Origin of the sequence: Stenotrophomonas sp., assembly GCF_032099025.1 — a bacterium.
Classification (GTDB): Bacteria; Pseudomonadota; Gammaproteobacteria; order Xanthomonadales; family Xanthomonadaceae; genus Stenotrophomonas.
Map to the genome: position 1 here is coordinate 64864 of NZ_DAMCID010000004.1, position 55458 is coordinate 120321.

General features: G+C 68.1%; 57 protein-coding genes (1 of these 57 only partly in view). 35 read left to right on the forward strand and 22 right to left on the reverse strand.

Annotation, left to right across the window (positions count from 1 at the left end; genetic code table 11):
* The first annotated feature begins 292 nt into the window (after positions 1-292).
* From rpoE to recO, 9 genes are all read left to right on the forward strand, one after another.
* Positions 293-913 (forward strand): RNA polymerase sigma factor RpoE, encoded by a 621-nt coding sequence (rpoE, locus tag RT456_RS04435; RefSeq protein ID WP_313343032.1) that lies wholly within the window; start codon positions 293-295, stop codon positions 911-913.
* An 8-nt stretch (positions 914-921) separates the two neighbouring features.
* Positions 922-1773 carry a sigma-E factor negative regulatory protein gene (locus RT456_RS04440; protein ID WP_313343035.1) on the forward strand — a complete coding sequence of 284 codons (852 nt, stop codon included), beginning with the start codon at positions 922-924 and terminating at the stop codon, positions 1771-1773.
* An 89-nt stretch (positions 1774-1862) separates the two neighbouring features.
* Positions 1863-3380: a DegQ family serine endoprotease gene (locus RT456_RS04445; RefSeq protein WP_313343037.1), complete on the forward strand. Its 1518-nt coding sequence runs from the start codon at positions 1863-1865 to the stop codon at positions 3378-3380.
* Between the two features lie 146 nt (positions 3381-3526).
* The gene (lepA, locus tag RT456_RS04450; protein WP_313343336.1) at positions 3527-5317 is read left to right on the forward strand and encodes a translation elongation factor 4; all 1791 of its coding nucleotides are present in this window, start codon (positions 3527-3529) and stop codon (positions 5315-5317) included.
* Between the two features lie 102 nt (positions 5318-5419).
* The gene (gene lepB / locus RT456_RS04455; protein ID WP_313343039.1) at positions 5420-6214 is read left to right on the forward strand and encodes a signal peptidase I; all 795 of its coding nucleotides are present in this window, start codon (positions 5420-5422) and stop codon (positions 6212-6214) included.
* Positions 6215-6247: 33 nt separating this feature from the next.
* Complete coding sequence (locus tag RT456_RS04460; protein WP_313343042.1) at positions 6248-6631, forward strand: DUF4845 domain-containing protein; 384 nt, start codon at positions 6248-6250, stop codon at positions 6629-6631.
* The gene (rnc, locus tag RT456_RS04465) at positions 6621-7301 is read left to right on the forward strand and encodes a ribonuclease III (RefSeq protein ID WP_313343044.1); all 681 of its coding nucleotides are present in this window, start codon (positions 6621-6623) and stop codon (positions 7299-7301) included. Before RT456_RS04460 ends, rnc begins: the two co-directional genes overlap by 11 nt.
* On the forward strand, positions 7298-8194 hold the full coding sequence (gene era, locus RT456_RS04470; RefSeq protein ID WP_313343046.1) for a GTPase Era: 897 nt from the start codon (positions 7298-7300) through the stop codon (positions 8192-8194). The genes rnc and era overlap by 4 nt, the downstream gene beginning before the upstream one ends.
* 30 nt (positions 8195-8224) lie before the next feature.
* Positions 8225-8947: a DNA repair protein RecO gene (gene recO, locus RT456_RS04475; protein WP_313343049.1), complete on the forward strand. Its 723-nt coding sequence runs from the start codon at positions 8225-8227 to the stop codon at positions 8945-8947.
* 165 nt (positions 8948-9112) lie between these two features.
* Here the strand turns inward: recO and RT456_RS04480 are convergent, their stop codons facing one another.
* On the reverse strand, positions 9113-9835 hold the full coding sequence (locus RT456_RS04480; protein WP_313343051.1) for a response regulator: 723 nt from the start codon (positions 9833-9835) through the stop codon (positions 9113-9115).
* Positions 9836-9972: 137 nt separating this feature from the next.
* On the opposite strand from RT456_RS04480, the gene rlmD reads away from it, so the two are divergent.
* From rlmD to RT456_RS04525, 9 genes are all read left to right on the forward strand, one after another.
* Positions 9973-11307, forward strand: coding sequence for a 23S rRNA (uracil(1939)-C(5))-methyltransferase RlmD (rlmD, locus tag RT456_RS04485; protein ID WP_313343053.1), 1335 nt, complete (start codon positions 9973-9975; stop codon positions 11305-11307).
* A 1-nt stretch (position 11308) separates the two neighbouring features.
* The gene (locus RT456_RS04490) at positions 11309-11800 is read left to right on the forward strand and encodes a CYTH domain-containing protein (RefSeq protein ID WP_313343056.1); all 492 of its coding nucleotides are present in this window, start codon (positions 11309-11311) and stop codon (positions 11798-11800) included.
* A gap of 60 nt (positions 11801-11860) precedes the next feature.
* Positions 11861-12547, forward strand: a complete 687-nt coding sequence (locus RT456_RS04495; protein ID WP_313343059.1) for a DsbA family oxidoreductase — start codon at positions 11861-11863, stop codon at positions 12545-12547.
* 96 nt (positions 12548-12643) lie between these two features.
* The gene (gene nagZ / locus RT456_RS04500; RefSeq protein ID WP_313343062.1) at positions 12644-13651 is read left to right on the forward strand and encodes a beta-N-acetylhexosaminidase; all 1008 of its coding nucleotides are present in this window, start codon (positions 12644-12646) and stop codon (positions 13649-13651) included.
* Positions 13651-14205, forward strand: a complete 555-nt coding sequence (locus RT456_RS04505) for a hypoxanthine-guanine phosphoribosyltransferase (protein ID WP_313343064.1) — start codon at positions 13651-13653, stop codon at positions 14203-14205. The genes nagZ and RT456_RS04505 overlap by 1 nt, the downstream gene beginning before the upstream one ends.
* A 9-nt stretch (positions 14206-14214) precedes the next feature.
* Positions 14215-14961, forward strand: coding sequence for an S-methyl-5'-thioinosine phosphorylase (locus RT456_RS04510; RefSeq protein WP_313343067.1), 747 nt, complete (start codon positions 14215-14217; stop codon positions 14959-14961).
* A gap of 88 nt (positions 14962-15049) precedes the next feature.
* Complete coding sequence (locus tag RT456_RS04515; protein WP_313343069.1) at positions 15050-15256, forward strand: cold-shock protein; 207 nt, start codon at positions 15050-15052, stop codon at positions 15254-15256.
* Between the two features lie 806 nt (positions 15257-16062).
* Complete coding sequence (locus tag RT456_RS04520) at positions 16063-17301, forward strand: NAD(P)/FAD-dependent oxidoreductase (RefSeq protein ID WP_313343071.1); 1239 nt, start codon at positions 16063-16065, stop codon at positions 17299-17301.
* 128 nt (positions 17302-17429) lie between these two features.
* On the forward strand, positions 17430-17702 hold the full coding sequence (locus RT456_RS04525) for a hypothetical protein (protein WP_313343073.1): 273 nt from the start codon (positions 17430-17432) through the stop codon (positions 17700-17702).
* A 148-nt stretch (positions 17703-17850) separates the two neighbouring features.
* On the opposite strand, the gene pdeM is transcribed toward RT456_RS04525, so the two are convergent.
* From pdeM to RT456_RS04545, 4 genes are read right to left on the reverse strand one after another with little or no spacing between them, the layout of a single operon-like run.
* Positions 17851-18495 (reverse strand): ligase-associated DNA damage response endonuclease PdeM, encoded by a 645-nt coding sequence (pdeM, locus tag RT456_RS04530; RefSeq protein ID WP_313343075.1) that lies wholly within the window; start codon positions 18493-18495, stop codon positions 17851-17853.
* Positions 18485-20932 carry a ligase-associated DNA damage response DEXH box helicase gene (locus RT456_RS04535; RefSeq protein WP_313343078.1) on the reverse strand — a complete coding sequence of 816 codons (2448 nt, stop codon included), beginning with the start codon at positions 20930-20932 and terminating at the stop codon, positions 18485-18487. Before RT456_RS04535 ends, pdeM begins: the two co-directional genes overlap by 11 nt.
* Positions 20933-20946: 14 nt before the next feature.
* Positions 20947-22551 (reverse strand): ATP-dependent DNA ligase, encoded by a 1605-nt coding sequence (locus tag RT456_RS04540; RefSeq protein WP_313343081.1) that lies wholly within the window; start codon positions 22549-22551, stop codon positions 20947-20949.
* Positions 22548-23555, reverse strand: coding sequence for a ligase-associated DNA damage response exonuclease (locus RT456_RS04545; RefSeq protein WP_313343084.1), 1008 nt, complete (start codon positions 23553-23555; stop codon positions 22548-22550). Before RT456_RS04545 ends, RT456_RS04540 begins: the two co-directional genes overlap by 4 nt.
* A gap of 106 nt (positions 23556-23661) precedes the next feature.
* Here RT456_RS04545 and RT456_RS04550 point away from each other — a divergent pair, with 106 nt between their 5' ends.
* Positions 23662-25293: an acyl-CoA dehydrogenase family protein gene (locus RT456_RS04550; RefSeq protein WP_313343087.1), complete on the forward strand. Its 1632-nt coding sequence runs from the start codon at positions 23662-23664 to the stop codon at positions 25291-25293.
* Positions 25294-25421: 128 nt separating this feature from the next.
* Here the strand turns inward: RT456_RS04550 and RT456_RS04555 are convergent, their stop codons facing one another.
* The 3 genes from RT456_RS04555 to RT456_RS04565 form a co-directional block, all read right to left on the reverse strand.
* Positions 25422-25826: a hypothetical protein gene (locus RT456_RS04555; protein WP_313343090.1), complete on the reverse strand. Its 405-nt coding sequence runs from the start codon at positions 25824-25826 to the stop codon at positions 25422-25424.
* 151 nt (positions 25827-25977) lie between these two features.
* A complete protein-coding gene (locus tag RT456_RS04560; protein ID WP_313343093.1) occupies positions 25978-26319 on the reverse strand; it encodes a hypothetical protein in 342 nt (113 codons plus the stop codon).
* A gap of 124 nt (positions 26320-26443) precedes the next feature.
* Entirely contained in the window at positions 26444-27619 is a 1176-nt protein-coding gene (locus RT456_RS04565) for an acetyl-CoA C-acyltransferase (protein ID WP_313343096.1), read from the reverse strand.
* A 285-nt stretch (positions 27620-27904) separates the two neighbouring features.
* On the opposite strand from RT456_RS04565, the gene RT456_RS04570 reads away from it, so the two are divergent.
* Positions 27905-30802: a S8 family serine peptidase gene (locus RT456_RS04570; RefSeq protein WP_313343098.1), complete on the forward strand. Its 2898-nt coding sequence runs from the start codon at positions 27905-27907 to the stop codon at positions 30800-30802.
* Positions 30803-30883: 81 nt separating this feature from the next.
* Here the strand turns inward: RT456_RS04570 and RT456_RS04575 are convergent, their stop codons facing one another.
* Entirely contained in the window at positions 30884-31981 is a 1098-nt protein-coding gene (locus tag RT456_RS04575; RefSeq protein WP_313343100.1) for a Glu/Leu/Phe/Val dehydrogenase dimerization domain-containing protein, read from the reverse strand.
* Positions 31982-32318: 337 nt separating this feature from the next.
* Between RT456_RS04575 and RT456_RS04580 the strand changes: the two genes are divergently transcribed.
* On the forward strand, positions 32319-33428 hold the full coding sequence (locus RT456_RS04580; protein ID WP_313343102.1) for an HDOD domain-containing protein: 1110 nt from the start codon (positions 32319-32321) through the stop codon (positions 33426-33428).
* Between the two features lie 56 nt (positions 33429-33484).
* On the opposite strand, the gene RT456_RS04585 is transcribed toward RT456_RS04580, so the two are convergent.
* Together RT456_RS04585 and RT456_RS04590 are read right to left on the reverse strand one after the other, a co-directional pair.
* Entirely contained in the window at positions 33485-35068 is a 1584-nt protein-coding gene (locus RT456_RS04585; RefSeq protein WP_313343105.1) for a phospholipase D family protein, read from the reverse strand.
* A gap of 52 nt (positions 35069-35120) precedes the next feature.
* The gene (locus RT456_RS04590; protein WP_313343108.1) at positions 35121-35831 is read right to left on the reverse strand and encodes an rRNA pseudouridine synthase; all 711 of its coding nucleotides are present in this window, start codon (positions 35829-35831) and stop codon (positions 35121-35123) included.
* 107 nt (positions 35832-35938) lie between these two features.
* Between RT456_RS04590 and RT456_RS04595 the strand changes: the two genes are divergently transcribed.
* Both RT456_RS04595 and RT456_RS04600 read left to right on the forward strand, forming a co-directional pair.
* Positions 35939-36658, forward strand: a complete 720-nt coding sequence (locus tag RT456_RS04595; protein ID WP_313343110.1) for an AzlC family ABC transporter permease — start codon at positions 35939-35941, stop codon at positions 36656-36658.
* Positions 36655-36966, forward strand: coding sequence for an AzlD domain-containing protein (locus tag RT456_RS04600; protein ID WP_313343113.1), 312 nt, complete (start codon positions 36655-36657; stop codon positions 36964-36966). Before RT456_RS04595 ends, RT456_RS04600 begins: the two co-directional genes overlap by 4 nt.
* Positions 36967-36969: 3 nt before the next feature.
* Here RT456_RS04600 and RT456_RS04605 read toward each other — a convergent pair whose 3' ends face one another.
* On the reverse strand, positions 36970-37467 hold the full coding sequence (locus RT456_RS04605) for a M48 family metallopeptidase (RefSeq protein WP_313343115.1): 498 nt from the start codon (positions 37465-37467) through the stop codon (positions 36970-36972).
* Positions 37468-37539: 72 nt separating this feature from the next.
* On the opposite strand from RT456_RS04605, the gene RT456_RS04610 reads away from it, so the two are divergent.
* Positions 37540-38097 carry a DUF2058 domain-containing protein gene (locus RT456_RS04610; RefSeq protein WP_313343118.1) on the forward strand — a complete coding sequence of 186 codons (558 nt, stop codon included), beginning with the start codon at positions 37540-37542 and terminating at the stop codon, positions 38095-38097.
* A 142-nt stretch (positions 38098-38239) separates the two neighbouring features.
* On the forward strand, positions 38240-38506 hold the full coding sequence (locus tag RT456_RS04615; protein WP_313343121.1) for a DksA/TraR family C4-type zinc finger protein: 267 nt from the start codon (positions 38240-38242) through the stop codon (positions 38504-38506).
* A gap of 119 nt (positions 38507-38625) precedes the next feature.
* On the opposite strand, the gene RT456_RS04620 is transcribed toward RT456_RS04615, so the two are convergent.
* Together RT456_RS04620 and RT456_RS04625 are read right to left on the reverse strand one after the other, a co-directional pair.
* Positions 38626-39207 (reverse strand): mechanosensitive ion channel family protein, encoded by a 582-nt coding sequence (locus RT456_RS04620; protein WP_313343123.1) that lies wholly within the window; start codon positions 39205-39207, stop codon positions 38626-38628.
* Positions 39208-39265: 58 nt separating this feature from the next.
* A complete protein-coding gene (locus RT456_RS04625; RefSeq protein ID WP_313343126.1) occupies positions 39266-39451 on the reverse strand; it encodes a hypothetical protein in 186 nt (61 codons plus the stop codon).
* Positions 39452-39585: 134 nt separating this feature from the next.
* Between RT456_RS04625 and RT456_RS04630 the strand changes: the two genes are divergently transcribed.
* From RT456_RS04630 to RT456_RS04640, 3 genes are read left to right on the forward strand one after another with little or no spacing between them, the layout of a single operon-like run.
* The gene (locus tag RT456_RS04630; RefSeq protein WP_313343128.1) at positions 39586-40170 is read left to right on the forward strand and encodes a sigma-70 family RNA polymerase sigma factor; all 585 of its coding nucleotides are present in this window, start codon (positions 39586-39588) and stop codon (positions 40168-40170) included.
* Positions 40167-40667 (forward strand): hypothetical protein, encoded by a 501-nt coding sequence (locus tag RT456_RS04635; RefSeq protein WP_313343131.1) that lies wholly within the window; start codon positions 40167-40169, stop codon positions 40665-40667. The genes RT456_RS04630 and RT456_RS04635 overlap by 4 nt, the downstream gene beginning before the upstream one ends.
* Positions 40668-40678: 11 nt before the next feature.
* Positions 40679-41563, forward strand: a complete 885-nt coding sequence (locus tag RT456_RS04640) for a DUF4097 family beta strand repeat-containing protein (RefSeq protein WP_313343134.1) — start codon at positions 40679-40681, stop codon at positions 41561-41563.
* 46 nt (positions 41564-41609) lie between these two features.
* Here the strand turns inward: RT456_RS04640 and RT456_RS04645 are convergent, their stop codons facing one another.
* The 3 genes from RT456_RS04645 to RT456_RS04655 form a co-directional block, all read right to left on the reverse strand.
* Positions 41610-41789 (reverse strand): hypothetical protein, encoded by a 180-nt coding sequence (locus RT456_RS04645; RefSeq protein WP_313343136.1) that lies wholly within the window; start codon positions 41787-41789, stop codon positions 41610-41612.
* Positions 41790-41800: 11 nt separating this feature from the next.
* A complete protein-coding gene (locus RT456_RS04650; RefSeq protein WP_313343339.1) occupies positions 41801-42100 on the reverse strand; it encodes a YkgJ family cysteine cluster protein in 300 nt (99 codons plus the stop codon).
* Between the two features lie 252 nt (positions 42101-42352).
* Positions 42353-43708: an Hsp70 family protein gene (locus RT456_RS04655; RefSeq protein WP_313343138.1), complete on the reverse strand. Its 1356-nt coding sequence runs from the start codon at positions 43706-43708 to the stop codon at positions 42353-42355.
* A 118-nt stretch (positions 43709-43826) separates the two neighbouring features.
* Here RT456_RS04655 and RT456_RS04660 point away from each other — a divergent pair, with 118 nt between their 5' ends.
* On the forward strand, positions 43827-44162 hold the full coding sequence (locus tag RT456_RS04660) for a zinc ribbon domain-containing protein YjdM (RefSeq protein WP_313343140.1): 336 nt from the start codon (positions 43827-43829) through the stop codon (positions 44160-44162).
* Between the two features lie 48 nt (positions 44163-44210).
* Here the strand turns inward: RT456_RS04660 and RT456_RS04665 are convergent, their stop codons facing one another.
* A complete protein-coding gene (locus RT456_RS04665) occupies positions 44211-45350 on the reverse strand; it encodes a tetratricopeptide repeat protein (protein WP_313343142.1) in 1140 nt (379 codons plus the stop codon).
* Between the two features lie 236 nt (positions 45351-45586).
* Here RT456_RS04665 and RT456_RS04670 point away from each other — a divergent pair, with 236 nt between their 5' ends.
* From RT456_RS04670 to RT456_RS04690, 5 genes are read left to right on the forward strand one after another with little or no spacing between them, the layout of a single operon-like run.
* Positions 45587-46189 carry a hypothetical protein gene (locus RT456_RS04670; protein WP_313343145.1) on the forward strand — a complete coding sequence of 201 codons (603 nt, stop codon included), beginning with the start codon at positions 45587-45589 and terminating at the stop codon, positions 46187-46189.
* Positions 46190-46247: 58 nt separating this feature from the next.
* Positions 46248-46427, forward strand: a complete 180-nt coding sequence (locus tag RT456_RS04675; RefSeq protein WP_313343148.1) for an oxidoreductase-like domain-containing protein — start codon at positions 46248-46250, stop codon at positions 46425-46427.
* A gap of 12 nt (positions 46428-46439) precedes the next feature.
* Positions 46440-47099 carry a DUF998 domain-containing protein gene (locus RT456_RS04680; protein ID WP_313343150.1) on the forward strand — a complete coding sequence of 220 codons (660 nt, stop codon included), beginning with the start codon at positions 46440-46442 and terminating at the stop codon, positions 47097-47099.
* A gap of 59 nt (positions 47100-47158) precedes the next feature.
* Positions 47159-48523, forward strand: a complete 1365-nt coding sequence (locus RT456_RS04685; RefSeq protein ID WP_313343153.1) for an AcvB/VirJ family lysyl-phosphatidylglycerol hydrolase — start codon at positions 47159-47161, stop codon at positions 48521-48523.
* The gene (locus tag RT456_RS04690; RefSeq protein ID WP_313343156.1) at positions 48523-49848 is read left to right on the forward strand and encodes a hypothetical protein; all 1326 of its coding nucleotides are present in this window, start codon (positions 48523-48525) and stop codon (positions 49846-49848) included. Before RT456_RS04685 ends, RT456_RS04690 begins: the two co-directional genes overlap by 1 nt.
* Positions 49849-49896: 48 nt before the next feature.
* Here RT456_RS04690 and mprF read toward each other — a convergent pair whose 3' ends face one another.
* Positions 49897-52476, reverse strand: a complete 2580-nt coding sequence (gene mprF / locus RT456_RS04695; protein ID WP_313343159.1) for a bifunctional lysylphosphatidylglycerol flippase/synthetase MprF — start codon at positions 52474-52476, stop codon at positions 49897-49899.
* 193 nt (positions 52477-52669) lie between these two features.
* On the opposite strand from mprF, the gene RT456_RS04700 reads away from it, so the two are divergent.
* Positions 52670-53017, forward strand: coding sequence for a RidA family protein (locus RT456_RS04700; protein ID WP_313343162.1), 348 nt, complete (start codon positions 52670-52672; stop codon positions 53015-53017).
* Positions 53018-53108: 91 nt separating this feature from the next.
* Here the strand turns inward: RT456_RS04700 and rnfB are convergent, their stop codons facing one another.
* The 3 genes in view from rnfB to metG are tightly spaced (at most 52 nt apart) and all read right to left on the reverse strand, a layout consistent with a single transcriptional unit that may run on beyond the window.
* Entirely contained in the window at positions 53109-53525 is a 417-nt protein-coding gene (gene rnfB / locus RT456_RS04705) for an Rnf electron transport complex subunit RnfB (RefSeq protein WP_313343165.1), read from the reverse strand.
* 25 nt (positions 53526-53550) lie between these two features.
* Positions 53551-54141, reverse strand: coding sequence for an HAD family hydrolase (locus RT456_RS04710; RefSeq protein ID WP_313343168.1), 591 nt, complete (start codon positions 54139-54141; stop codon positions 53551-53553).
* A gap of 52 nt (positions 54142-54193) precedes the next feature.
* A protein-coding gene (gene metG, locus RT456_RS04715) for a methionine--tRNA ligase (RefSeq protein ID WP_313343170.1) crosses the window boundary here: on the reverse strand, positions 54194-55458 show its 3' portion. 814 nt of this gene lie beyond the right edge of the window; only the last 1265 of its 2079 coding nucleotides appear in the window; its start codon lies off the right edge, out of view — the gene reads right to left on this strand; the stop codon is at positions 54194-54196.

The window sequence follows — 55458 nt, forward strand, 5'->3', positions numbered from 1 at the left end:
ACGGATCTCGGGGTGCCAATGTGAGAAGCGGAGCCCATCGAAGCCTGAAAGCATGGGGACGTTCCATCCGGTTGTGTATGGAGAAGGGGGCTATGATCCAGAGGTTGTTTCCTCCCCGTCAAATCCCTATAGCTGGGGGAGCGGAGGACCCGGTTCATGGCCGTGATCTGGAACCTTAACGGAACGGTGGTTAAAAGCTGGTACGGCGTCTCGTGATCGGGCGCTGAACTTTTCCCGGGATTGGCAGTCTCATTGCCCGACGTCGGTTGGGCTGACAGGAGTGCGGCCCCCCATGGCCGAGGTTGAAACACCACAGGAGCTGGACCTGGAGCTGGTCCGGCGCGTGCAGCGCGGCGAAAGTGCGGCGTTTGATGTCCTGGTGCGCAAGTACCAGCATCGGATCGTCGCATTGATCGGGCGCTACATCGCCGACTGGAGTGAATGTCAGGACGTCGCCCAGGACACGTTCGTCCGCGCGTACCGCGCGATCGGGAGTTTCCGTGGCGATGCGCAGTTCTATACCTGGTTGCATCGGATCGCCGTGAATACTGCCAAGAACCATCTCGCCGCGCACAACCGCCGCCCGCCCACCGATGACATCGACATCGGGGATGCGGAGCAGTTCGACAGCGGAACGCGCCTGCGCGACACCGACACGCCCGAACGCGAGCTGATGCGCCAGGAGCTGGAGCAGACAGTCATGAAGGCGGTCTCTGCGCTGCCGGAAGAACTCAGATCGGCCATCACCCTGCGCGAGGTGGACGGCCTGAGCTACGAGGACATCGCGCAGAAGATGGGGTGCCCGATCGGCACCGTGCGGTCGCGGATTTTCCGCGCCCGCGAGGCGATCGACACTGAACTCCGGCCGCTGCTGGACATCGGCAGTGCCACCCGCGAGAAGGGCCGCGTATGAGTCACCACATGCCTACCACTGGATCCACCGGCGCCGAGCCGGACAAATTCGATGCGCACCACCGCCAGCAGCTGTCGTCGCTGATCGATGGTGAGCTGTCGCTCGACGAGGCGCGCTTCCTGCTGCGCCGGCTCGAGCACGACGAGGCCCTGTCGGGCTGCCACGAGCGTTGGCAGCTGCTGGGCGATGTGCTGCGCGGCCAGGCGTGCGCGCCTGCGCCCGCCGGCTTCGCCGATCGTATCCAGGCCGCCGTCGCGGCCGAACCGGCGCCGGTACTGGCGGCTGCCGCGCCCACCCCGCGCGAGCGTCGCGGCGGATGGCGCCGGTGGGGCGGCGGCGCCGCGCTGGCCGCCTCGGTCGCGGCCATTGCCTTGTTCATGACCCGCGAGCAGCTGCCGGGCGAAGCCCCGCCGCAGACCCCCACCACGGTGATCGCCAGCCAGGCCCAGCTGCCGGCGCCGGTGCCTGGCGCGCCCGCCGCGCCGCCTGCTGCCGCCGTGGTGGCCGATGCCGCGCTGGCGGTGGCCGCCGTTCCGGCCGCGGCCGTGGGCGCACGCCGTACCAGTGCCACCCGCACCCAGCAGGCCGCGCGCAGCGTTGCCAGCCGCGCCGTTGAGCCGCAGCGTGCGCTGGCCGGCCAGGCCGCGCCGGCCCTGCCGACCGCCGAGTCCCGGCCGTTGCCCTTTGGCGATGTCAGCAGCCTGCAGGCCCGGCCATGGCCGCGGTCTACCGTGGGCAGCAATGGCGCGCTCAACGCCAGTTTCTCCGCGCAGGAGCCACAGGCGGCGTTCTACCCGTTTGAGCCGCGCCTGCAGGATGAGGGGGCGAGCCCCCCGCCAGCGCGCAGGCACCGCGACTGAGTCTGTTGCCCGCCCCGTTCCTATTCCGCGCTGCGGTTGCCCCGCAGCGCCTCCCTTCTCCCTGATCCCTGACCGGAGGCTCGAGTCTGATGACCGCCCGTATCCGCATGCATGCCATGGCCCTGGTGGCCATGACCCTTCCCCTGGTGGCCTGTGCCCAGGCGCCGGCCCCGGCCGCTCCCGCGGCGGCCGCTGCCCCGCGTGCCCCCGCCGCACCGCTGGTCAGTGGCCTGCCGGACTTTACCAACCTGGTGGAGCAGGTCGGCCCGGGCGTGGTCAACATCGAGACCACCATCGTGCGCAGCAACCGCCAGGCGCGCGGCGCCGGTCCGGGGCCGGGCGATGATGAAATGCCGGAATTCTTCCGGCGCTTCTTCGGCCCGGACTTCCAGATGCCGGGCCAGCCGGGTGGCGGCGATGAAGGTCCCAGCATCCGCGGCCGCGGCATGGGCTCGGGCTTCATCATCTCGCCCGACGGCTACGTGCTGACCAACCACCATGTGGTGGCCGATGCCGGCGAAGTGAAGGTCAAGCTGGGCGATCGCCGCGAGTTCACCGCCAAGGTGGTCGGCAGCGACCAGCAGTACGACGTGGCCCTGCTCAAGATCGACGGCAGGAATCTGCCGACCGTGCGCGTGGGCGATTCCAACACGCTCAAGCCCGGCCAGTGGGTAGTCGCGATCGGCTCGCCGTTCGGCCTGGACCACTCGGTCACCGCCGGCGTGGTGAGCGCGGTCGGTCGCAGCACCGGCGGCCAGGACCAGCGCTACGTGCCGTTCATCCAGACCGACGTGGCCATCAACCAGGGCAATTCGGGCGGTCCCCTGCTCAATACCCGCGGTGAAGTGGTCGGCATCAACTCGCAGATCTTCTCCGCCTCGGGCGGCTACATGGGCATCAGCTTCGCGATCCCGATCGACCTGGCCATGGGCGCGGTCGAGCAGATCAAGAAGAACGGGCGCGTGAGCCGTGGCCAGCTGGGCGCGATCGTCGGCGCCATCACCGGTGACGTGGCACAGGGCTTCAACCTGCCCGACAGCCGCGGTGCACTGGTCAACGAGCTGGTCCCGGGCAGTGCCGCAGCCAAGTCCGGCCTGGAAGTCGGCGACGTGATCCGCTCGGTGAACGGCACCCCGATCAACACCTTCAGCGACCTGCCGCCGCTGATCGGCGCGCAGCCGCCGGGCAGCAAGGTCCGCCTGGGCGTGCTGCGCGATGGCCGCGAGCGCGAGATCACCGCTACCCTCACCGAGCTGGCCGAAGATGCCGCACGCGGCAACGCCGGCCCGGCCGTCGCCGAGGCCGCGCCGCAGGCCGGGGCCAACGCGCTGCTCGGCCTGGACGTGGCGGACCTGACCGCCCCGCAGCGCCAGCAGCTGGGCCTGGACGCCGGCGAAGGCGTGCGCGTCACCCGCGTCAACGGCCAGTCCGCCCGCGACGCCGGGCTGTCCCCGGGCATGGTGGTCCTGCAGGTGGGTCGCACCCCGGTGGGCAGCGTGTCCGCGCTGAACAAGGCGCTGGGGGGCTACAAGAAGGGCGATGTGGTCATGTTGCTGGTCCGTGCCAACGGCAACAGCGCCTTCGTGCCGGTGAAGGCCGGGCAGTAAGCCCCGCCATTGCTGCGTTTCCGGGCCCGCTTCGGCGGGCCCGGTCGTATCTGGCCCCCCGGCACGCGGGAGGGCGCTCACCATGCGATAATGTGCCGTTACCCTGACGACGCGACGCGCCGCCGCCACCTATGTCCTCTGATTCGATGCGGAACATCCGCAACTTCTCCATCATTGCCCACGTCGACCACGGCAAGTCCACGCTGGCCGATCGCATCATCCAGCTTTGCGGTGGCCTCCAGGCCCGCGAGATGGAGGCGCAGGTGCTCGACTCGAATCCGATCGAGCGCGAGCGTGGCATCACCATCAAGGCCCAGTCCGTCTCGCTGCCGTATGTGGCGAAAGACGGCCAGACCTACCACCTGAACTTCATCGACACCCCCGGGCACGTCGACTTCTCCTATGAAGTCAGCCGCTCGCTGGCCGCCTGCGAAGGTGCGCTGCTGGTGGTCGATGCGGCCCAGGGCGTGGAAGCGCAGTCGGTCGCCAACTGCTACACCGCCGTCGAGCAGGGCCTGGAAGTGGTGCCGGTGATCAACAAGATCGACCTGCCCACCGCGGATATCGAGCGCGCCAAGGCCGAGATCGAGGCCGTGATCGGCATCGACGCCACCGATGCGGTGCCGGTCAGCGCCAAGACCGGCCTGAACGTGGTGGACGTGCTGGAGGCGATCGTGCATCGCATTCCGCCGCCGGTGCCGCGTGATACCGACAAGCTGCAGGCGTTGATCATCGACTCGTGGTTCGACAACTACCTGGGCGTGGTCTCGCTGGTGCGCGTGATGCAGGGCCAGATCAAGGCCGGCGACAAGCTGCAGGTCATGTCCACCGGCCGCAACCACCAGGTCGACAACGTCGGCGTGTTCACGCCCAAGCGCAAGGTGCTGCCGGCATTGCGTGCCGGTGAAGTGGGCTGGGTCACGGCCAGCATCAAGGACGTTCACGGTGCCCCGGTGGGCGACACCCTGACCCTGGCGGCAGATCCGGCGGCCAAGCCGCTGCCCGGCTTCCAGGAAATGCAGCCGCGCGTGTTCGCCGGCCTGTTCCCGGTGGACGCCGAGGACTACCCGGACCTGCGGGAAGCGCTGGACAAGCTGCGCCTCAACGATGCCGCACTGCGTTTCGAGCCGGAAAGCTCCGAGGCCATGGGCTTCGGCTTCCGCTGCGGCTTCCTGGGCATGCTGCACATGGAAATCGTGCAGGAGCGCCTGGAACGCGAATACAACCTGGACCTGATCAGCACCGCGCCGACCGTCGTTTACGAGGTCCTCAAGACCGACGGAACGATCATCAACATGGACAACCCGGCCAAGTTGCCGCCGGTGAACATGGTCGATGAAATCCGCGAGCCGATCATCCGCGCCAACGTGCTCACCCCCGAGGAGTACATCGGCAACATCATCAAGCTCTGCGAAGAGAAGCGTGGCAGCCAGATCGGCATCAACTACCTGGGCAGCCAGGTGCAGATCAGTTACGAGCTGCCGATGGCCGAGGTGGTGCTGGACTTCTTCGACAAGCTCAAGTCGGTCAGCCGCGGCTACGCCTCGCTCGATTACCACTTCGTGCGTTTCGAAGCGGGTCCGTTCGTGCGCGTGGACGTGCTGATCAACGGCGACAAGGTCGATGCGCTCTCGCTGATCGTGCACCGCAGCCATGCCGACCGCCGCGGTCGCGAGCTGTGCGAAAAGATGAAGGAACTGATCCCGCGGCAGATGTTCGACGTGGCCATCCAGGCCGCGGTGGGCTCGCAGATCATCTCCCGCACCACGGTCAAGGCGATGCGCAAGAACGTGCTGGCCAAGTGCTATGGTGGCGACGTTTCGCGCAAGAAGAAGTTGCTGGAGAAGCAGAAGGAAGGCAAGAAGCGCATGAAGCAGGTGGGCCGCGTGGAAATTCCGCAGGAAGCCTTCCTTGCCGTGCTGCAGATGGACAAGTAAGGCCGGACGGCCATCCCCGGCCACCGCGCGGCATCTTCGGGTGCCGCCGGGCGGGCAGGGGATCACCCACCGCACCGCTGCACCCGTTCCCAAGGACACTGCATGAAACTGTTTGAGATCCTCCTGGTCGTACTGACACTGGCCTCGGGCCTGATCCTGTTGGCCGACAAGCTGTACTTCGCCAGGCGCCGCGCCGCGCGCGCCGGGCTGCTGGACTCCGAACCGGTGCTGGTGGACTACTCCCGGGCGTTCTTCCCGGTGCTGGCGATCGTACTGGTGGTGCGCAGCTTCATTGCCGAGCCCTACAAGATCCCCTCCAGTTCGATGATGCCGAACCTGCTGATCGGTGATTTCATCCTGGTCAACAAGTTCGCCTACGGCCTGCGCCTGCCGCTCAACAACGCGCGCATCGTGCCGATCGGCGAGCCCGAGCGCGGCGACGTGGTGGTGTTCCACTTCCCCGGCCATTCCGAGAACGACCCCAACAAGGGCGAGAACTTCATCAAGCGCGTCATCGGCGTGCCCGGTGACGAGGTGGTGTTCCAGGGTGACGGGCTGATCCTCAACGGCACCCCGGTCAAGTACGAGAACAAGGGGTTGTATGCTGGGCACCGTGGCCAGGGCGAGGGCAGCTCGCTGCTGGTCGAGCACCTGCCGGGCCGCACCCACACCGTGCTGGAGACCGACTATCCGCGTGGCGAAGGCCAGTGGACCGTGCCGGCAGGCAAGTATCTGGTGATGGGCGACAACCGCGACAACAGCGATGATGGCCGTTTCTGGGGCCTGCTGCCGGAGGAAAATCTCCGTGGCAAGGCGTTCCTGATCTGGCTGAACTGCTCGGGCTGGTTCTGCAAGGACGGTTTCGAGCCGTCGCGGATCGGTACCGGGATCAACTGATTCTTTGGCACACGCGTATCTGGGGAGAACGCAATGAAGACGATGAAAACGCAGCGTGGCATGACCCTGACCTCCTTCCTGGTGGTCCTTTGCATCGTGGGCTTCGGCCTGTACATCGGCATGAAGCTGTTCCCGATGTACTCGGAGTACTACGCGGTGAAAACCGCGCTGAAGGGGATCGCCAAGGAACCCGGGGTAGGCAACATGGAGCCGGGCAAGGTGCAGGAGATGTTCTTCCGCCGCCTGGACATCAGCTACTCCGAAAGCGTGAAGCCGGACAACGTCAAGTTCGAACGCGTCAGCGGCGGCTGGAACATGAAGGTCAACTACGAAGTGCGTCGCCCGCTGATCGGCAACCTCGACGTGGTTGGAAAATTTGATGCCCATCAGGAATTGACCCTCAGCGGTGCCGACTAACACTTTCCAACGCGGTGACCGTATCGGCCACCCATTCGAGGATCCGGGCCTGCTGAAGCAGGCCCTGACGCATCGCAGTGCCGGCGCGCCGAACAACGAGCGGCTGGAGTTTCTCGGCGACAGCATCGTCAACATGATGGTTGCCCAAGCGCTGTACGCGCGCTGGCCCAAGGCCGACGAAGGCGCGCTGACCCGCGCCCGGGCCGAACTGGTCCGTGAAGGTGCCCTGGCTGTCATCGCGCGCACGCTTGAACTGGGTGAGCGCCTGATCCTGGGCCCGGGCGAAATGAAGTCCGGCGGGCACCGGCGGGACTCGATCCTGGCCGATGCCCTGGAAGCCGTCGTGGCCGCCATCTACCTGGACGCAGGCTTTGCCGCCTGCCAGACCGTGGTGCTGCCCTGGTTCGGCCCCTCCATGGAGGCCCTGCCGGCCACCGGCAAGCCCGAAAAAGACCCCAAGACCCGTTTACAGGAATGGCTGCAGGGCCGACAGAAGGCGCTGCCGCTGTACGAATTGATGTCAGAATCGGGTGACGATCATGCCAAGACCTTCCGGGTACGCTGCGGCGTAGCCGATCCCGCTGTCAGCACCGAAGGCGAAGGTGCCTCGCGACGGCTGGCCGAACAACAGGCGGCTGCGGCCGCCCTCGAGCAACTGGATTCCAAGTGAGCGAAGCAACCCCCCATCATTGCGGCAGCGTGGCCGTCATCGGCCGCCCCAACGTCGGCAAGTCCACCCTGACCAACGCCCTTGTGGGTGCCAAGGTCAGCATCGTCTCCAACCGGCCGCAGACCACCCGTCACCGGCTGCTGGGCATTGCCAGTTACCCGGAAGGGCAGCTGGTGCTGGTGGACACCCCCGGCCTGCACCGCGTGCAGAAGCGCGCCATGAACCGCGTGATGAACCGCGCCGCGCGCGGCTCGCTCGAGGGCGTGGATGCCGGCATGCTGGTCATCGAGGCCGGCCGCTGGGATGACGAAGACACCCTGGCCTTCAACGTGCTCAGCGACGCCGGCATTCCGGTGGTGCTGGTGGTCAACAAGGTCGACCGCCTGAAGGACAAGGCCGCGCTGCTGCCGTTCCTGCAGCAGGTGACCGAGGGCCGCACCTTCTCGTCGGTCCATCCCATTTCCGCGCAGAAGCGGAACGGCCTGGAAGCGCTGGTGCGCGACCTGCTCAAGCTGCTGCCCGAGGCCCCGCCGATGTTCGGCGAGGATGAAATCACCGACCGCAGCCAGCGTTTCCTCGCCGGCGAGCTGGTCCGCGAGCAGCTGATGCGCCAGCTTGGCGAAGAGCTGCCGTACGCCACCACGGTGGAGATCGAACGCTTCGTCGAAGACGGCAACCTGCTGCGCATCGGCGCGGTGATCTGGGTGGAGCGCGAAGGCCAGAAGGCGATCGTGATCGGCAAGGGCGGTACCCGCCTCAAGGACATCGGGGCCAAATCGCGCATGCAGATGGAGCGCCTGTTCGACGCCAAGGTCTTCCTGGAGACCTGGGTGCGGGTGCGCGAAGGCTGGTCCGATGACGAAGCCGCGCTGAAGGCTTTCGGCTACGAGTAAGCCCAGCGGGCTACTCCGGCACCGCAGGCCATGCGCATCGAAGACGAACCGGCTTTCGTGCTGCACGCCCGCTCCTGGCGGGAAACCAGCCTGCTGGTCGAGGTGCTTACCGAACAATACGGCCGCATCGGGGTACTGGCGCGCGGCGTCAGCAGTCCGCGCAGCCAGGCGCTGCGGGCGGCGCTGCAGCCGCTGCAATGGATCCGCCTCACGGCGGTGCAGCGCGGCGAGCTGGCCCAGCTGCGCGGTGCCGAGGCGATGGATGCCGCGCCCCGCTTGACCGGCGATGCCATGCTCGCCGGCTTCTACGTCAATGAACTGGTGATGCGGCTGGCGCCCCGCCAGGATCCGTTGCCGGAGCTGTTCGACCATTACGGCCAGGTCCGCCAGCGGCTGGGGGGCGCGGAATCGCTGGCCTGGACCCTGCGGCGTTTCGAGCGCGACCTGCTGGAAGCGCTGGGGTTCGGCTTCGATCTGGCCCATGGCAGCGATGGCGAACCGATCGATCCGGCGGCCCGTTATGAACTGGACCCCCTGGAGGGCCCGCGGCGGTTGCTCAGCGAGCGTGGCATGGACCCGCGCCGGGGCACGGCCACCGGCAGTGCGCTGCTGGCGCTTGCACGCGATGTGCAGCCGGGAGGCGACGACCTGGCCAGCCTGCGCCGCGGCATGCGCGCGGTGCTGTTGCATCACCTGGGCGGTCGCGGGTTGAAGTCGTGGGAAATGCTGGAGGATCTGGCGCGCCGGCGGTGATTTGCGCACCGCATGGACACGCATGGCATGTCCCAACGCGACGGGTGCAGCCCAGCATCAACGCTCGACCCCCAAACCGATCGACCAAGGGTCGTAGTGACACGCCATGCGTGTCAACGCCATGACCCTGTGCACGTAACCGAGCCATGCGTGTCTGCGGGGTGCCTAATGCAACAGGGAATCCACGGCTGCGCGGAATTGGGTGTGGGCGCCGTTGGACTCCGGGGCCTGGTGCAGCTGGCGGACGGCGCGGGCCAGGCGCGCGGCGCCGACGAAACCACAACTCGCCTGCAGGCGGTGCAACTGGCCCTTCAAGGTGCCTAGATCGTGCTGCAGCACGGCCTGCGCTACCGCATCGCGCACGCCGGGCAGTTCTGCCAGGAACAGCTCGCGCAGCGCGATCAGATGGTTTCGCTGCCCATTCAGGGCGGCCAGCGCGGTGATCTCGTCCCAGTCTTCACGGTCGACGTCACTGCTGTCGGCGGACGCCTGGGCGCCGCCCGGGCTGTTCACCAGCGCCCGGCGCACGGCCTTGAGCAGCTGCTCTCGGCTCAGCGGTTTGACCAGGGTGTCGCTGAACCCGGCATCGCGCAGGCGCGCATGGATGCTGGTGTCGCCATCGGCCGTATGGGCCAGGGCAGGGGTGTCAGGCCGTGAACGGCGCAGCGCATGCAACAGCTCCGCGCCATTGCCGTCGGGCAGGTTCACGTCGATCAGCCACAGGTCGTGCAGGCCCGCCAGGCCGCGGTCCATGGCGCTGGCCAGGGAATCGGCAGTGTCCACCTGGGCGGGCAGGGTTTCCAGCGCGGCCTTGAAGAAGCCGCGGCTGATGGTGTCGTCCTCGACGAGCAGGAATCGGGGCACGGGAACCCTCGGGGTCATCTGCATTGGGGCTGCCTCCTTGTCAGCTATGCGCATATTAAACACGAAGTGGCGTGCTGCAAGCATCACAACGGCTTCCCGCGGCCCCCGGGCACCCGTATCTGCGACAATACGCACCCTTTTTGCCCGCAGCCTGTTGCCACGTGGCCCGATCCCGTTCCCGACTCGACCGTACCCCGTTCCAGACCGACATCCTCGATCTCAGCCATGACGGGCGGGGCGTTGCCCGCCGTGATGGCGAGGGCGGCAAGGTCACTTTCATCTCCGGCGCGCTGCCGGGCGAGGTGGTGCGTGCCGAACCCACCGCCCGCAATCGCCACTTCGACGAGGCCCGCACGCTGGAGGTGCTGCAGCCATCGCCGCAGCGGGTCACCCCGCGATGCCCGCATTTCGGCGTCTGCGCCGGCTGCGTGCTGCAGCACCTGGAGGAGTCGCAGCAGATCGTGGCCAAGCAGCGGGTGCTGATCGACAACCTGACCCGCATCGGCCACGTCACCCCGGGTACCGTGCTGCCGCCGCTGGTCGGCGAGAGTTGGGGCTACCGTCGCAAGGGCCGCTTCTCGGTGCGTCGCGTCGAGAAGAAGGACAAGACGCTGGTGGGCTTCCGCGAGCAGGATCCGCGCTTCGTTGCCGATCTGACCCAGTGCCTGACCGTCATTCCGGCCATCGGGCTGAAGGTGTCGGCGCTGTCGACGTTCATCGAAACGCTGGACGGCAAGCGCGATATCCCGCAGGTCGAATTCATCGCCGGTGACGATGCGATCGTGCTGACCATCCGCCACATGCTGCCGCTGAGCGACGCCGACAAGGCCGCATGGGCGGCCTTCGGTACCGAACACGGGTTCTCGATCTTCCTCCAGCCTGGTGGCGTCGAGTCGGTGCATCCGCTGGTACCCGGCGAGGTGCCGTTGTCGTTCCGGCTGGCACCGTGGAATGTGGAACTGGCCTTCCGCCCGCTCGACTTCATCCAGGTCAATGCCACGCTCAACGAGAAGATGATCGCGTTGGCGCTGGAACTGCTCGACGCCGGTCCGGACGAGCGCGTGCTCGATCTGTTCTGTGGCCTGGGCAACTTCACCCTGCCGCTGGCACGCACCGTGCGCGAAGTGGTCGGCGTGGAAGGCGAGGCCGGTCTGGTCGCGCGGGCGAAGGAAAACGCGGCGCGCAACGGCCTGGACAATGCACAGTTCTTTGCTGCCGACCTGACCCAGGACCAGCGCCAGGCCTCGTGGATGCGCCAGGGCTTCGACAAGCTGCTGCTCGACCCGCCGCGCTCCGGTGCGATCGAAGTGCTGCAGCAGCTGCCGCTGAAGCAGTTCAAGCGCATCGTCTACGTCAGCTGCCACCCCGGTTCACTGGCGCGTGATGCCGGCTACCTGGTCAACGAGCAGGGCTTCACGCTCGTATCGGCGGGCGCGATGGACATGTTCCCGCATACCGCCCACGTGGAAAGCATCGCGGTGTTCGAGAAGCGCTGACATGGGCATCGAAATCGAACGCAAGTACCTCGTCACCGGCGACGGTTGGCGCACCGCCGCGCATGCGGTCATCCCGATGGCGCAGGGCTACATCAACGACACCGCCTCGCTGGACAGCGGCGCGCAGAAGGCCTCGGTGCGCGTGCGCATCCAGGGCGAGCAGGCCTTTCTCAACATGAAGTCGCGCGAGATCGGCCACACCCGGCAGGAGTTCGACTATCCGATCCCGGTCGCCGACGCGCGCGCGCTGCTGGCGCTGTGCGTGGGCGGGCTGATCGACAAGCGTCGACACCTGGTCCATCACGCCGGGCTGGTCTGGGAGGTCGATGAGTTCCTGGGTGAGAATGCCGGGCTGGTGGTGGCCGAAGTGGAGCTGGCGTCGGCCGACCAGGCCATCGAGCTGCCCGGCTGGGTGGGCGCGGAAGTCACCGACCAGGTCCGCTATTACAACCTGGCGCTGGCGGCGCACCCGTTCAGTCGCTGGGCGCGGTGACGGGGCCGGCCAGCGGCCGGCACACCTTTGTTTTTTGAGGGGTGACCCCATGTCGGTCGGATGAAAATCGATATCTGGTCCGACGTGGTATGCCCCTGGTGCTGGATCGGCAAGCATCGTTTCGAGCAGGGCCTGGCCCTGCTTGGTGACGACGCCCCGCAGGTCGAAGTGACCTGGCACCCCTTCCTGCTCGACCCGGACGCCGGCACCGCCTCGGTGCCGTTGCGCGACGCGTATGCCGCCAAATTCGGCAGCGCCGAGCGCACCGAACAGATACTCACCCAGACCCAGTCCACGGCACGCGCTGAAGGCCTGCCGATGGACTTCGACCAGGGCCAGGTGCGCGTGACCACGCTGCCCGCGCACCGGCTGATGTGGCTGGCCGGGCGTGAAGGCGTGCAGGCCGCGGTGGGCGAGGCGCTGTTCCGCGCCCATTTCGTCGACGGTCGCAACCTGGCCGACCCGCAGACCCTGGCCGAGGCCGGGGCGGCTGGCGGCCTGGACGCCGAGCGGATCACCGCGCTTATGGCGGGCGACGAGGGCCTGGAAGAGATCCAGGCACAGTTGGCACAGGCCCAGGCGCTGGGCATTCAGTCGGTGCCCACGTTCGTGATCAATGACCGCTACGCGCTGCAGGGCGCCCAGCCGCCGGAGGCGTTCGCCCAGGCCCTGCGGCAGATCGCGGCCGAGATGCCGGACCCGCCGCCTGCCGGTGGCCAGTCCTGCGACGCACAGGGCTGCGCCTGACCGCCTGCCACGGCCCCCCGGCCGTGGCCTAGCGCGTGCGGGTTCTGCGACAATGCGGCGGTGCGCCATGATGGTGCCCCGTTTTGGAGATTGCCCATGCTCGTGATCGGCGTTGCCGGGACCGAACTCACTGCCCAGGAACGCGATTGGCTGCAGCACGATGCCGTGTCCGGCGTCATCCTGTTCAAGCGCAACTTCGCCTCCCGGCAGCAGGTTGCCGACCTGTCGGCGGCCATCCGCGCCGCCGCGCCCCGGCCGGTGCTGGTCTGCGTGGACCAGGAAGGCGGGCGCGTGCAGCGCTTCCGCGAGGGATACAGCGCGCTGCCGCCGCTGCAGGGCTTCGATGCGCTGTACGCGCAGGACCCGGACGCCGCGCTGGCCCTGGCCGAGCAGCACGCCTGGCTGATGGCCAGTGAAGTGCGCGCCAGCGGCGTGGATCTCAGCTTTGCCCCGGTGGTCGACCTGGGCCGTGGCAACCGCGCCATTGGCGACCGCGCCTTCAGCGCCGATCCGCAGGTCGTGGCCGCGTTCACCCGCGCCTACGTGCGCGGCATGCACAGCGTGGGCATGGCCGCCACGCTCAAGCATTTCCCCGGGCACGGCAGCGTGCTGGAAGACACCCACGTGGACAACGCCAGCGACCCGCGTCCGTTGGAGGCGCTGCAGGCGCTCGACCTGGTGCCGTTCGCGGCCGGCATCGACGCCGGTGCCGACGCGGTGATGATGGCCCACGTGGTCTACCCGCAGGTGGCACCCGAACCGGCTGGCTACTCGCCGCGCTGGATCCAGCAGATCCTGCGCGGCCAGATGGGCTTCCGCGGCGTGGTGTTCTCCGATGACATCGGCATGGCCGCGTCGTTCTCGGCCGGGGGCGTGCAGGCGCGCGTGCATGCGCATCTGGACGCCGGCTGCGACGTGGTCCTGGTCTGCCACCCGGAACTGGTGGACGACGCCCTGCGCGCGGTGGAAGGCCGCCCGCTCAATACTGCTGCGCTGCTCGGCCTGATCGGCCGTGGCGCGCTTGGCTGGGACGGCCTGCTGGCCGACACCCGCTACGGCAGCTCCCAATCCCGTTTGCTTGACACCCTTGGAAGAACCGTCTGATGCCCAACCTCACCATTTCCCAGGCCCTGGCCCAGGCCGACCTGCTGGTCGACCGTCCCACCATCGACACGGCCATTGCCGGCATCGCTGACGCCATCGCCGCCGACTACAAGGGCGAAGTGCCGCTGTTCCTGTCGATCATGCACGGTGCATTGCCGTTTGCCGGCCAGCTGGCGCTGGAGCTGGGCGCGCGTGGCCAGGACCTGCAGTTCGATTACCTGCACGCCACCCGCTACCGCGGCGAGACCACCGGCGGCGAGCTGGTGTGGAAGCACAAGCCGGCCACCGCGTTGTTCGGTCGCCGCGTGCTGCTGGTCGACGACATCCTGGACGAAGGCTTCACCCTGCAGGGCGTGCGCACCTGGTGCCTGGAGCAGGGCGCCACCGACGTGCGCATCGCCGCGCTGACGGTGAAGCAGCACGACCGCGCGCTGCCGGAGGTCAAGGCCGACTACGCCGGCGTCATGTTGCCGGACCGCTACGTGTTCGGCTTCGGCATGGATGTCAACGAATCGCTGCGCGGCGTGCCGGCCATCTACGCGATGAAGGAATAAGCAGCGCCCATGGAACATATCGCTCTGGCCGTCATTGGCGGCACCGGTGTGTACAAGCTGGCCCAGCTCGATGACGTGAGCAGCCATGCCGTGGAGACCCGCTACGGCACGCCGTCCGGTCCGATCCGGGTGGGTACGCTGCTCGGCCAGCGTGTGGCGTTCCTGGCCCGCCATGGTGAAGGCCACTCGCTGCCGCCGCACAAGATCAATTACCGCGCAAATCTTGCTGCGTTGCAGCAAATCGGTGCGACCCGGGTGCTCGCACTCAACACCGTGGGCGGCATCACCGAGCAGTTCGGCCCGCGCGTGCTGGCCTGTCCCGACCAGCTGATCGACTACACCTGGGGCCGTATCTCGACCCTGAGTGAAGAGCCGGGCAGCGAGGTGCTGCATGTCGATTTCGGCCATCCGTACACGCCGATGCTGCGCAGCAAGGTGCTGGCGGCGGCCAAAGTGACCGGCGTACGCCTGCACGACGGCGGCTGCTACGGCGCCACGCAGGGGCCGCGGCTGGAAACCAATGCGGAAATCGCGCGCATGCGCCGCGATGGCTGCGATCTGGTCGGCATGACCGGCATGCCCGAAGCCAGCCTGGCCCGCGAACTGGGCCTGGACTACGCCTGCCTGGCGATCGTGGCCAACTGGGCCGCCGGCTGTGGCGATGGCGACGAGATCACCATGGCCGAAGTACTGGCCAATGTGGACGCGGCTTCGGCCGGATTGCCGGAACTGATTGGCGAATTGGCACGTGGGTGATTGTCATTGCGTAACAAGCTTTGCATACTCCGCCAGTGCGCTGGTTGAGCGTACACCACCCATTCATTGAAGAAGGTCTCGCATCACCATGCCGAACGGTACCGTCAAGTGGTTCAACGACGCCAAGGGATTTGGCTTTATCTCGCCGGAGGACGGCAGCGCCGACGTCTTCGCGCACTTCTCCGCGATCAACTCCAAGGGCTTCCGCAGTCTGCAGGAAGGCCAGAAGGTCACCTATGACGTGACCTCGGGCCCCAAGGGTGCCCAAGCGTCGAACATTGTGCCGGCCGAGTGATCCACTCTGCTGCGTGCTGAGAAACCCCGCTTCGGCGGGGTTTTTTTTGTCCGAAGGCCGGGCGCGCGATCTTCATGCGCCCTGAACATCCGGTGCCTTAGGTTCGCCGTACCTGCGCTGCTCGGTGGCCAGGTGATCTGCAATGCAACGGGGGAAATGTCGATGTCTCAGCGTGTCGCTGTGGACATCGTTTTCCCGTTGGTTCGCACCATCACCTACAAGGCCATGATCATGAGCAATATCATCCGCAATGGGGATTTCAGCGCAGGGCTGTCGCATTGGAAGGCCAACCATGGCGTCGACACCGGCACGGACGGCGGGCAGTCTTACGCGCGCATTGACAAGCGCGTGGCCATCAGCCAGATGCTCGTTGGCATGCAGAGCGGCGCGGGTTGGGTGCTCCGGTTCGAGGTTGCCGAGCACCCCTTCAACCCACCGGTCCAACAGATATCGACGAAGCCGTTGGATCCGACCAATCTGTCCAACCCACATCGCCAAGCGCCGATGCTTCAAGCGGCGATGGCCCTGGAGCTGTCCCATGACGGTGGATACTGGACGGCCATGTTCGAATTCAGTGTGTATCGCCACTGGGGGCTGTCAGGGCACCGGTTCGACGTTCCCGAGGGATATGATGCAGGTCGTGTGGTGATCTGGGTCACCGGCGAACCGGAGCGGCTTGACCGTTCCATGGCCGTTCGCAACGTCGAGCTCTTCAAGGTTGAGCGTGTCGATGCGCGGGGACCGGCAACCCCGGTCTCCGTTCAGATCGCCGATAATGGCGGTCCCGCACCTCGACAGGACGTCACATGCAACGCCGCACCATCGCCATCGTCGGTTACGGCACTGCTGGCCAGGCGCTCTCCGTCCTGTTGTCGCGCGATCATCACCAGGTACACGTCTTCGAGCGTGCGGCCGCCCCGGGCCCGGTGGGCGCCGGCTTCCTGCTGCAGCCAAGCGGCCTGGATGTTCTCTGGCAGATGGGCCTGCTCCCGCAGGTGCTTCAGCATGGCGCCGCCGTGCGCCGTCTGTATGGCGAAACCCCGTGCGGGCGCGCCGTGATGGATATGCACTATGCGGGCCTGCATGCGCATCTGCATGGTATCGGCATGCAGCGTGGCGCATTGTTCTCGCTGCTGGCCGACGCGTGGGAACAGCCGGGCAACCTGCAGGGCGATACCACGATCGTGGACGTGGATACCGCCAACGGCCGTGTCCGTGATGCGCGGGGACACTGGCACGGGCCGTACGATCTGGTGATCGCCGCCGATGGCTCCGCCTCGTCGTTGCGCAGCCTGGTGCAGGGCACGCGGCTGGACCGCGAGTACCCTTGGGGGGCGTTGTGGTGCCTGTTGCCGTGCGGCGACTGGGCGCACCACGACGAGCTGCGGCAGCGTTACGTGGCCGCGCGCAAGATGATCGGCCTGTTGCCGGTGGGCACCCGCCCGGGTAATCCGCAGGCGCAGCTCAGCTTCTTCTGGAGCCTGCCACGCAACCAGTTCGCACAATGGGAACAGGACGGCATGGCGCGGTGGCTGGAGGAGATCGCGACGCTGTGGCCGCAGGCGCACCTGCGCCTGCAGGATGTACCCGATGGCGCGCAGCTCGCGCGCGCCGGCTACCGCGATGCGGTGATGACGCGCTGGCATCGCGAGCGCATGGTGCTGGCCGGCGATTCCGCGCACGCGATGAGCCCACAGCTGGGGCAGGGCGTGAACATGGCCCTGATGGATGCACTGGCACTGCGCGATGCACTGCGCGCGCACGCCGACCGTGATGCGGCGCTGCAGGCCTACCAGGCGCAACGCAGCGCGCACGTGGCCATCTACCACTTCTGGAGCCGCTGGCTGACGCCGCTGTTCCAGTCCGAGCGCGATACGCTGGCGCAGGCCCGCGATGTCCTGTTCAAACCGATGGGCCGTGTGCCGGGCGGTCGCGGCCACATGCTGCGCGTGCTCAGCGGCACCCAGCGCGGCTGGTGGGGGACGCTGGGGCTGTCGCCCGGGTTCGTCGAGGCGATGACGCCGCGCGCTGCCGAACGGGCATGACGACATGACCACGCATGGCGATGAGTAGAGTGCTGTGTGAAGGCCGGAATGACGCCTGTTGACGGTGAAATCACCGTGGCCATGGGAAAAAGGAAACGTTACTGGACCTGATCCCCAAGGAGATTGACATGTTGTTTCCGGCCGACGTTCTCGATACTGAAATCTGCAAACTGCGTGGACTGCTGCAGATGTTGCACGAGGATCAGCCGGACGTGATGGAAGATATCTTCGAATTCCACGTTACCAGTCTGATCACCCACGCTTCCCCGGATCACCACGCGCGGATCCGCGCCGCCGCTCGCGATATGCTGGCCGATGTGCTCAGCCGCCCGGTGCGACCCAATCCGAATGCACCGGACATCCGCCTGATGCCGGAGGTGCTGCTACCCTCGGCGGCGTAACAGCGCGGACACTGCCGACGTAAACTGCCGACGTGTGACACTGCCGACGTGAACTGCCGACGTGTAGTGCCGACTGTTAGTCGGCAAACACTGCAACACGGCAAACACTGCAACGCGCCAATGTCGACCCTTCTGTCAAGGCCCCCCGCTACCGGGCCGGAAGGGCGATGGCATCGCCCTCCACGCACGCCACCAGCTGTTCACCCGCATCCAGTACCGGCGCGATGCCGGCGGTGAAGCGTGAGTACGCCGGCAGCACCGTCAGTCGATCGCGAAGCCAGAACGCAGGCCAACGCCGCTGCATGCCGGGCAGCTTGGCCAGCGGATGCAGATGACCGCACAGCACGTGCAGGGCCGGATGCGGTTGCGGATCGTGGCGCAGCAGGAACGGCCCTTCCTGCACCCGCTCACCCAGCAGGGTGATGCCAAGATCCGCCTTGGGCAGCACGCGGTCGTGGTTGCCGGCCAGTGCGCCGATCTCCAGCCCGGCATGCTGCTCGCGCCAGCCCTGCCACTGCCGGTACCAGGCCGCGCGATGTGCGGCCCCGTGCAGCACATCGCCCAGGATCCACAGCGTGCGCACCGGGCGCTCGGCAACCAGCCGCGTCAACCGCTCCAGATCGTCCCCGGTGCCGCCGGTGGGCAGGCCGATGCCGGCGCGCCGGAACAGGTCCGCCTTGCCCAGGTGCAGGTCGGCGATCAGCAGCGCTTCGCGTGCCGGCCAGTACAGGGCGCGTTCGCCCAGCAGCCGGACGTTCTCACCTGCCAGGGTCATGGCCGCATCAATGGGCATGGCGCGTCTCCAGTTGGCTTGCCGCACGCAGCACGCGCGTCTTCCAGTCTTCGTTGCTGAGCTGCCCACGCAGGCGCTCGGCCCACAGCGGGAATGACAGTGGCCCCAGCGTGGACGGCTGCTGCAGGCACAGCGTACGTGCCTGGCAGCGGCGCAGCGTGCTGGCCAGGCAGGCCAGGTCGAGTTGTCCATGCAGCACTTCCTGTTCCGCCAGGCCCAGCAGGAGGTGTTCTGGATCGTGCTGGCGCAGTACGTCGTACAGCAGGCCGGCCGAGGCCTGCAGCTGGCGCAGGCTGCGCGGCGTGCGCCCCGGCAGGGCCGGGATCAGCAGGCCGGAGACGCGCGCGATGTCGCGGAACTGCCGGCGTGCGAGCTCGCCCAGGTTGAGGCTGTCGCGCAGATCGTCGAACAACCCGTCCGGATGCAGCAGTGCGCGGATGCGCGCCGCATCCACCTCAACCGCACGTGCCGGCGCCAGCACGAAGCCATAGTCGTTGGCGGCATACCCGAAGGTGTTGGCCTGCAGCCGCGTCCAGCGCAGCGCCATCAGCGCGGCCAGGCCTTCATTGACCTGGCGGCCTGCAAAGGGGTACACGAACACGAACTGGCCCTCGCGCCGGCGCAGCGTTTCCACCAGCAGCAGCGACGGGCCGGGCAGGGACGACAGGCGCGACTGCAGGCGCAGCAGGGGCGCAAGCCACTGCATCTCCGGGCTGGTGGGCGGCGCGGCGAGTACCGCTTCCATCTCCTGCCCCAGGGCCTCCGACAGCGGCAGCCGCCCGCCCTGCCAGCGCGGCACCACGCCGTCGCCGCCACGCGCCAGGCGCACATAGGCGGTGAGATTCTCCAGCCGCACCAGCTCCAGCAGGCGGCCGGCGAACTGGAAGTGATCACCGGGGCGCAGGCGGCCAACGAACTGCTCTTCGACCGTACCCAGGCGGCCGCCGCGCATGAACTGCACCATGACGCTGCCATCGCTGGTGATCGTACCGATCGACAGGCGGTGGCGCAGCGCCACGCGGCGATCGTGTACGCGGTACATGCCGTCGTCGTCGCGCACCACCTTGTGGAAGTCGGGATACTGCGCGAGCGCGCGCCCCCCCTGCACGATGAAGTCCAGCACGCCCTGCCACTGCGCGGTGTCCAGTGCTGCGAACGCGTGCGTGCGGCGTACCTGTGCCAGCAGTGCGTCGGCGTCGAAGCCACCCCCGAGCGCGCAGCTCACGCAGTGCTGCGCCAGCACGTCCAGCGACATCCGCAACGGGCGCCGCGCCTCGATCACGCCGTCGGCGAGCGCGCGCCGTGCCGCCGCGTACTCGACCAGCTCCAGCGCATGCGAAGGCACGCACACGATGTGTCCGGATTCACCCGGACGATGGCGTGCCCGTCCGGCGCGCTGGACCAGCCGTGCGATGCCTTTCGGGCTGCCGATCTGAAGCACCTGGTCGACCGCCGGGAAGTCCACGCCCAGGTCCAGGCTGGACGTGGCGACCACGCAGCGCAGTGCGCCGTCGCGCAGCCCCTGCTCAACCACGCGCCGCTGCGCCGGGTCCAGCGAGCCATGGTGCAGGCCGAGCGTGGCGGGGTCTTCGGGCCACACGGCCGTCAGCGCCTGGTGCCACAGTTCGGCCTGGGCGCGGGTGTTGGTGAACAGCAGGCTGGTGCCGACCATGAACAGTTTTTCCTGCACCCGCTGCAGCTGCGACAGGCCCAGGTGGCCGGCCCACGGGAAGCGTTCGCCCTGCGCCGGCAACAGGGTTTCCACCGCCACCGGGCGCGGCCGCGCACCCGCCACCAGAGGGGCATCGGGAAGTTCGGGCAGCAGCACATCACGCGCTTCCTCCAGGTTGCCCAGCGTGGCCGACAGGCCCCACACCTGCAGCGCGGGCAGTGCATCGCGCAGCAGGCGCAGGTTCAACTGCAGCAGCACGCCACGCTTGTTGCCCAGCAGTTCGTGCCACTCGTCCACCACCACGCAGCGCAGCTGGCGCAGGTGCGCACGGGTATCGGGATAGCTCAGCAGCAATGCCAGCGATTCGGGCGTGGTCACCAGTACGTCCACGCGGCCCTCGCGCGCCAGCCGCTTGTCGCGCGCGCTGGCGTCCCCGGTGCGCAGGCCCACCTGCCAGTCCAGACCCAGTGCGGCCAGCGGCTCGCGCAACGCGCGCGCGGTGTCGCTGGCCAGGGCGCGCAGCGGGGTGATCCAGAGCACCTGCAGGGCCGGAATGCGTTTGGTCCTGCGGTCACTGGTTGCGCGTGCTGGCTGATCGGCGAGTGCCTGCAGCAGCGGCCCGCCGAACATCGCCAGTGTCTTGCCGCTCCCGGTGGGCGTGTGCAGCAGTCCGGAGGCGCCACCGAGGTAGTGCCGCCACAGGGTCTTCTGGAAGGGCAGCGGCGCCCAGCCGCGGCTGGCGAACCAGTCGGTCAGCCGTGCCATCGCCTCGCGCCGCGTCACCGGGCCAGCGCCTTCAGCTGCGCCAGGGTGTCGGCTTCGCTGGCCGGTTTGTCGTGGCGCCAGCGCAGGATGCGCGGAAAGCGTACCGCGATGCCCGACTTGTGCCGGGTACTGCGATTGACGGCCTCGAAGCCGAGTTCGAACACCTGCTCGCCGCGCACGCTGCGCACCGGCCCGAAGCGTTCCAGCGTGTTGGCGCGGATCCATCGGTCCAGCGCCAGGATCTCCTTGTCATCCAGACCCGAATACGCCTTGGCCACCGGCACCAGCCGCTCGCCGTCCCACACCCCGAAGGTGTAATCGGTGTACAACGTGCTGCGCCGGCCGTGGCCGGCCTGCGCGTAGATCATCACCGCGTCGATGGTGAGCGGATCGATCTTCCACTTCCACCAGTCGCCACGACGGCGGCCACTCTGGTAGACCGAGCTGCTGCGCTTGAGCATCAGTCCTTCCACGCCGCGCTCGCGGGCCATCGCGCGCTGGGTCGCCGCGTCCACCCAGTCGGCGGCGATGAGCGTGGGTGACAGTACCAGCCGGGCGTCGCCCAGTGTCTCCAGCAGCAGGGCCAGCTGCGCCCGGCGTTCCGCCAGTGGTTGCTGGCGCAGATCCTCCCCGCCCAGTTCCAACAGGTCGTAGGCAAGCACGCGCACCGGTGTATCGCGCAGCGTCTTTGCACCGGGCTTGCGCCGCTGGATACGGGTCTGCAGTGCGGTGAAGGGCATGGGCTGGGCGTCATCTTCGCGCCAGGCCAGCAGTTCACCGTCGATCACCGTACCGTCCGGCAGGGCCATCGCGGCGCTCTCGATCTCTGGGAACCGGCCATCCAACCGCTCTTCGCCGCGTGACCACAAGGCAACTTCGCCCTGGCGACGCAGCAGCTGCAGGCGGATACCGTCCCACTTCCATTCCAGTGTCCAGTCGTCGATCGCTCCCAGGCTGGACACCTCCGCTTCCAGCGGCGAAGCGAGGAAGAACGGATACGGTTGCTGCCGGTCTCCGGGCAGTTCCTCCGGGGTGAGCAGGCTGGCCAGCAGGCCGGGCGAGGGCACCCACGCGCCGAGCATGCGCTGCGCGATGCGGGCGATGTCGACGCCCGACAGCTCCGCCAGTGCCTGCTGCACCAGGCGCTGCGACACGCCCACGCGCAGCGCGCCAGTCAGCAGTTTGTTGAACACCAGCCGTTCGGCCGCGGGCAGCTGTTTCCAGCCCGTTTCGACCGCCGCACGCCGCACCGCCTCGGGTTGGTTGGCCACGGCCAGCAGATGCGTTTCGATCCACGTCGCCAACGCCCGGTCAGGCGCGCGCTCGTGCGGGTCGTCCAGCAGCAGGGTCAGGGTTTCGGCAAGGTCGCCAACCTGGTCGTAGCTGTCGGCCACCAGCCAGTCGGGCAAACCGGACGCGTCGGCGATCCAGGCACGCAGTTCGCCGCTGGAGGCAATCTTCTGGCGTGCGCCGCCGACCTTGCCGCCACTCAGCAGATACAGTGCCCACGCCGCATCATGCGGCTGCGCGTCGCGGAAATACGCGACCAGTGCGGCGCGCTTGTCCAGCGTGGCGGTGCTGCGGTCCAGGCGTTGGTACAAGGCTGCAAAGGCTTTCATTCCTCGCTCCCGAAATCGGTGCGGAATGCCTCGGCGGCGATCCCGCGCTCGCGCAGGAACGGAATGAGCGCATCGGTATTGCCATGCGTGGCGATCACGCGCCGCGCACCGCTCTGTTCGATGGTCTGCAGCAGTGCCGGCCAGTCGGCGTGGTCGGACACCACGAAACCACGATCGTAATTGCGTCGGCGGCGATTGCCGCGCAGCCGCATCCAGCCCGATGCAAAGCCGAGCTGGTGTTTGCCGAAGCGGCGCAGCCAGGTGGTACCGGCGGCCGACGGCGGTGCCAGGATCAGCTTGCCGGCGGCATCGGGTTCGCGGCCCTGCTCGGCCACCGTGTGCGTGGCCAGCATCGGGATGCCCGCTTCGCGGTACACGGCCACCCCGTTGGCGATGGCGCCGTGCAGCCACGCCGGCGGTTCGTCCAGCGGCAACAGCTCGGCCAGTACCCGCTGCGCTTTGCCCAGCGCGTAGCACAGCAGGATCGCGGCCTCGCCGCGCTGTTCGCACTCGCGCCGCCAGGCCGCGATCTCGGCGGCCACCTCGCGCGTATCCTGCCAACGGTAGATGGGCAGGGCAAAGGTCGCTTCGGTGATGAATACATCGCAGGGCACCACCTCGAAGGGCGCGCAGGTGGGATCGGGCTGGCGCTTGTAATCGCCGGAGGCCACCCAGACCTGCGCCCCATCATCGATGCGCACCTGCGCCGAGCCCAGTACATGCCCGGCCGAATGCAACGACACCTGCACGCCGCCCAACGTGAAGCGTTCACCGTAGTCGTACGACTGAAGCGCCACGTCGCCCAACCGCCAGCGCAGGATCGGCACGCTGCTGGTACTGCAGTAGTACTCGCCCATGCCGCTGCGCGCATGGTCGCCGTGGCCGTGGGTGATCACCGCGCGCGGCACCGGCCGCCACGGGTCGATATGGAAGTCGCCTGCAGGGCAGTACAGTCCTTCCGGACGCAGTACCACCAGGTCGCTGTGTGCCACGTTCGCCGTCATGCCTGCACTGTGCCGCCGTGCTCGTGCACGAGGTGAGAATCCGGCTGAACGGCGCCTGCCGCGCGGATGCGGCAGAATCGAATTCCACCCCTGGGAGGCCTGCGTGATGACGTCTGCATTGCCCGCGTTCGAGACCCATGAGGTCGTCAACCAGCCGCCGCCATTTGCGGGGCGCAATCTGTGGGCCGACGACGTGGCCCTCGCCGACGCCGTGCAGCGCGAGGGCGGCGCTGCATTCATCGCCACGCTGCAGGCCTATGGCGGTAGTGCAGGCGACGCGCTGTACCGCTTGGGCTTCGATGCCAACCGCGACCGCCCGCGCCTGCGTACCCATGATGCGCAGGGGCATCGCATCGACACGGTCGAGTTCCATCCGGCCTACCACCAGCTCATGGACGCGGCCAAGCGCCACGGCGTGGCTGGCCTGTCCTGGCAGGACGGACGCCCCGGCGCGCATGTCGCGCGCGCGGCGTTGAGTTTCCTGCATCACCAGGCCGAGGCCGGCACCAGTTGTCCACTGACCATGACGCATGCCGCGGTGGCCGTGCTGCGCCAGGATCCGGCGCTGGCCGAATGGGCCGACAAGGCAGCGGCACCGGTCTACGATCCACGCGATGTGCCGATTGCCGACAAGGCCGGCATCACCCTGGGCATGGGCATGACCGAGAAGCAGGGCGGCTCGGACGTGCGCAGCAACGCTACCCGCGCCGAGCCACGCGCCGATGGCAGCTATGCGCTGGTGGGGCACAAGTGGTTCTTCTCCGCGCCGATGTCCGATGGCTTCCTGGTGCTGGCGCAGGCGCCGGGCGGACTGACCTGCTTCCTGATGCCGCGCCGCCTTGCCGACGGCAACCGCAATGCATTCCGGTTGATGCGGCTCAAGGACAAGCTGGGCGACTGGTCGAATGCATCCAGCGAAATCGAGCTGTGCGGGGCCTGGACGCGGCGTGTCGGCGCCGAAGGGCGCGGCGTGGCCACCATCATCGGCATGGTGATGATGACGCGGCTGGACTGCATGCTCGGCGCGGCGGCGGAAATGCGCATGGCGCTCGCCCAGGCACTGCACCACACCCGCCATCGCAGCAGTTTCGGCCGCCGGTTGTGCGATCACCCGCTGATGGCCAACGTGCTGGCCGACCTGGCGATCGAATCCGAAGCGGCCACCACATTCGCCATTCGCGTGGCCCGCGCCGTCGACCAGTCCCCGCACGATGCACACGAAGCGGCGTTCGCACGGATCGCCACCGCCGTAGGCAAGTACTGGGTGTGCAAACGGGCAGCGGTGTTCGTCAATGAGGCGCAGGAATGCCTGGGCGGTGCCGGGTACGTGGAGGAATCGATGCTGCCGCGCCTGTACCGGCAGGCGCCCCTGAATTCGATCTGGGAAGGCAGCGGCAACATCCAGTGCCTGGACGTGTTGCGCGCACTGGCGCGCGAGCCGCAGGTGCGGCCGGTGCTGCAGGCGGAACTGGAGACGGTGGTCGGGTATGACGCGGGGTATGACGATGCCTTGCAGGCCCTGTGGGCGCAGCTGTCATCCACGCCATCGGAGGCCCAGGCGCGCCTGGTCACCGAACGCCTGGCGCTGTTGTTGCAGGCGGCGGTGTTGTTGCGCGCGCGGAGTCCGGTGGCGGCAGCCTTCGTCCGGACGCGGCTGGGGGGCGAAACGGGCAGGGCGTTCGGCACGCTGCCGGATGATGTGGATCATCAGGCGATCATGGCGCGCGCCCTGCCGTAGTGCCGGGCTACGCCGGGCAACCGCACCTGTCACCGCACGAACAAACGCCGGGCAGGGCCCGGCGTTTCCCGGGCAGGGCCCGGCGTTTCCCGGGCCGACGGTCAACCCCGATCGGCCCCGACGTGCGCTCAGTGCTTGGCGGCGTCGGCGTTCTGCTTGGCATCGTCGGCCACGTCGCGGGCCTTGTCGGCAACCTTTTCCGCCGCGTTGGCCGTCGCGTCGCTGGCATGGGCGGCCGCGTCGCGTGCCGCGACCTTTGCGTCCGCAGCGGCAGCAGCCGTCGCGTCGGCAGCGCGGTCCAGCGCCGGCTGCACGTCGGCCGCAGCGCGTTCGGAGGCCGCCGCCGCTTCGTCGGCGGCGTTGCGGGTGGACGCCGCGGCCTGGTCGACCGCTTCACGGGCGGCCGCACCGGTGCTGTCAGCCGCCTGCGCCGCATCGGCGCGGGCCTTTTCTGCTTCCGGGCCCTGGCAGGCGGCGAGCGCCAGCACCAGCGAAGCGGCCAGCAGCGGGGTGGTCATCGAACGGATTTTCATGGCGGGCTCCACAGGAACTGAGAATCGGACTGCCAGCCTATTCACCCTTCCGTGAAGGTCCGGTAGGTGCCCGCGGTGCGCAAATGCCGCCCAAAGAAAAAGCCGCTGGCGAACCAGCGGCTTCTTCAGACTTGCTTGAAGAAAGAAGTTATTACTTCTTGGCTTCTTCAGCAGCGTCCTTGGCCTGCTCGGCGGTGGCTTCACCGGCCTTGGCAGCGTCTGCAGCGGTATCGGCAGCAGCGTCGGTGGCAGCGCCAGCAGCCTGGGCAGCGGCGTCAGCCGAAGCGTCAGCAGCGGTGGTGGCGGTGTCGGCGGCAGCCTGGGCAGCGTCGGCGGTCTGGGCGCCAGCAGCAGCGGCCTGGTCGGCAGCGACCTGGGCGTCGGCAGCGGCTTCGTTGGCCGAAGCGGCGGCGTCAGCAGCCTGTTCCTGCTTCGAGCAGGCGGTCAGAGCCAGGCCCAGGGCCATTGCGATCAGCAGCTTGTTGATGCTCATTTGTGTGAATCCTCGTCGTTAGATTAGGCAACGCGCTATTGCGCGCCCGGCAACATGATGACAAGCCACGTTGGGCTGTCAAGCGATCCCGCATTCAGTTTTGCGAAACGGGCGTTAAAATCAATCAAATCAATTCGATGGCGATAGCCGTAGCCTCACCGCCACCAATGCACAGTGTAGCAATTCCGCGCTTTGCATCACGCTTGCGCAAGGCGTTGACCAAGGTGACCACCAGACGGGCACCGGAGGCGCCGATCGGGTGGCCCAGTGCGCAGGCACCGCCATTGACGTTGACCTTGTCGTGCGGGATGCCCAATTCGCGGATGGGCGCCATCGCGACCACGGCGAAGGCCTCGTTGATTTCGAACAGGTCGACCTGGTCCAAGGTCCAGCCGGCCTTTTCGAGCACCTTGTGGATGGCGCCGATCGGCGCGGTGGTGAACCACTCCGGTTCCTGCGAGTGGGTGGCGTGGGCCACGATCCGGGCCAGCGGCTGCAGGCCGCGGGCAGCCGCGTCCTCCTCGGCGAGCAGCACCACGGCGGCGGCGCCGTCGGAAATGCTGGAGGAACTGGCCGCCGTGACGGTGCCGTCCTTCTTGAAGGCCGGGCGCAGGGTCGGGATCTTGGCGACGTCCGAACGGCCGGGCTGCTCGTCCTGGTTGTACTCGACCTCGCCCTTGCGGCCGGCGACCTTGACCGCGACGATCTCGTCGTCGAACGCGCCCGCGGCCTGCGCGGCCTGCGCACGGCGCACCGATTCGATCGCGAAGGCATCCTGCTCCTCGCGGGTGACCTGGTACTTGTCCACCGCACATTCGGCGAACTCACCCATGGCCTTGCCATCGTAGGCATTGACCAGGCCGTCGTGGGCCATGTGGTCCACCGCCTGGAAGTTGCCGAAGCGGTTGCCGGTACGCGAGTTGGGCAGCATGTGCGGGGCGTTGGACATCGACTCCATGCCGCCGGCGACCACGATGCTGGCCGAGCCGGCCTTGATCAGGTCATGGCCCAGCATGATGGCCTTCATGCCCGAGCCGCACACCTTGTTCAGCGTGGTGGCACCGGTCGAATAGGGAATGCCTGCGGCGACGGCCGCCTGGCGGGCGGGGGCCTGGCCCAGGTTGGCCGGCAGCACGCAGCCCATGATCACTTCGGAGACGTCCGCCGCCGGTACGCCGGACTGCTCCAGGGCGGCGGCAATGGCCGTGGCGCCCAGGGTCGGGGTGGGCACGCCGTTGAACTGGCCGAGGAAGGAGCCGATGGCGGTACGTTTGGCGGCAGCGATGACGATGTTGGGCATGGCAATCTCGTTGTTGCGTGAGCGGATTCGGGACGCGTGCCGCAGGATGCGGGCGCGAATCCCGTCAGACTGCGGGGGATGACCAGTATAGAGGGTCCTGATTTGCCCCCGGTGTCCAGCCGCGGGGCGATGCCCACCGCAGGGCCTGAACCGTCGGTGGAAAGCTGTCCGGATTCCAGTCAGACTCTGCCGGTAGCCCGGTGGAGCGGGTCAACGATCACCACGGGTGTCCTCGGGGTAGGCAGGATGCCAGGCGTGGTTCCATAAACGTTTGGGGGAACAGGGATGAAGCAGGTCGCAATGAGCAGGACCACGCTGGCGGCTGCGCTGGCGCTGGCGTTGAGTGCATGCGGTGGTGGTGGCGGTGGCGGTAACGTCCGCGTGGAGGGTCCGGGCGGCGGTACGCCGGTCACCACGCCCGCTCCCACCAACCCGCCGGTGACGCCGCCGGTGACGCCGCCGGTGACGCCGCCGCCGACCGGAGCGAAGCCGCAGGAACCGGCGATTGATGCCCATCTGTCGATCATCAATGCGGGCGACCGGCAAGGGCTGACCGGCGCAGGCGTGGTCATCGGCATCGTGGACTCGGGTGTCAACCGCTCCCATCCCACGCTGTCCGGTCGCGTGACACAGCGCTTCAGCTACGTCGACCCGGCCACCAACAACCTCAACATTGACGACGTCGTCGGCCACGGCACCACCGTGGCGTCGCTCGCGGCGGGCAGCGCGTCCGGCACCTGGCCGGGCGGCGTGGCCCCGGGTGCGAGCATCGTCTCGGCCCGGATCATCTCCGACAAGGCACCGGTCGATGACGGTACGGGTCAGGGCAACAGCGTGGAAGGCGCACTGGGGCTGGCCTCGGTGCACGCCGATCTGATCGCCAGCGGGGTGAAGGTGATGAACAACTCGTGGGGCGGGCTGTACTGGAACGATGCCAGTACCACGGACGCGATTGCGGCCGAGTATGCGCCGTTCGTGTTCCAGCACGGCGGCCTGGTGGTATTCGCTACGGGCAACGAGAGCAAGGCCAACCCGTCAGACATGGCGGCGCTGCCGAGCCAGCCCGGACCGGCCGGAAGTACGTTGGCGCGCGAGCTGGAAGAAGGCTGGCTGGCGGTTACCGCGGTCAACGCCAGCAAGCCGGATGAACTGGCGTCCTACGCCAACGCGTGCGGCGTGGCGGCCGACTATTGCCTGGCTGCGCCGGGCGAAGCGGTGTTCATCGATCCCGACAACAAGGGCGCGCCCAACCCGAAATATTTCTGGGGCGCGGGCACCTCCTATGCGGCACCGCTGGTCTCCGGCGCGGCCGCGCTGGTCTGGCAGAAATATCCCTACTTCAAGAACTACGACATACAGCGGACGCTTCTTGGCACCGCCACCGATCTCGGCGAGCCGGGCGTGGATGCGGTGTTCGGACACGGCCTGCTGAACGTCGCCAAGGCACTCAATGGGCCGGCCACCACGGACTTCGGAACGCTGTCCGTCTCCGTGCCGACCAGCGTCGGTACAAGCGTGTGGAGCAATGACATCAGCGGTGACGGCATCCGCGGCCTGTACAAGGACGGTGACGGCGTCCTTGCCCTGGCCGGCAAGAACACCTTCACCGGCTCGGTGGAGGTCGTCCGCGGAACGCTGGCACTTCGCGATGGTGCGACGCTCACCGCGCCGGTTACGATCACGCCGTACGACATCAGCTTCCCCTTGCCTGCACTGCAGTTCGGGGCGGGCACCACGAGGATTACCAGCAACGTCGAGAACAATGGGCGCGTGGCGCTGGTGACCGCCAACACCACGGCGGTCATCGACGGCAACTACCTGCAGCGTGCCAGCGCCGAGTTCATCACCGCGCTGGGCGCGTCGCCGTTGCAGGTGACGGGGACGGCCACGCTGCAGGGCGGCACCCTGGTCGTGGAGCAGGCAGTGGCCGGCTATGTGCCGATCGACAACCAGGTGCAGCCCATCATCCAGGCCGCGCAGGGTCTGACCGGTCAGTTCGGGGCGATGCGCCGGGGCGGGACGGTGTCCCTGCTGGACGCCTCGTTCGCGTATGACGCCACCAGCGCGTCGCTCAACATCCGTCGCGCCAACGTCACCGCGACGGCCACCACGGCCGGTCTGGGCACGATCGCCACCGCGTCTGCCGGACGGGTGGAGGAGGCCTTCGTCCAGCTCGACCAGGGCAACGACAGCGGCCCGGGCTTTGCCGGTGCGGCGGGCGAACTGCAGCGGGTTGAAGGTGCATCGGCGCTGCAGGCCAGCCTGGAGAGCCTCTCCGGCAAGGCCCACGGTCTGGCCACGGCGATGACCTTGGATACGCTGGACATGAACCGGCGTGCCTTGTCGTCGCGTTTCGACGACGTGTCCGCCGCACCGCGTCTTCGCGGTGCCTGGCACGGCGCGCTGGGTGAGGCCGGGCAGGGCAGCTTTGCCGGCACCGGGTTCCAGACCCAAGGCTGGATGCTGGGCCAGGACATGGCACTGGGCAGCAACGGCGTGATGGGCTTCGCCTTTGGCGAAACGCGCACCAGCAGCGGCCGTGAATGGTCTGGCGACAATGGCCGCGACCGACAGTCACAGGCACAGCTGTATGCCGGCTGGAATCACGGCGGCGCGTATGCGCTGACCCAGTTCGGTGCCGGCCAGTTCACCCGCGAGCTCGACCGCCAGCTGCTGTTGGGGGCCGGGCAGTACGGCGTGAGCTCGCGCTATGGCGGTACCTTCAGCACGGCCAGCGTGGAGTCGGGCTACCGGTTTGGCGGCGCGGTCGCGTCGCTCACCCCGTACCTGGGCGCAGACTACGCACGCGTGGACAACGACCGCTTCAGCGAAGACGGCGGCTTCGGCTTCGGCCTGCGTGCCGAGCGCAGCACCGCCAGTCGCAGCCAGGCGCTGGCCGGCCTGCGTGCCGAGACCCAGCGGCGCAACTGGTCGCTGCGCGGGTATGCCGAATGGCAGCAGATGTTGTCCAGCAACGGGGCAGCCTTTGACGCCAGCTTCGTCGGCGTGGATGCATGGGCGCCGCTGGCGGGCCTGCAGCCGACGCGCTCGGGCGGGCTGTTCGGCGTTTCGGTGGCTGCGATGCTGAGCCGCAATGCACAGGTGTCGTTCGGCTATGACCAGCGCTTCGGCCCGCGTGGCGACCTGAGCCAGGTGGCGCTGCGCTACTCGGCGGCGTTCTGACCCGGACGCGGCGCATGCCACGCTGAAAAAGGAAAAGGGCGCGAGATGATCGCGCCCTTTTTCGTTCCAACGCCAGCCGACTCAGCCGCCCCGCAGCGTTCCCAGCCGCGGCCTGGCGCGGCCCAGCGGCATCTTCAGCTTGCCGATGGACTGGATGCGTGCTTCGGCGATCTGGTCTGCCGCGCGCTGCGGCGCAATGCCTTCCTGCTGCGACAGCGCGAAGATGCGGCCCAGGTTGTGGTAGATGCTGCGGATCAGGCGCATTGCGCGCTCGCGGTTGTAGCCGTCGATCTCCAGCGACACATTCATCACCCCGCCGGCGTTCACCGCGTAGTCGGGGGCGTACAGGATGCCCCGCGCATGCAGTTCGTCGCCCACTTCCAGGCTGGACAGCTGGTTGTTGGCGGTGCCGCAGACGATCTTGCACTTCAACCGCGGCAGGGTCTCCGGGTTGATCGCGCCTTCCAGTGCGCACGGGGCGAACACGTCCGCGTTGAGGTCGTAGATCTCGTCCGGCTTGACCGCCTCGGCGCCGTATTCGGTGACCGCACGCTCGACCAGCGCGGCGTCCAGGTCGGTGACAAACAGCTTGGCGCCACGGTCACGGAGCAGCTTCACCAGCTCCATGCCGATGTGGCCGAGGCCCTGCACGGCGATGCTGGTCTTGCCCACTTCCTCGTGGCCCAGCTTGTGCTGCAGCGCCGCCATCAGCGCCTGCAGCGCACCGTAAGCGGTGAACGGTGCCGGGTCGCCGGAGCCGCCATGCACCTGGTGTACGCCGGTCACGTACTCGCTCTCCAGGTAGATGTTCTCCATGTCGTTGACGTCGGTGCCCACGTCCTCGGCCGTGATGTAGCGCCCGCCCAGCGAATCCACGTACCGGCCGAAGGCGCGGAACAGCACTTCGGTCTTGTCTTTGCGCGGGTCACCGATGATCACCGCCTTGCCGCCGCCCACGTTCAGCCCGGCCAGTGCGTTCTTGTAGGTCATGGTGCGGCTCAGCCGCAGCGCATCGGCCAGCGCATCGTCGGTACTGGCGTAGGGGCGCATGCGCACGCCGCCCAAGGCCGGGCCCAGGGTGGTGTTGTGGATGGCGATGATCGCCCTCAGGCCGGCGTCGCGGCTGTGGCAGAACACCACTTGTTCGTGACCGGCAGTTTCGAGGGTTTCAAATAACATGGTGACTCCGATGGTGCGAACGGTGGCCAACGCCGGCGAACGTACCAGCAAAAGGTGGGGTGTAAAACAAAAAAAGCGACGTCGTCTGATCGGGGGGACGGGTCGCGCGGCGCCATTCTAGTGCATTCCGCAGGACGGCGTTGTCAGCATCGCGCGACCGTCCGAAGACACCTGCACTCGGCCGCTGGCACGCCCGCCGGGGCCGCGCCGCTAAAGTTGCCGCCCACCGGGCCGATGCCGTGGCAACGGTGCGCGGTGCCGGTATGGCCAGGATGGATGACGTGGGTGCAGCGGCAACAACTCGGATGCGGAACCGCGCCAGTCAAGGAGCCCCCTGATGGTGGCTGTCCTGGTGGGGGCAATGGGCCTGCTGGCCGTGGCGGTGGTGGCATGGCTGCTGCACGGCCGCCAGGCGGGTGCGGTGCGTCGGTCGGTGCGGGACCCGGGCGGGGCCAGAGCCGGAGAGCGCCAGTCCACGCCGGTGGCGCTTCCGGCCGTTGCCGACGGGGACGCCGGCCAGATCCTGCAGGCCGGCTTTCACGCGTTGGCCCTGGTGCCGCGCAGTGGCGGTGCCGGCCCCACCGTGCTGGCGCAGGATGGGGTGCTCGAGGCGGCGGTCGTTGCCGCGCTGGAGGCCCAGGACTGGTCGGCCCGGCACCTGCCGCGCCGCCCGCAGCTGTTGCCACAGCTGATCCAGACCGTGAACGACAGCGATGCCTCGGCCCGCAGCATGGCGGCCATCATCGGCCAGGACGCGGTGCTGACCGGCAACCTGCTGCGTATTGCCAACAGCCCCGTCTACCGCCTGCAGGCCAAGCCGGTGGACAGCCTGCAGCGGGCAGTGACCCTGGTGGGCACCGAAGGCATCCGCCAGATCATCAGCGCGGTGCTGGTGCAGCCGGTGATGCAGTTGCACTGCGAGGCATTCCCGCAGTTCGGGACGGTGATCTGGGAGCACGCCCTGCTGGCGTCGCGCGCGGCCGCCGACCACGCCCGCATGGTGACCCACGAGGACGGATTCGCGGCGCAGTGGATGGGGCTGACCCAGGGGCTGGGTGCCGCGCTGGTGATGCGCAACCTGCTGGACGCGGCGCATGGCCAGGCCGCGACGCCCTCGCAGGCACTGGCCAGCAGGCTGCTGGACGCCTGGACGTTGCCGGTGGCCAGCCGCATCGCGGCCGCCTGGGAGCTGCCGCCCTCGGTGCACGAGGCCTTGTCGCGGGATGCCGACGCGGCCGGTGGCGGCCTCGCGGCGAGCCTGCGGTTTGCACGCGCGGCGGCGTCGGCCAGCCTGCTGTGCCGCCACGGACGGATCAGCCAAGCCCAGGCGCTGGCCCTGCTGGAGCAGCAGCAGGGCACCCCGGCGCACGCGCTGCAGTGGATCTGGCGCCGCCTGCATGGGCGTTCGGTGGAAACGTTGGAAGCGGAAGAGATGACGGACGGCTGACAGCCACGCCATGCGTGGCCGCCGTCGTAGCGCCACGCCATGCGTGGCTGCGCGTCCTAAAGCTGCGACTCCAGCGGCAACCAGCTGATCACTCGCGCGCTGGCCCGTTGCCACAACGAGGTATCGGGTTCGCTGTCGAGCAGCTGCGGCGGCTGCGCCGCGCGGTCCAGCCAGCGCACCTGGTTGTCCGTGTCCCGGGTCAGCCAGTAGCTCTGCCTGGGATCGGCCAACCGCAGGTATTCCCCACGCAGTTGTGCCGCCAGCACAGGATCATCGAACAGCACGCCCATCTCGGTGTTGAGATAGGCCGAGCGCGGGTCGAGATTGAACGATCCGACGAAGCCGCGCTGGTCATCGATCATGAACGCCTTGGTGTGCAGGCTGGCACCACTGCTGCCGAACAGGCCGCCGCTGCCGCCGCCAGCGTGCCCGCGCGAGCGCAGCTCGTAGAGGTGAACGCCATCCTGCAGCAGCGGAATGCGGTAGTGCATGTAGCCGCTGTGCACCGCCGCCACGTCGTTGGCGGCAAGCGAATTGGTGACGACCCCGACATACGCGCCACGCTTCACCAGCTCGCCCAGCCCGCGCGCACCCGCGTCGCCGGGTACGAAGTACGGTGAGATCAGCAGCGCCTTGTGGCGCGTACCCTCCAACTCGCGTACCAGCCGCGTGACCAGCCAGTTGGCCGGGTCATCGCGACGGTGCTTCATCGCCGGGTCGGACACGATCTCAACGTTGGGCGACCAGTGCAGGTCGACTGCGTTGCGATAGAACGAGCGCGCGGACGCCGAGCGCTCCACGCGCTGCAGGTAGGGCTGGGCGGCCGTCAGCGTGGCTTCGTGCGCCGATTCCAGCATCAGCAGGCGCAGCTGCGCCGGGGTATGGAAGGCGAGGGCGGCGATCGGTACCGCCGCATCGCTGTTCCAGTACGCGTCGAAGATGTCGTTGGCCTGCTGCACGGCCTTGCCCGCCACCAGCAGATCGAGGTCGCGGAAGTTCACGTCGCTGCGCGCGCTGAAGTACTCCTCACCGATGTTGCGCCCACCGACGATGGCCACGCGGCCGTCAGCGATCCACGACTTGTTGTGCATGCGATGGTTGACGCTGAAGAACCGCTGCACCATCTCCACCAGCCGCCACAGCCCATCACGGTTGCGGAACGGGTTGTACAGACGGATCTCGATGTTGGGATGCTCATCGAGCGCCATCATCAACGCGTCCTTGTCCTGCGCGTTCATGTCGTCCAGCAGCATGCGCACGCGCACGCCACGCTCGGCGGCCTGGTACAGCTCCCGGGCCATCAGGTGGCCGATCAGGTCATCCTTCCAGATGTAGTACTGCAGATCCAGGCTGCGCCCGGCATGACGGGTGATCACCGCGCGTGCCGCATAGGCATCCAATCCATCCGACAGGAAGGCAACACCGGAGTGATCGGGATGCTCGGCCTGCAGGCGCACCAGTTCGCGGTCGATCGCGCTCTGTGCCGGTTGCAGCGGCAGTACGCTGCTGTGCGCGCCCATCGCCTTTGGCGTGAGGTGGTCGGCCAGCAGCAGGCCGCTGAGCACCAGCACGACCAGGATCGCCACCAGGATGCCCAGCCAGCGCAGCATTCTGCGCCACAACGGTTTCTTGTCAGTCATGGCTCGATCCTAAGCGGGCCGAGCGTGCACTGCGAGTGCAGGGGGCGGTGGATCAGAAGCGCTCGTCGGGCGCGAGGTAACGCCATTGGCCCGGCACCAGCTTGCCCATCGCGACCCGGCCGATGCGCAGGCGTCGGACGCTGACCACCTCCAGCCCGACCTGGCGGCACATGTCGCGCAGCTGGCCGGGGGCCACCGGCTTGATCGCGAAGCGCAGACGGGTTTCGTTCTGCCAGCTGACCTTGCACGGCGGCAGTGGCCAGCTGCGGTAACTCAGGCCGTGGGCGAGCCGCTTCATGCCATAGGGCACCAGCTCGCCGCTGACTTCCACCAGGTATTCCTGCTCCAGCGTCGCGCCGCGATCCTTCAGGTGCGAAATGACGCGGCCATCCTGGCTGACCACCACCAGGCCGCTGTCTTCGTCGGCCAGCGGCATCACCAGCTGCAGTGCGTGGAAATGCCGCTGCAGCAGCGTTACGCCGGTAGCATCCAGTTCGCTGCGGCTCTCCGGCGTGACCAGGTCGCACAGCGCCTCTGCCCGCATGCCGGCCGGCTTGTGCAGCAGCATGCTCACCGTTTCGGCGCGGGTCGCTTCCGCGTTGTCGCGCAGCACGATCTGCTCGTCGGTGACCAAGGTCTGCGGTTGCTCCACGACCTGGCCGTTGACGGTGACCCAGCCGCCTTCGATATAACGCTGCGCGTCGCCCCGGGAGCAGCCGATGAGGCTGGTGAGGCGTTTGTCGAGTCGGATCGGATCGGTCATCAGGCAGGCAGCACAAAACAGGACGCGGGCGGGGAGTGTACTGGCTCGGCGCCGGAGCTGCGCGCTGTGTCGCTGCGGCCCCCCGCCGGTACTGGCATGATCGGAGGATGAACTGGACTGCCTCCCCCGCCGTGAAAGTCGGCCTCTCCATCGCCGTGGCTACCGGGTTGTACGGCATTTCCTTCGGTGCCCTGGCCGTCGCGGCGGGGCTGAATCCGTGGCAGGCACAGGCCCTGAGCCTGTTGATGTTTACCGGGGGCTCGCAGTTCGCGTTCATCGGCGTGATCGCCGGTGGCGGTGCCGGCTCGGCCGCGTTCACCGCCGCCACGCTGTTGGGCGTGCGCAATGCGGTGTACGGCATGCAGATGAACCGCATGCTGGGCCTGCGCGGCTGGCGCCAGTGGCTGGGCGCGCAGGTGACCATCGACGAGTCGGCGGCTACCGCGTCCAGCCAATCGGTGCCGTTGGAGCAGCGGCGCGGGTTCTGGGCCGCAGGCATCGGCGTGTTCCTGCTCTGGAACCTGTTTACCGCCGTGGGCGCGATCGCCGGCGACGCGCTGGGTGACCCGCGCCGATGGGGGCTGGATGGCGCCGCAGTGGCGGCCTTCCTGGCCTTGCTGTGGCCGCGGCTGCGCCAGCGCGATGCCGTGGCGGTCGCGATCGTGGCCGCCCTGGTCACCGTGCTCGCGCTGCCGTGGGTGGCGCCGGGCATTCCGATCCTGCTCGCCGCAGCGGTGGCCGCGCTGTGGGGCGCCCTGGTGCCTGGCCCGCGTGATGAGGGGCTTGAGCCGGACATTGCGCCGCAACGGCCGGAGGGCCAGGCATGAGCCTGTGGGGATGGCTGTTGCTGGCCTGCGCGGCCGCCTACGCGATCAAACTGGCCGGCTGGCGGGTTCCGGCGCGCTGGCTGGAATCACCCCGGATGAGCCGGGTGGCCGGGACATTGACGATCGGCCTGCTGGCCTCGCTGACGGCAATGAATGCGGTGGCGTCAGGCGCTGCGGTCGCCCTGGATGCGCGCCTGGGCGCGCTGGCGGTGGCCGCCATCGCCTTGCTGCTGCGGCTGCCGTTCCTGCTCGTGGTGGTGCTGGGGGCGGTCGCGGCGGCCATGCTGCGCTGGGCCGGGGTGGGCTGAAACTCAGCTGCCAGCGAGATCCAGATGGGTCAGGTACAGGCGCAGATCGAATTCCAGCTGGTGGTAATCCGCTTCCATGTGCGTGCACAGCTGGTAGAAGGCCTTGTTGTGGTCCGATTCCTTCAGGTGCGCCAGCTCGTGCACCACGATCATCTTCAGGAAGGGGGCCGGTGCCTCGCGGAACACACTGGCGATGCGGATTTCGCGGCTGGCCTTGAGCCGGCTGCCCTGCACCCGGGATACCGTGGTGTGGGTGCCCAACGCGTGCTTGAGCACCTGCAGCCGGCTGTCGTAGACCACCTTTGACAGCGGCACCGACTGGCGCAGGTAGCGCTCCTTCAGCGCCTGGGTGTAGTCGTACAGCTGGCGGTCGTTGCGCACGGTGTGCAGCTCGGCGTAGCGGCGCTCCAGCCACGGCCCCAGCCGGTCGCCCGCGATCAGCTCGCGCACCTGCTGCTGCAGGGTGTCCGGGTAGCCGGCGAGGTATTTCAGGGCGGTCATGGGGCAGTTGGGGTGCGGCGGTCCGGGCAGTATGATGGGCTTCGGAATCCCGCAACAACAGATGCAACCGCAATGGCGAAGGCAAACCCCCTGCAGGAACAACTGCTCAAGGCCGGACTGGTCAAGAAGTCCCAGGTCTCGCAGGCCGCACGCGAACAGGTCAAGGCCCGGCACGGCAAGGCGCCCGTCGCCCCGACCGACAGCCAGCGCGACGCCGAGCGGCTGCGCGCGGAGAAGGCCGAGCGCGACCGTGCGCTGGAAGCCGAACGCAAGGAAAAGGGCCGCGTGCAGGAACAGCAGGCGCAGGTCCGCCAGATCATCGAGACCAACAAGGTCAAGCGTGAGGGCGAGAGCGAGTACCGCTTCAACGATGGCACCCTGATCCGCACGATGCTGGTCAATCCTCTGCTGCGCCGGCAACTGGCCAGCGGCAGCCTGGTGATCGTGCGCGTTGGCGAGGGGTTCGAACTGGTGCCGCGCGCGGCCGCCGACAGGATCCGTGAACGCGACGCGGACGCGATCGTGCTGGACAACGGCCAGGGCAAGGCGCAGGCCGAACCCAGTACCGGCAACGCCGATGATGACGCCTATTACGCGCAGTTCCAGGTCCCCGACGACCTGGTCTGGTAGCGGTTGCTCCAGCGGCGGCGCCCGCCGGGTGCGCGCGTCCCGATGAAGGATTCAGCTGCCGCGCCCGCGTTCAGCCGCGCGTTGGCAGGCCGTCCGCGGGCAGGTCTAAGCTGTCTGCTGGTACCGGCATGGGAGACACATCATGGCCACAGGTTGGGCAGGCGACGGCGCGGTCCAGGACCAGATCGACGCCACCGTCGATGACGCCATCCAGCGCGCCCGGGCGCAGCTGCGCCACGGCCCGGGGCTGACCCACTGCGAGGAATGCGAGGCGCCCATCCCCGACGCCCGGCGTCGTGCGGTGCCGGGCGTGCGGCTGTGCGTGCGCTGCCAGGAGGCCGAAGACGCGGCGCAGCACGATGCCGGCACCTATAACCGCCGAGGCAGCAAGGACAGTCAGCTGCGCTGACTGTCCTTGCTGTAGGTCCTCACCGCTGGTGGGGACCCATTCGAGCAACGACCGACGGTCGTTGGCTGCTGCGCTGAGTGTCCTTGCTGCAGGTACCCACTCCGGGTGGGTACGCGCGCTCACCCGTCGCCTTGGATCCCGCCCGGCGCCAGCGCCGGATCGCGCCAGCGCCGCACCGTGCGCTGGAAGAACATGTTGTTCGGGATCTGCAGCACGGTGCCCTCGTGCCCGGCGCCGCTTTCCTGCAGTGTGGTGTAGATCAGGTTGACGTCGATGACGCGCCCCTTCAGCCCCGGCTTTTCGCCGTTCTCAAGCACTTCGATGTAGTCGTGAAGACGGAACGGGCGGGTCGTGAAGATCAGCAGCGTGCAGAAGATGTTGGACAGCACGCTCCACGCGGCGAAGAACGCCACCGCGCCAACGGCGGCAAAGCCGGTGAAGGCGGTCCACAGCACGCTGGCCTGTACACCGATGATGTTGAGCACCACCAGCAGTACGGTGAAATACACCACGAACGTGAAGACACGGCGCGCGCCCATCACCATTTCCAGGGGCAGGGTGTAGTGCTCGCCGACGCGACGGATCAGGCGCCGCGCGATCAGGCGCAGCAGCCATGCCACCAGCAGGGTCAGCAGAATCTGCAGGGCAGGAACCCCGTAGTGAAGCCAGTCATGGGTCCAGGCGGGCAGATGGTCTTTCATGCGTGGCGCGGTTCCTTGCAGCGGTAATGCCGGGGGAACCGCATTTTAGCGCGCCGGGTCAGGACAGGCGGTGCGCCTGCTCAAGTGCCGCGAGCAGGTGCGAGGCACATACCGCAGGGTGCTGCTGGTACTGGACGCACAGGTCGGGCCGAGGCGGCAGCGACACACGCAGCGTCACTGGGCTCCAGGGCAGGGTGCAGGCGCTGGCCAGCGAGAGCAGCAGGGCGAGGCAGCTGGGGGACATGGCAACTCCTGGGGCAACGCGTGCGGGTGACAACCGGTTGGATGCCGCCGCTGCCCGAAAGGTTTAAACGCCCGCCATGACGCGATCCGTCGTACGGCTTTAAACCTTTTCAGCCCCACCCGCATCCAAGGGATATGCTCGACACGACCATGCCCGCTCCCCGCGCCGCCACCGACGCAGACCACGCCGACGATCCCAGCCTGGTCCGGGCGGCGGTGGCGGGCGATACCGCTGCGTACGAACGCATTTACCGCCGGCATTCGCCGCGTGTCTATGCGGTGCTGTGGCGGCTGTGTGGCGGCCATGCCGCTCGCGCCGAGGACGCGCTGCAGGAAACCTTCCTGCAGGCCTGGCGTGCGCTGCCGGGGTTCCGCTTCGACAGCAGCCTGGGCACCTGGCTGCACCGGCTCGGCGTCAATGCGGCGCTGATGGAACTGCGCGGCAGCGCGACCCGTGAGACCGGTGAAACCGGCGAGGACAGTTGGGAGGTGCTCGCGGCGCTGCCTGCGGTGGATCGCTGCGCAGGCACCTCGCTGGACCTGGAGCGCGCACTGGAAACCCTGCCACCCCGCGCGCGTGCCGTGCTGGTGCTGCATGACATCGAAGGCTGGAAACACCATGAAATCGCCGAACAACTGCAGATGGCCGTCGGCAGTTCCAAGGCACAGCTGCATCGCGCGCGCGGCCTGTTGCGCGCGCGCCTGGGAGAACCTGCATGAACAACAACGATCACGACACCGACCCCGACCTGCAGGCGCGCCTGCGTGCACTGCCCACCGAGCGGGTGCCGCCCGCGCGTGCCTGGCAGCAGATTGCGGCCCAGCTGCCGCCAGCGCAGGCGGAGCCCGCGGTGGCGCCCCGCCGCCGGGCGCGCCGCTGGCCGCTGCGCATCGGCCTGGGCCTGGCTGCAGGCCTGGCAGTGCTGATGGTGGTGCCCACCGCGACCCCGCCCACGCCGCGCCCGACCCCGCTGCAGCGGCAGGCCGATGTCATTGCCAACGAGTACCAGCAGGCGATGGCCACGTTGCCGCCCGCCCAGATCGGTGCCGACTGGCAGCCCGCGCTGCGCGAGCTTGATTCCAGTGCCACCCACATCCGCGCCGCGATCGCCGAAAACCCGCGCTCGCGCTATCTGCTCACCCAACTGCAGCGCACCTATGCGCTGCGCCTCGAACTCACCCAGCAGGCTGTGAACGCCGCTGGCCTGCCATCCTGAAGGAGCGTCACATGCCTAATCCATTGCGTTTGATTGTTGCCCTGGGCCTGCTGCTGCCGCTGGCAGCACAGGCCGCCACCCGCGTCGACGAGCGCCACCCGCTGGCGGCGGGTGGACGCGTCGAAATCAGCAATATCGCCGGCAAGGTCAGCGTGCGCGGCTGGGACCGCAACGAAGTGGCGTTGAGCGGCAGCATGGCCGATGGGTTGCGCCTGCAGCAAGACAAGAGCGCCAACCGGGTTCGCTGGGAAGTGATCTATCCGCGCAACGGCAACAACGGCGGCGCTACGCTGGAACTGCGGGTGCCGCGTTCGGTTGAAGTGCAGCTGGGCACGGTGAGCGCCGACATCGATGTGGCCGATGTGGACCTGCGTCGGCTGCAGGCCAATGCGGTGAGCGGCGATGTCGCGGCAGCCGGTCGCAGTGCGGAGACCGCGCTGACCACCGTCAGCGGCAGCATCCGTTCGCAGGTGCAGACGCAGCGCCTGTCACTGCGCGCGGTCAGCGGTTCGATCCAGGCCGGCGGCGGTATTGCCGGCGAAGTGGCAGCGGAAACCGTGTCCGGCAGCATCCGCCTGGACACCGCGCGGGTGCAGCGGCTTGCCGCAGAAGCCGTGTCAGGCAGCCTCACCGTGGCGGCGGGCGGTCTGTCGCCGGGTGGCAAGGTGACGTTGCAGACGGTCAGTGGTTCCATCGCGCTGAAGCTGTCGGCCAAGGTGTCGGCGCAGCTGGCGGTGAAGACGTTCAGTGGCGACATCCAGTCGGATGCAGGCCAGGTGGAGCGGCCGCGCTACGGGCCGGGTCGCAGCCTGGATACAAGGCTGGGCGGCGGCGACGGCGATATTTCGATCAACGCCCATTCGGGCAACGTGCGGGTCACGCTGGACGGCCGCTGAGTGCGGCCCCCGCACCGGCCTGGGGCCGGTGCGGACGGCTGCGGCATCAGCCGGCCCTTTTCAGCGCCAGGGTGTTGCCCAGAACTTCGATCTTGCCGCCGCTCTTGCGGAACGCGGCCAGGTCGGCGGCAATGCTGGCACTGCTCAGTGCAGTGTTGGAACCCTGCTTGCGGTCAACGCGAACGGTGTTGGCTGCCTTGGGGGAGGTCTTTGGCGAACGGGCCATGGATGCTCCTGTCATGGGTGTAACGTGGAAAAGAACGTCGACGCATCGTGCTGTTGTCGACGGTAGTCCTGCCGCACAAGGCGGCAGTCATCGCCGCCCATCGCAAATTGGCGGCAGATCGCAGGGCGCTGCGAATAGATCGTGCAGCGCAGATGGTAGGGGTCGATCGCGGCGCACCAGCCTTCCTCGTTGCGGGCCATGACGGTCCGCCCCAGTTCGTCGGTATCCAGCAGGTGGCCGGGAACCGCGTCATCGGGCATCACCGTGACCGAAAGCCGGCAGCACACCGCGTCGCAGCGGCGGCAGTCGATGGGGTCGGGCTCGGCAGGTGAGGCAGGGGCTGGTGAAGCCAGGCGTTCGCCCAATCGAATCTCTCTTGGATAAAACGATCCCGGCGCCCAGGACGAATCCAACAGGCGGCAGCATCGGCAGGGACGGTGGCCTGTACGAGGCCCGGAGCGACATGCGCATTGCGCATCGAAGCCGAAAGATGATAGCGCTTCTGGCGTAACGTTTTGTTAATACCAAGGTTCCACGGCCCGAAACCCTTGTGCCGCAAGGGATCAGCCAGCGGCCGACCATGCCAGCCCGTGCACCACGCCGAACGAGGGGTTGCCGCGCACCAGGGTGGAGGCGGGGAAGGCCGCAGCCACCGCGGCCTGCAGATAGCCCGCGCGCGACATGCCGCCGGTGAGGAAGATCGCCGCCGGGTCATGGCCGATGTCCGCACGCACCTGCTCCAGCAGCGTGCCGAGCTCGGCCAGGTAGCCGCCTGCGGCGCTCTGCAGCCGTGGGCTGTCGATCCGCACCCCCAGGTCGCGCTCGATGAAACCCAGCGCGCTGTCGTGCTGCTCCTCGCTGCTCAAGGCGATCTTGCAGCGTTCCACTTCGCGGTAAAGCCGCGCCGTGTTGCCGGTCTCCTGCAGGGCCTGCAGCCGCTTGCCCCACGGGGCATCAACGTCGCGGTAGCTGTGCTGGCGGAAATCGCGCTGGCGCGTCATGTCCTGCACCATCGCCGCTTCCACGAAGTGGTGGGCCGGCACCCGGCTCTCGCCGCGCCCGAACAGCGGCATGTAGCCCCCCAGGCTCAAGGCAAGGTCGATATCGGTACCGCCGCGGGCGATACCCCACGCCCGGTGGATCTTCGGCGCCTGTGTGCCACCCACCCGTGCGTACGCCACATCGGTGGTGCCACCGCCGATATCGACCACGACTGCATCGTGTTCCTGCACGCTTTCGGCGTGGTAGTGCATGGCTGCGGCCGCCGGCTCCTCAAGGAAATCCACACTGTCAAAGCCCGCCGCGATCGCGGCGGTGTGCAGGATGTCGAGGGCCTGGTCGTTACCCGCCGCACCGATGGAACTGCGGAACTGCACCGGGCGGCCCAGCGTGGCGGTGCGCACGGGCGTCTCCAGCTGCCGCGATGCGGTGAGCCGGATGTGCTCCAGGATGTGCGTGGCGATGCCGGTGATGGTCTGGCGCGCGCGCGGGTGCAGGTTGTAACCCAGCATCGACTTGGGGCTCTGCACCAGGTTGCCCTCGTTCTCCTCGAAGTACGCCTCCAGCGCCTCGTCACCGTAGACCGCGTTCTGCAGCAGGGTGGTTGAGCTCAACGGCGCCCGCATCTGTTCTTCCATCCACTGCCGGCGCACTACCCGCAGGGCCTCGCGGCGCAGCGCGTCCGGCGCGCGTTCCTGCCCGGCCGCACGCGCATCGCGCGCCGCCGCGTCCACCAGCCGCGCCAGCTCGTGCTCCAGCGCCGGGGTCAGCTCGAAGTCGTTGGGATCGCGCATTACTTCCGGGAAATACACCGTAGTGCGGAACTGTTCGGCCTGGCCGAACCGGATCGGCACGACCCGACCGTCCACCACGGCGGCGGCGGCGGAGTTGCTGGTGCCAAAGTCGATGCCGATTTTCATGCAGGGCCGGGCCGGTGGTCAGGGGGCGCGCACTTTGCGGCAAGCGGACCGCCGGTGCAAGGCCCGATCGGGCCGGGCGGGTACAATGCCCGCTGTTCTGAAACCTGAAGGCTCCACCATGTCCGCCGTTCCTGCCTGTCCGCAATGCACCCTGGAAAATACCTATGCCGATGGCGCGCTGTGGATCTGCGCGGACTGTGGCCATGAGTGGGCGGCGGGCGATACCGGCGGCCAGGCCCAGGTCGTGCGTGACAGCAACGGCAACACGCTGGCCAGTGGCGACACCGTCACCGTGATCAAGGACCTGAAGGTGAAGGGCTCCTCGATCCCGCTGAAGCAGGGCACCGTCATCCGCAACATCCGCCTGGTCGACGATGACGCCGAGCACATCGAGGGCAATTCCGACAAGATCAAGGGCCTGGTCCTGAAGACCTGTTTTCTGAAGAAGGCGTAAGCGCCCGCGCGTGGGAATGCTGGCCAGCGGCCGGCACTACCGGCACATTCAGTTGGTCGCCGTCCGCTGCCGCCACTTCTGCAGGCTGTCCAGCTTGGCCTGGTAGGTCGCCCGCAGTACACCGGCATCTTCGCCGGCGAGGTCGCGTGCGCGCTGCATCTCCGCCGATGCGCGGCGCGTGTCGCCGGCCAGGAAATAGGCGCGCGCCAGGCCGAAGTGGAACTGGTGCGCGGTGCCATACAGGCGCACCGCATGTTGGTAGTACTGGATCGCCTGCGCGTAGTCATGGCGCTGCTCGGCTTCGTTGCCCAGGCGGAACTGCGCGAACGGATCGGCCTGCTGCACCTTCTCCAGCCGCCGCGCCAGTTGCATGGCCAGCCGCTGTTCGCCCAGCCGCCGGTACAGCGCCGTGGCATTGCTCAGCGCGGCGGCGTGGCGTGGCTGCAGGCGCAGCGCCGTCTCATAGTCGCGCCGCGCCTGGTCGAGATGGCCTTCGCGGGTGTCGAGCACCCCCAGGTTGTTCCAGCCCGCCGTGAACTCTGGTGCCAGGCGCAGCGCGGCCTGCAGGTAGGCACGTGCCTGCGCGGGCTCGCCTTCGGCCATGTGGTGGGCGCCGCGGTTGTTGTAGAAGTGCGCCAGCGCGCGCTGGTCGCTGATGGGGCGCGGGCCGTAACGGTCGTAGAGCACGTTGCGGTCGAGGTCCACCACGGCATTGCGTCCGTTGAAAAACAAACCCGCGTTGACGTGACCGATGCTGTAGATGACGCCCTGGTCCACGTTCCAGGTCACCACCTGGGCGACTTCCTGCACGTGCGCCTCGATGCCCGCGGCGCGCGCCAAGCTCACGAACAACAGCGTGAAGGACAGGCAGTTCGCGCGGTGGGTCTGCCAGGTCTCGGTCAGCGTATGGGTCGCATACGGGTCGTACTCCAGGTGCATGGCGTCTTCGTCGAAGATCAGGTGCACCAGCCGATCCAGCCGCTGTTCGCGCGAGCTGCCGGGGCCGATCACGCGCTCCTGCAGCATGGCCTGCAGGCCGGGTGGAATCGCCAGGATCTGTTCCGGGGAAGGCAGCGGTTCGAGCGTCTCCACCGCTGCCGGGGCCGCGGGGGCGGTGGAAGGTGGCGCGGCGAATGCCGGCGTCCAGGTCAGCAGGGCCAGCAGGGCAACGCATTTCCAGCCAGACATCGCAGTCACCTCGCCGGGTTGACAGGCCGTTCGCCATGCCAGTCTATGCGCAACGCAGGTGACCGGCATGCCGCTCATCGGCGTATCCGGCCATCCACAGCGGATGTGGACCAGCACCGTGCAAACCTGTGGGTAACCTTCGCCAGGCCCCGCCGCGCGGCCCTCTCCCATCCGTGGTGAAAAAACCACCGCGCCCAGGCTTGCCAGCGAAGGCGGGGTTGGCCAATGATGCCGCCATGACCTTCGAACCGCTCTCGCTGCCGCCTGCCATGCAGGCCGATCTCGAGGCTGCATACGCCACGCCACCGCGCGCGTACCACGGCTACCCGCACGTGCGCGCGGTGCTTCAGCACTGCCAGTCCGTGGCCGAAGGGCCTGGTTGGCAACGCCCGCGTGAAGTGCAGCTGGCCGCGCTGTATCACGACGCCATCTACGACGCCGGGCGCAGCGACAACGAGGCGCGATCGGCGGCGCTGGCGCGTGCACAGATCGAGCGCTGGCTGCCGGGCGCGGGCGTGGACGTGGCGCGGGTGGAGGCGCTGATCCTGCTCACCGCCCGCCATGGAACGCTCGACGCAGCGGACCTCGATGCGGATGCGGCGCTGTTCCTGGACTGCGACATGGCGATCCTGGGGGCGCCGGCGGACGTGTTCGATGCCTATGACCGGGGCATCGCCGAGGAATATGCCGGGCATGTACCGGGGTTCCTGTTCCGGCTCAACCGGGGCCGCTTCCTGAAGCAGCTGCTGCGCAGCCCGCGTATCTTCCTGAGCGATTTCTTCCACGGGCGGCTGGACGCGGCGGCGCGCGCCAATCTGCGCCGCCGGCTCGGGTACTGACCCGGTCGATTACACTGGCCGGGCTGATTCCCCACCCGCCGCGCCGATGCCCGTTCCGATGCTGCCCCTGCACCCCGATGCCGACCCGCGCCCGCAACCGCCGGAAGAACCGGGCCCCAACGAGTGCTGCGGCAGCGGCTGCCCGCTGTGCGTGCTGGATATGTACAGCGACGAGCTGCAGCGCTACCGCGCCGCGCTGGCCGCGTGGCGGCAGCGCCATCCCGACGCCGAGCCCTGAGCCGGATCGCCCGTGAGCCAACCTGGGAACCCGCGCCTGCCAGCCTCCTTCCGTGCCCACGTGGCGGGACTGGCGCTGCTGGCGCTGGCCGGGTTCGTGGCCACCGCGCTGTGGACGCAGTGGACGCGCCAGGATCTGGATTGGGTCCAGGCCACGCTGAGCCTGTACCTGCACGGTCCGTGGGGGCTGGAATTGCGTATTGCCTACTGCGTGCTGGCGGTGGCGATCATGCTGCTGGCAGGCGCGCTGCATGCCGCCAGCGGTTCGGCCCGCCGGAGCGTGGCTGCGCCCCTGCTGTTCTGCATGGCGGGCCTGGGGCTGCTGGGCGTGGCGATCGGCGACAGCTGGCTGCCTGAGCGGGCGCCGCTGCTGGCACCGCTGGTCCATGCGGTGGCGGCCAACACCGCGTTTCTTTGCGTGAGCGTGGCGATGCTGCTGCAGAGCTGGTACCTGCGCGCCGATCCGCAGTGGTCGCGCTGGGCCGCAGCTGCCTGGTGGTGGGCGTGGCTGTGCTTTGCGCTGTTGTGGCTGCACGTGTTGTGGCGCGGTCCGCCGCGCGGCGCCGGCCAGAAGCTGGTGATCGCGGTCGTGGTGCTGTGGCTGGCCGCCGCGGCGTGGCAGTTGTGGCGGGCTGAACAAAAAAGGGGACGGAGGACGTTATCTGCGGAATAACGTCCTCCGTCCCCTTTTTGTTGGCGTATCGTGGGGCCACTTTTCCGGGATGCGTGACGATGCGGCGAGCCAGTGTGGGCAGGGGGCTGGGGGTGGTGCTGGGGCTGGTAAGCGCGGTGGTGTCGATGGCGGCCTGCGCAGCCCCGCAGCAGGTCAGCCACGGACGTTTCCATGACATCCCGATCCATGCGCCGGACGGCCACCCGCAACGGGTCGTGGTCTGGTTCGACGGTGGCCGTGAACAGCAACGGACCCGGCAGCGTATCGAGGCCCTGCGTGCGCATGGCGCGCTGGTGGCAGAGGTGGACGTGGCCCGGCTGCGCCAAGCGCTCGCCCGCGAGGGTGGCGGGGACTGCGCCTTCGGTGCCGGCGATGTGGAGAACTTCTCGCGCTGGTTCCAGGCCTACCTGCATGTGCCCGGCTACCACCTGCCGTTGGTCGCTGGCGACGGTGCGGGTGCCGAGCTGGCGTACGCGGTGGCGGCGCAGGCCGATACCCAGGTGTTCGCCGGCCTGCTGACCACGGACTTCTGCCCCGATCAGACGCGTGAACGAAAGGCCTGCGGCGCAGGCGTCAGCCATGGCCGCCTGCAGCCGGCCGAACTGAATTTTCCCTGGTTGAACGCCGCCGGTGACCGCCAGTGTGCGGCTGGCAAAGCCTCTGCCTTCGTGCGCGGTGTTGCGATGGGGCGCGAGTTCCAGCGCACCGCGTCCGGTGATGACCTGCCCGGGCTGCTCGCAGCGGCGCAGGTTATCGGTGCGCAGAAAGGTGTGAGCCTGGCGCCGCCGCCGGATGACCTCAACGGCCTGCCGGTGGTGGAGATTCCGTCACCCGTGCCCGGCGATACGTTGGCCATCTTCGTCTCCGGCGACGGTGGCTGGGCCGGTCTGGACAAGGAGGTGGCGGCCGCCCTGAGCGAAGGAGGGGTGTCGGTGGTGGGCGTGGATTCGCTGCGCTACTTCTGGACCGAACGTACGCCCGAAGGGTTCGCCCGCGACCTGGAACGCATCGCCCGCCATTACAGTACGCAGTGGCAGCGCAAACGCCTGGTGCTGGTCGGTTTCTCTCAGGGGGCCGACGTGCTGCCCGCCGCGATCAACCAGCTTGACCCGGCCACGCGCGACGCGGTGGCGATGATCGGGCTCATGTCGGTCGGTCGTACGGCGGACTATGAGTTCCATGTCAGCAACTGGCTGGGCGGCGGCGGCGGTGGCCTGCCCATTGCACCGGAAATCGCCCGCCTGCCGGCCGACCGTACGCTGTGCCTGTACGGACAGGATGATGACGATGCGCTGTGCCCTGACGTCCCCGCAGCCCAGGCAACGATCATCGCACTGCCCGGCGACCACCACTTCAAGGGTGATTACGACCGGTTGGCGAAGACGCTGCTGGAGCATCTGGCGGCACGATCCCAGCGCCCTTGATGGCTCGCACCCCACGCGTCGAAGCGCAGTTGCATCGGCTGATGGCCGATGACCGTTGCGCTCGGCGTGACGCGTGGCCGTCGAGCGCGCAGAAGATGGCCGATGCCCTGTCGTCGTGCCGATCTGGAGGTGGCGATGAAACGGCCGCGCCACTGTTCTGCGCCGCGCTGCGCGAGAGTCTGGCGCGCCTCGTCCAGGAAGACGACGTCGACCTGCACAAAGCGATGGTGTGGCATCGGTTTCCCGAGGTGCGCCAGTACACGCGCTTGATCGACAGCGAGGCCTATCGCGCGGCCGTGCATGCGGCAAAGAAGCTGGGCGATCTGGCCTATCCGGCCCGCATCGAGCGCGAACCGGATGTCGCCAGGAAGGACATGCTGATGTCCCTTGCTGCTGCCGTACGCGACGCGCGCGCCGGTCGTGGCGACTGGACGCAGGTCATTGCCAGCGCCGCCGCGTTGGATGTGGCGCTGGCAGAGGGCGCCACCCGGCATGTGGCGCTGCTGGCCGAGAAGCAGCACCTGCAGCAGCAGCCCGGCGTCATCGACTATCTGGCACTGCGCAGGTCCACCCGCCCCATGGCCGGCGGCGCCGCGCGCGGACGCAGCGTTGAGGACCATGTAGGCAGCATGCTGGCACGGCTGTCTGTGGCGATGAACGAAGCGTCTGGCGAGCCGTCCGGTACGGGCTATCGGATCGCTCGAGGGGCGCATGTGCCGCCGGCATTGAGGCCGGGGGACCGCCGCCACATCAAGGGCGAAATCGACTTTCTGCTGATGCATGGCGACGATGTGGTGCTCGTCGGCGAAACCAAGGCCGGTGGTGCCACCGCGATCAGCGTGGACTGTGTGAAGTTCCACAACGCGGTGGTCGAAATGGCCGCACGTGCACAGGCGGATGAAACCTATTCGTTCCGGCTCGTGGGAAAGGGCACGCCGCAGTTCCTGCACATTTCCGGTGCCTCGCTCAATCGCCTGAATCCATCGCCTGCAGCGCCCGCGCAGGATGCGCAGCCCACATGGCCTGCCCGTGCCCGTTACTTCCTGCCGGAGTGCGTTGCAGGCATCCCGCTGTCGCAGCGGGCCATGGCCTATCTCACCCAGCATCCAGTGAGCCTCGATCTTGCGCAGGCATTGATGGCGGGAACGCCGATGCCGGCAGAAGCGCTGATGCCGGTGTGGCAGGCCCTGGCGGTGGAACCCCGTCTTGCATGGATATGGCAGGAACAGGCGCTGGCCGAACAGGCGCTGCATGCCGTGCATGGCAGCGACAGTATTGCGCGTTTCACCGGGGTGTTCGCGCGGTTGGCCGTTGATCCGCTGTAGAGCGTTGAATGCCTGGAAGGCGCTTCACATTGGCGCAGGGCGATGCGTTCATCTCACCGGCGCCTCATGCTTTCCTCGGCGCGGATCGAGGGAGATCAACCGCGTCGCATCCAGCAGCGCTGCCGGCAGGTGCATGCCGCCCGGCGCGACCAGGTAGCGGGCACGCCACACCGGCGCGAACTTCGACTTGAAGCGGCGCAGGCCACTGAAGCCGTAGAAGCGTTCGCCATGCCGCGCCACCACGTTGGCGAAGCGGTTCCAGCGGCCGGCCAGTCGATGCTGGGCCAGGCCTGACAAGGGCGCCATGCCCAGTGAGAAGCGCTGGAATCCATTCGCGCTGCCCCACAGGAACAGTTCGATGAACAGGAAATCCATGGTGCCCTTCGGCGCGTCATCCACGTGCCGCATCAGATCCACCGACAGCTCCTGCCCGGCCGGTGCCTGCCAGAGATTGGCGAACGCCACGATGCGGCCCTCGACCTCCACCACAGCCACCGGGAAGCGCGCCAGATAGGCAGGATCGAAGCTTCCCAGCGAGAAGCCTTTCTCATCGCCAGCCTTGTCATCCAGCCATTGCTGGGACACCTCGGCCAACGCGGGCATCAGTGCCGGCACTTCATCAGGCGTGGCCACCCGGAAGCTGAGGCCGCCGCGCTTGCCACGGTTCCAGGCCTGGCGCAGGTCGGCGCGCTCGCGGCCTTCCAGGCTGAAACCCTGCAACGGCACCATCGCCTCTTCGCCCAGCTTCACCAGGGTCAGGCCCAGGTCCAGGTAGGTCTGCCAGTACGCCTCACCCACCTGGTAGAACACCGGACGCAGGCCCAGCCGGTCGGCCTCTTCGCGGAACCGCCAGATCAGCGCACGCGCCACCTCCGGCGGTCCCACCGGGTCACCCATTGCAATCAGCGAACCACCGTAGCGCTGCATCATCACAAAGCCACGCTGGGCCTCGTCGCGCAGAACGGCCTTGTCGGCCGTGAGCACCAGGCAGGCCTGGGTGTCCTGCGCCGCCAACAGGATGGGGCCCAGTGCCTCCAGGGTCGCGGCATCCGCCGATGGCAGCGGCGTGCGCGTGCTGTGCAGCAGGCGCGCCAGGCCGAACATCGCCAGTGCGATCGCCACCACCAGCAGCGCCCGGAGTGCGCGCGGCGCATTGCCTTGTGCGGCGAACTGCCACCACAGCTCGTTCTGGTATTCGACATGGCTGTAGACGAAGAACAGCAGCCAGATCACCGCTACCAGCACCAGGCCCAGGTTGCGCAGCCACGGCCACGACCACGCCTCGTCGAGCAGCGCACCCTGCCGGTAGAACTCGCGCCGCGAGGCCCACAGCGCCATTGCCACCAGCACGGCCGACAACGCGATCAGCACCTGGCCGCCGCGCAGCCAGATCGGCAGCGGCGCGATCACGCAGATGCCCAGGGCCAGCATCCAGGCGGCATGGCTGCGCCGCTGCAGGCCTTGGCCGATCAGCAGCAGTACCACGCCGGCCAGGCTGCCCAGCAGGTGCGAGGTCTCAAGGACCGGCAACGAGGCATGCAGCAGGTGGCGGCGAGGCGTGGGCAGGGTGCCGTCGATGACCAGCGCCGCGCCCACGCTGAACACTGCCAGCGCGATGATCTGCGGCAGCCACGGCCGCAGCGCGGTCCAGCCGGCGCGGGTAGCCCCGGCGCCGACCCGCAGCGGGCGGCGCAGCGCAGGGGCCACGGCCAGTACCGTTGCCAGCAGCAGCGGCAGCACGTAATAGGTCACCCGATAGATCAGCGCCGCCGCCAGCACCGCGGCGGGCGCCACCTGCGGCAACAGTTTGAGCAGGCTCCATTCGAACACGCCCAGCCCGGCCGGCACGCTCGACACCAGCCCGGCCAGCACTGCGACCAGATACAGGCCCACAAAGCCGGGCAGGCCGGTCGGGGTATCCATCGGCAGCAGCACGTAGAACGCCGCGCTGGCCAGCACCAGCTCGACCACGCTCAACGCGGTGACGCCCAGCATGGTGCGGCGATCCGGCAGCCACAGGGCGTGCCCGCGGATCTGGAAGCTGCGGCCGTTGCGGCCCACCATCAGCACCGTAGCGATATACGCGAGCAGGGCGGCAACGCCCAAACCACGCACCACCTGCGCGGACACCGGCAGCGCCAGCGCGGCGGCGCCGGGTTCCAGGACGAAGGCCAGCGACAGCAGCAGCCACGCGCCGAACACGAAGCCCAGCGTGCTCATCAGCACCACCTGGCCGATCTCGCCCAGGCTCAATCCGACGCCCCCGTACCCGCGCAGGCGCACCGCGCCGCCGGTCAGCGCCGCGAACCCCAGGGTCTGCCCCAGCGTGTGCGCGAGAAAGGCAGTGATGCCGATACGGGCCGGGTGCAGGCGCTTGCCGCTGCGGCGCAATCCGATCGCATCGAACCCGATCAGGCAGGCGTAGCTGGCCAGCCCCAGCACCACGGTCAGTGCGATCTGCCCACTGCCGAGGTCGCGGAAGGCCTCGCGGATGGCCCGGTAGCCGTGTTCGTCAAACTCGCCAGCCAGGCCGCGCAGGGCCAGTGCAAGGATGCCCAGGCTGAAGAGGACAGTCGCCGCACGGCGCCAGCCGACGCGGGACGAGGGAGCAGGGGTTGTTTCGGTCATCGGTACAGCGTGCTCCGGGGCAGGCGATGAAAAAGTCAAAGCACGCCAGCGTGCCTCGCCGGCGCATCGTGCGCCTCCCGCCGACGCTTGCCAAGCGTGCGGCTGTGCCTGCTGTGGCCGGTTTGACCCGGCGCAACGACAGCCGGCCCTGGCATCGGTGACAATGGCCGCACCACCCACAGGAGCCATCCCCATGTTGGAACGTTTCGACGTCGGTCCGCGCATGTCCGAGATGACCGTGCACAACAAGGTCGCCTATCTGTCCGGGCAGATCCCCGAAGACACCAGCCAGGACATCACCGGCCAGACCCGCCAGGTGCTGGCGGAGATCGACAAGCTGCTGGCGCTGGTGGCCAGCGACAAGCAGCACATCCTGCGCGCGGAAATTTTCCTCGCCGACATCAGTGATTTCGCCGGCATGAACGCAGCGTGGGACGAGTGGGTGGTATCGGGCATGACCCCGGCACGCGCCACGGTCGAAGCCAAACTGGCCGATGCCAGCTGGAAGGTGGAGATCGTCGTTACGGCGGCCTTGCCGTAACCGTCGGCGCAGCCACCCATGGGGTGGCTCTACGGCGCCCGGCGTGCCTGACGGTAACGCGTAGAGCCACGCCCTGCGTGGCTGCGCGGAATCAGGCCACCCGCACCAGATCGATGCAATCCACCGGGCATGGCGGAATGCACAGGCCGCAGCCGGTGCACAGGTCGGCGATGACCGTATGCATGAACTTCGCCCCGCCGACGATGGCGTCCACCGGACAGGCCTGGATGCACTTGGTACAGCCGATGCAGTCGGCCTCGATCACCACGGCCACCTGGGCGTGCGTGTGTTCGCCACGGCTGCGGTCGAACGGGACGGCCGGCACCTCCAGGACCCGCGCCAGCGCGCGGGCGCCCGCGTCGCCGCCGGGCGGGCAGCGCTCCACGCCTGCATCGCCGCAGGCCATCGCCGCGGCATACGGGCGGCAGCCATCGAAACCGCATTGCCCGCACTGGGTCTGCGGCAGCAACCGGTCCAGGCGTTCGATCAGGGCGGTAGAGGTCTTCATGCGTGGCGTCGGCTGCGCGGGACCATCATGTCAGCGGTTTGCCGCGGTACCAGCGCTCATGGGCAAGCGCCAGCATGGGGCGATCTTCGACACTGTCGCCGTAGGCGTGGATGCGCAGGTAGCGTGACAGGTCATACCGGTCGCGGATGCGGTCGACTTTGCGCGGTGCGCAGTCGCCGTCGGCGTAGCCGCCGGTGAGGCGGCCGTCGCGGCTTTCCAGACGGTTGCAGATCAGGTCCAGCCCCAGCGTTTCGCACCAGGGGCGCAGGTACAGGTCCAGCGATCCAGACACGATCACCACCGTATGCCGCTGCTGCAGGTGCCAGCGGATCTGCTCCAGCATCTGTGGCCGCACCACCTCGGGCAGTACCTCACGGGCGAAGCCCGCCGCCTGGGTGGCGATGTCGTCGGCATGGCGGTCGCGCATCGTCAGCCGGGTCACGCGGGCACGGATGCGTTCGGCAGAAATGAGCTTCAACCGATAGGCCAGCAGCCACGGACCCACCTTCCACCACGCCTGGGCCAGCTGCTCGGGCGTGGCCACGCGGCGCAGGAACCGCGCGTAGGTATCGCACGTGGTCACGGTGTGGTCGAAGTCGATGAGGGCCAACTCCACGTACTACCCTCCCAGGTAGGCCACGACCGTTGGTCGTGGCGCAAGTCGACGATCAGCGGACCGGCATGCCCGGCAGGGCACTGCTGTCGGCGTCCAGCAGCGCAAGCGCGCCGCCATCGAAACCGGCGGACAGGATCATGCCTTCGCTCAGGCCGAAGCGCATCTTGCGCGGGGCCAGGTTGGCAATGAAGACCACGCTGCGACCCACCAGCTTTTCCGGTTCGCCGTAGCTGGCGCGGATGCCGGAGAAGATCTGGCGCGTACCCAGCTCGCCCGCATCCAGCTCGAAGCGAAGCAGCTTGTCCGAACCGTCCACGAATTCGCAGGCCAGCACCTTGCCGATGCGCAGGTCCAGCTTGGCGAAGTCGTCGATGCCGATGTGGGCCGGGCCTTCGCCGGCGGCAACGGGCGCCGCGGCTGCGACCGCGGGTGCGGGCGCGGCGGGCTTGACCGGTGCGGCGGGAGCGGGAACAGGCGCGGCGAGGGTGTCTTTGGAGGCGTCGGTCATGGCGTCAATCATTTTGGGGTCAATACGGGTGAACAGCGGGACGTACACGGCAATGGTGTGCGCCAGCAGCGGCGAGGCGATATCGGTCCAGCGCTGTACCGGCGCGGCCAGGAAGGCTTCGGCCTGCTGGGCAGTGGCCGGCAGCACCGGCTTGAGCGCGGTGACCAGCACGCGGAACAGATTCAGGCCCTGCGTGCACACCGACTGCAGCTGCGCGTCGGCACCGTCCTGCTTGGCAATCACCCACGGCTTCTGTTCGTCGATGTAGCGGTTGGCTTCGTCGGCCAGCGCCATCGTCAGGCGCAGGGCAGCCGCCGGATCGTTGCGCTCGTATGCCTCGCGGATCGGGGCCAGTGCGGCGACGAAACGGTCGTACTGATCCGCGTCGGCCAGTGCATCGGCCAGGCGGCCTTCGAAGCGCTTGCTGATGAAGCCGGCGCAGCGACTGGCCAGGTTGACGAACTTGCCCACCAGGTCGGCGTTGACCCGGGCAATGAAGTCGCCCAGGTTGAGGTCGAGGTCATCGACGCCGCCGGAGGATTTGGCCGCGAAGTAGTAGCGCAGCGCTTCGGGTTCCAGGCCGACGTCCAGGTACGTCCGCGCCATCACGAAGGTGCCGCGCGACTTGGACATCTTGGCGCCTTCAACGGTCAGGTAGCCGTTGACGTGCAGCCGGGTCGGGGCGCGATGGCCCGTCCCGTTCAGCACGGCCGGCCAGAACAGGCCGTGGAAGTTGACGATGTCCTTGCCGATGAAGTGGTGCAGTTCGGTGCTGGTGCCGGCGCGCAGGTGCGCGTCGAAGTCTTCGC

Bases quoted from the DNA above. Each gene is read 5' to 3' on its own strand.
- RT456_RS04460 (WP_313343042.1), top strand. From the start codon at position 6,248: ATGAAGACGATGAAAACGCAGCGTGGCATGACCCTGACCTCCTTCCTG.
- RT456_RS04620 (WP_313343123.1), bottom strand. From the start codon at position 39,207: ATGAAAGACCATCTGCCCGCCTGGACCCATGACTGGCTTCACTACGGG.
- RT456_RS04655 (WP_313343138.1), bottom strand. From the start codon at position 43,708: ATGAAAATCGGCATCGACTTTGGCACCAGCAACTCCGCCGCCGCCGCC.
- RT456_RS04525 (WP_313343073.1), top strand. From the start codon at position 17,430: ATGTTGTTTCCGGCCGACGTTCTCGATACTGAAATCTGCAAACTGCGT.
- RT456_RS04630 (WP_313343128.1), top strand. From the start codon at position 39,586: ATGCTCGACACGACCATGCCCGCTCCCCGCGCCGCCACCGACGCAGAC.
- RT456_RS04665 (WP_313343142.1), bottom strand. From the start codon at position 45,350: ATGTCTGGCTGGAAATGCGTTGCCCTGCTGGCCCTGCTGACCTGGACG.
- RT456_RS04625 (WP_313343126.1), bottom strand. From the start codon at position 39,451: ATGTCCCCCAGCTGCCTCGCCCTGCTGCTCTCGCTGGCCAGCGCCTGC.
- rnfB (WP_313343165.1), bottom strand. From the start codon at position 53,525: ATGAAGACCTCTACCGCCCTGATCGAACGCCTGGACCGGTTGCTGCCG.
- RT456_RS04545 (WP_313343084.1), bottom strand. From the start codon at position 23,555: ATGACGGCGAACGTGGCACACAGCGACCTGGTGGTACTGCGTCCGGAA.
- RT456_RS04550 (WP_313343087.1), top strand. From the start codon at position 23,662: ATGACGTCTGCATTGCCCGCGTTCGAGACCCATGAGGTCGTCAACCAG.
- pdeM (WP_313343075.1), bottom strand. From the start codon at position 18,495: ATGCCCATTGATGCGGCCATGACCCTGGCAGGTGAGAACGTCCGGCTG.
- RT456_RS04690 (WP_313343156.1), top strand. From the start codon at position 48,523: ATGGCTCGCACCCCACGCGTCGAAGCGCAGTTGCATCGGCTGATGGCC.
- RT456_RS04565 (WP_313343096.1), bottom strand. From the start codon at position 27,619: ATGCCCAACATCGTCATCGCTGCCGCCAAACGTACCGCCATCGGCTCC.
- RT456_RS04615 (WP_313343121.1), top strand. From the start codon at position 38,240: ATGGCCACAGGTTGGGCAGGCGACGGCGCGGTCCAGGACCAGATCGAC.
- RT456_RS04635 (WP_313343131.1), top strand. From the start codon at position 40,167: ATGAACAACAACGATCACGACACCGACCCCGACCTGCAGGCGCGCCTG.
- RT456_RS04675 (WP_313343148.1), top strand. From the start codon at position 46,248: ATGCTGCCCCTGCACCCCGATGCCGACCCGCGCCCGCAACCGCCGGAA.
- RT456_RS04440 (WP_313343035.1), top strand. From the start codon at position 922: ATGCCTACCACTGGATCCACCGGCGCCGAGCCGGACAAATTCGATGCG.
- RT456_RS04535 (WP_313343078.1), bottom strand. From the start codon at position 20,932: ATGGCACGGCTGACCGACTGGTTCGCCAGCCGCGGCTGGGCGCCGCTG.
- RT456_RS04590 (WP_313343108.1), bottom strand. From the start codon at position 35,831: ATGACCGATCCGATCCGACTCGACAAACGCCTCACCAGCCTCATCGGC.
- RT456_RS04645 (WP_313343136.1), bottom strand. From the start codon at position 41,789: ATGGCCCGTTCGCCAAAGACCTCCCCCAAGGCAGCCAACACCGTTCGC.
- RT456_RS04700 (WP_313343162.1), top strand. From the start codon at position 52,670: ATGTTGGAACGTTTCGACGTCGGTCCGCGCATGTCCGAGATGACCGTG.
- RT456_RS04670 (WP_313343145.1), top strand. From the start codon at position 45,587: ATGACCTTCGAACCGCTCTCGCTGCCGCCTGCCATGCAGGCCGATCTC.
- RT456_RS04560 (WP_313343093.1), bottom strand. From the start codon at position 26,319: ATGAGCATCAACAAGCTGCTGATCGCAATGGCCCTGGGCCTGGCTCTG.
- RT456_RS04600 (WP_313343113.1), top strand. From the start codon at position 36,655: ATGAGCCTGTGGGGATGGCTGTTGCTGGCCTGCGCGGCCGCCTACGCG.
- RT456_RS04660 (WP_313343140.1), top strand. From the start codon at position 43,827: ATGTCCGCCGTTCCTGCCTGTCCGCAATGCACCCTGGAAAATACCTAT.
- RT456_RS04595 (WP_313343110.1), top strand. From the start codon at position 35,939: ATGAACTGGACTGCCTCCCCCGCCGTGAAAGTCGGCCTCTCCATCGCC.
- RT456_RS04685 (WP_313343153.1), top strand. From the start codon at position 47,159: ATGCGGCGAGCCAGTGTGGGCAGGGGGCTGGGGGTGGTGCTGGGGCTG.
- RT456_RS04575 (WP_313343100.1), bottom strand. From the start codon at position 31,981: ATGTTATTTGAAACCCTCGAAACTGCCGGTCACGAACAAGTGGTGTTC.
- RT456_RS04640 (WP_313343134.1), top strand. From the start codon at position 40,679: ATGCCTAATCCATTGCGTTTGATTGTTGCCCTGGGCCTGCTGCTGCCG.
- RT456_RS04520 (WP_313343071.1), top strand. From the start codon at position 16,063: ATGCAACGCCGCACCATCGCCATCGTCGGTTACGGCACTGCTGGCCAG.
- RT456_RS04490 (WP_313343056.1), top strand. From the start codon at position 11,309: ATGGGCATCGAAATCGAACGCAAGTACCTCGTCACCGGCGACGGTTGG.
- lepB (WP_313343039.1), top strand. From the start codon at position 5,420: ATGAAACTGTTTGAGATCCTCCTGGTCGTACTGACACTGGCCTCGGGC.
- lepA (WP_313343336.1), top strand. From the start codon at position 3,527: ATGCGGAACATCCGCAACTTCTCCATCATTGCCCACGTCGACCACGGC.
- mprF (WP_313343159.1), bottom strand. From the start codon at position 52,476: ATGACCGAAACAACCCCTGCTCCCTCGTCCCGCGTCGGCTGGCGCCGT.
- RT456_RS04515 (WP_313343069.1), top strand. From the start codon at position 15,050: ATGCCGAACGGTACCGTCAAGTGGTTCAACGACGCCAAGGGATTTGGC.
- RT456_RS04495 (WP_313343059.1), top strand. From the start codon at position 11,861: ATGAAAATCGATATCTGGTCCGACGTGGTATGCCCCTGGTGCTGGATC.
- RT456_RS04570 (WP_313343098.1), top strand. From the start codon at position 27,905: ATGAAGCAGGTCGCAATGAGCAGGACCACGCTGGCGGCTGCGCTGGCG.
- RT456_RS04480 (WP_313343051.1), bottom strand. From the start codon at position 9,835: ATGCAGATGACCCCGAGGGTTCCCGTGCCCCGATTCCTGCTCGTCGAG.
- RT456_RS04555 (WP_313343090.1), bottom strand. From the start codon at position 25,826: ATGAAAATCCGTTCGATGACCACCCCGCTGCTGGCCGCTTCGCTGGTG.
- RT456_RS04445 (WP_313343037.1), top strand. From the start codon at position 1,863: ATGACCGCCCGTATCCGCATGCATGCCATGGCCCTGGTGGCCATGACC.
- RT456_RS04510 (WP_313343067.1), top strand. From the start codon at position 14,215: ATGGAACATATCGCTCTGGCCGTCATTGGCGGCACCGGTGTGTACAAG.
- rpoE (WP_313343032.1), top strand. From the start codon at position 293: ATGGCCGAGGTTGAAACACCACAGGAGCTGGACCTGGAGCTGGTCCGG.
- RT456_RS04605 (WP_313343115.1), bottom strand. From the start codon at position 37,467: ATGACCGCCCTGAAATACCTCGCCGGCTACCCGGACACCCTGCAGCAG.
- RT456_RS04540 (WP_313343081.1), bottom strand. From the start codon at position 22,551: ATGAAAGCCTTTGCAGCCTTGTACCAACGCCTGGACCGCAGCACCGCC.
- RT456_RS04585 (WP_313343105.1), bottom strand. From the start codon at position 35,068: ATGACTGACAAGAAACCGTTGTGGCGCAGAATGCTGCGCTGGCTGGGC.
- RT456_RS04505 (WP_313343064.1), top strand. From the start codon at position 13,651: ATGCCCAACCTCACCATTTCCCAGGCCCTGGCCCAGGCCGACCTGCTG.
- recO (WP_313343049.1), top strand. From the start codon at position 8,225: ATGCGCATCGAAGACGAACCGGCTTTCGTGCTGCACGCCCGCTCCTGG.
- nagZ (WP_313343062.1), top strand. From the start codon at position 12,644: ATGCTCGTGATCGGCGTTGCCGGGACCGAACTCACTGCCCAGGAACGC.
- RT456_RS04610 (WP_313343118.1), top strand. From the start codon at position 37,540: ATGGCGAAGGCAAACCCCCTGCAGGAACAACTGCTCAAGGCCGGACTG.
- RT456_RS04580 (WP_313343102.1), top strand. From the start codon at position 32,319: ATGGTGGCTGTCCTGGTGGGGGCAATGGGCCTGCTGGCCGTGGCGGTG.